Here is a 57,671-nt window from a genome sequence, read left to right as displayed (position 1 = left end):
CTTTTCAATTGCATTAAAAAGAAGAATAAACTTTGCCTCCGAATTATTTTGCAAGCGATTGACATATAAAGTAAACTGACGTTTTTCAGAGCGATTAAGAGACTTAATCAATACAAAAAGAACGTCTTTATTTGAATTTGACATTGTAATTATTTGGTTAATAATCCCTTTGTTTTCAAAGGATTGAACAAATAAAACACCTCTTTAGGCATTGTATTTTATTTTAACATTAAAATTAATAATAAAATACAAATCTACACTTTTGTTACAAGATATTTAAAACACAAGAGGATATGAAAACGGAAAAAATACAGATTTTTGACACAACTTTAAGAGATGGCGAACAAGTACCTGGATGTAAACTAGACAAACAACAGAAACTGACGATCGCGCAAAAACTCGATGAGTTAGGTGTTGATGTAATCGAAGCTGGCTTTCCTATTTCAAGTCCTGGAGATTTTGAAGCCGTACAAGCCATCACAAAAGTAGTAAATAAAGCTACAGTATGCGCCTTGACTCGTGCTAATAAAAAAGATATTGAATGCGCTGCACAAGCGCTTGAATTTGCCAACCAACCAAGAATACATACTGGCATAGGTACATCTGAGTCACATATAAAGTACAAATTCAACACAACTCAAGAGGATATACTAAACCGTGCTGCTGAGGCTGTGGCTTATGCCAAAAAGTATGTAGATGATGTAGAATTCTATGCAGAAGATGCGGGACGAACAGACAATGCTTTCTTAGCGAGAGTCTGCGAAACGGTCATACAAGCAGGAGCTACAGTGATCAACATACCAGATACTACAGGGTATTGTTTACCAAGTGATTATGGTTCTAAAATTCAATACCTAAAACAACATGTAAAAGGAATAGACAACATCGTATTGTCTTGCCATTGCCACAATGATTTAGGCATGGCTACAGCTAATGCGATAAGTGGAGTCGTCCATGGAGCTAGACAAATAGAATGTACCATTAACGGTATTGGAGAGCGAGCAGGAAACACTGCCTTAGAAGAAGTTGTCATGATTTTAAAACAACACCAAGAATTAGGCTTTCACACAGATATCAATACGATCTTATTAAATGAAGTCAGTCAATTGACTTCCAGCACAATGGGTATGTTCGTTCAACCAAATAAAGCTATTGTAGGGGCAAATGCATTTGCTCATAGTTCTGGAATACACCAAGACGGAGTTATAAAACGCAGAGACACTTACGAAATAATAGATCCAAGAGAAGTGGGAATTACAGAATCAGCCATTGTTTTGACGGCAAGAAGTGGACGCGCTGCATTAGCCTACCGCTTTAAAAACATAGGATTTGATGTGACTAAAAATGAACTAGACCTTTTGTATCAATACTTTTTACAAGTAGCTGATGTGAAAAAAGAAGTAAGCGAAAATGACTTACATGCCATTATGCATACATTTTCACAAAACAAAAGAATTAGTCAAACAGTCTAAACAGAAAAAATAATGATTCAACAACCAAAAACACTATTTGATAAAATTTGGGACGCACACATAGTAGAACAAATTGATAACGGTCCACAAATACTATATATCGATAAACACTTAATTCACGAAGTAACTAGTCCACAAGCATTTGATGAACTAAAAAAACGAGAAATACCAATTTACCGATCTGAGCAAACTATTGCGACAGTCGATCACAATGTACCTACATTGAATCAGGATCAACCGATTAAGGATATCTTATCTAGACAACAAGTAGAACAATTAGCTATTAACTGTCAAGAGAACAATATAACCTTATACGGATTAGGTCATAAAAATCAAGGAATTGTGCATATTATCGCTCCTGAATTAGGAATAACCCAACCAGGAATGAGTATTGTCTGTGGGGATAGTCACACCTCTACACATGGTGCATTTGGATCAATTGCATTTGGAATAGGAACAAGTCAAGTTGCTCAAGTTTTCGCTAGTCAATGTATACTAATAAACAAACCAAAGTCAATGCGCATAAATGTACATGGCTCATTAGCACCACATGTACAGCCAAAGGACGTCATTCTATATATCATAGCACAAATAGGGACTGATGCTGGTACAGGCTATTTCTGTGAGTATGCGGGAAATGTATTTGAAGAAATGAGTATGGAAGGTAGAATGACTGTATGTAACATGAGCATCGAAATGGGAGCTCGTGGAGGAATGATAGCACCCGATCAAACAACATTTGCCTACCTAGAAGGAAGGTCATTTGCCCCTAAAGGTATCGCTTGGGAAAAAAGCGTTGCGTACTGGAAAACTTTACCTACTGATGCGGAGGCGCAATTTGACAGAGAGTATCACTTTAAAGCAGAAGACATACAACCGATGATTACCTATGGTACAAATCCAAGTATGGGAATTTCTGTTGAAGCAGTAATTCCGACGAGTAAAAACAATTCGGAGAAAAAAGCTTTAGAATATATGGGGCTTACAGAAGGACAAACAGTAGAAAGTATTCCAATACAACACGTTTTTATAGGTAGTTGTACGAATGCACGCATAGAAGACTTTAGAATTGCAGCCAATTACATAAAAGGGAAAACAAAAGCAAAGGAGATTAACGCACTTATCGTTCCTGGATCCCAGCAAGTCATTCAACAGATAAAAGCAGAAGGTTTGGACCAAATATTTGAGAATGCAGGTTTTGTAATTAGACAACCAGGTTGTTCTGCTTGTCTAGCAATGAACGATGACAAAATACCAGCACAAGAATATTGTGTATCAACTTCAAACCGAAATTTCGAAGGAAGACAAGGTCAAGGAGCACGTACCTTATTAGCTAGCCCATTAACAGCTGCTATAGTAGCGATAGAAGGGAAAATCACTTATGCAAAAATGAGAGAGTATGCAAGCATTAATTAAATTAGAGTCAACAGCTATACCATTAGCTACAGAAAATATAGATACCGATCAAATAATTCCTGCTCGCTTTTTAAAGAGCATCAATAAAGAAGGATTTGGAGAGAATTTATTTAGAGATTGGCGCTATGACGAAACAAACAAACCGAAAAAGAACTTCATTCTAAATGATTCAACATATAAAGGAGAAATTCTAATTGCCGGAAACAACTTTGGTTGTGGTAGTAGTAGAGAACACGCTGCATGGGCATTAACAGATTATGGTTTTAAAGTTGTAGTAAGTAGTTATTTTGCAGATATTTTTAAAGGTAATGCACTCAATAATGGGTTGTTACCAATTACTGTTAGTCCAGAATATCTGCGCTACTTACTCCAAGAAATTGAACAAAATTCAGAGACCACCATCATAGTAGATGTCGCAAACCAAACAATAGAGGTCAATAAGCATGTAGAAAGTTTTGATCTAGACCCCTATAAGAAGATTTGTTTACTCAATGGCTATGATGATATTGACTATTTACTCAGTCAAAAAAGTAAAATAGAGGCTTACGAGCAAACCCACCAAAGAAAAATGTTATGACAAAGAATTATCAAATTGCAGTACTTTCAGGAGATGGAATTGGTCCTGAAGTAATCAACGAAACAATAAAAGTATTAGATGCAGTCGCACAGACTTATGTATTTGAACTACAATATCAACAAGCATTAATTGGAGCAATCGCTATCGACCAAACCAATGAACCATTGCCTCTACAAACTATAGAAGCATGTAAGCAGGCTGATGCAGTCTTATTTGGAGCCATTGGTGATCCAAAGTATGACAATGATCCTAATGCTGCAGTAAGACCTGAACAAGGGCTATTGGCTTTACGCAAAGAACTTGGTCTATTTGCTAACGTTAGACCTGTCAAAGCATATAAAAAGCTATTGGATAAAAGTCCATTGCGAACAGAGATTATTCAACACACTGATTTAATAATATTTCGTGAACTAATTAGTGGGATATATTTTGGAGACAAGAAGATATCCTCAGATGGAAGAGTTGCTACTGACACCTGCACTTATACTCAAGAAGAAATAGAAAACATTGCTCATTTGGCTTTTCAATCAGCCGTAAAAAGGAACAACAAATTAACATTGATTGACAAAGCAAATGTTTTAGAAACTTCAAGATTATGGAGAAGAGTAGTTCAGTCATTAGCAACTCAATACCCAACTGTAGAAGTAGACTATATGTTTGTCGACAATGCAGCTATGCAATTAATCTTAAACCCTAAGCAGTTTGATGTTATTTTGACGGAGAATATGTTTGGTGATATTATTTCAGATGAAGCTAGTGTTATAGGAGGGTCAATTGGACTATTACCTTCCGCTTCAATCGGAGACAAAACTGCATTGTTTGAACCTATTCACGGATCTTATCCACAGGCTAAAAATAAAGGGATAGCCAATCCTATTGCATCAATCTTAAGTGGGGCCATGATGCTTGACCACTTAGGAGAACACGATGCAGCAGATGCAATTAGAGATGCTGTATTACACGCAATCAACCAAGGGATACTTACGCCAGACTTGGCAACTGACACTACTTATACAACCAATGCAGTAGGTGATCATATCGCCAACCACGTTCGCTATCGAACAGGTCACAGATACCAGGATAATATGACTCATAGTAAGTCAACTATCATATAATCATATTTATTGTTGATTATTTTAACCTTCTAGTTTTTTGAGAAAAGCCTATCAGCCACGATAGGCTTTTTCATTTAATCTGGTTAACAACAAACAAAAATAGCTCTAATTAAAGAGCTATTTTCTACCAAAAACTAAAAAATGTAAGATGCTTACAAAATTTATAATCGTCAATATTTTAATTCAATACAACAGTATTTTAGTTTCATTTCGTACATAAATATATAGCAATAACACAAAGAGCATTAGATACAGATCATATATAAACAACAACCAAAAACACAGCCATTGATATATACCCATATACAAATAAGTTCTTTACTAGACGATAAATAAACGGATAAAACTAAGAATAGTAGAAAGTATATGTTACACAAAGTACATACACACTAGTAAGTGTGACATACAAAATATAAATAACCATCAACTATGACATGAGCTCTAAACCGCGAAAGCATGGTCTACTAAAGATAGGCAGGTCTCCTGACTCGTAATATTCTTTATCTTCCTTCCCATCTACTACTAGATTAGACAGTGGATTTGCAATGGATAAAGAACTTGCTATTACTTACAGTTGCGCGACAGTTCGTGATTTTCACACGATTCCCTTTTCATATACAACTAAGTATAACCTCTCTTTGTTGATAATATATTATTCTCTCAACAAGAATAATTCGAGGGCTAAGATAAATAAAGTTTGTGAATATCCCGTCTATTATTTTTATATTATTTAGAAACATTTTACAATACTAAGAGTAGATAAGTAAAACATATGCTCTCAATGCACTAGCTATATTAATTAAAGAGTCTGTGGAACACTTGAAATCTGTTCTTTTCTTTCCTGATAAGCATTAATATCTTTATAGACCTGAAGCACCCGAATTGTCGTATAAGATCTTAATTTCTCTAACATATACTTAGCATGTGGACTATTTATATTATCAACTTTCAATTTTCGTTTAGAGAATGCCTGGGTCCAAGTATAATAATAGGGCTGATTATTATGATAAGCTATAGCACCAATCGAATCAGCGATAAAACCATAGTCATTAACAGCAAAGTGATATTGAGAAGCATCACTAAACAAATCATCTCCAGTATAAGTATAAGAAGCATCAGAGAGGCTTAAATTAAATAAAGTAGGAAAGATATCTTTATGAGAAGATAATCGCTCTACATCAACGTACTTAGGCTTATACTTCTCTGGAATATAAAATAAAATAGGTACACTCCTTTTTAGAAAACCTTCTTCATCTGTATATTCAAAAACTTGACGAATATTATGATCACCTGAAGCAGCAATAATAGTATTCTCACCATAAGGAGATTCTCTGACCATTTTAATCAATTTCGCCAACATAGAAGCACCGTATTGATGAGAATAAAAGTTCGCATAAGCAATTTCTTCATCTACTCTAATTTGTACTTTAAGACTATCAGGCATCATAATTGGATAAGACTCATAACTACTAGGGACCTCAAATGGTGTATGATTACTAATAGTCAGTCCAAAAATAAACTTTGGCTTACCACTATTCTCATTGAGCTTTGTCATGATATAATCCATCAAATACCCATCGTGCACCCCCCAAGCGAACTCTTCAGCATCTGGATAGATATTTAAAAGATGATTTCTTCCTTCAATATAATCAAATCCTTGTTGCTGGAGCATTTTATCAATATTTCTCCATGAAATATTGGCTCCAGTTAAAAAATACGCATCATAACCCTTTTTTTTAAATGGTAAAGTGATAGCAGAACTAAACGGAGTATCAAAATACATAGATTGAGAGATAATAGTTTTAGGCGTACCTACCAAAAAATTTTCTAAAGTTTGAATTGTACCATTAAAAGAAGACAAACTATTCTTAAAGTAATATAGATTAGGTAATTCATCTACTAAATCACCCAATAAGTTTAACTCTTTTGAATTCATGTCAAAATAATGAGTACTCATACTCTCCATTTGCACAAAAATAACATTAGGGGGGTTTTGTTGTAGGTATGTATTAAAACGAGTATTCGAATGGAGAGAGTTATCAAACAACTTGCCTTCCCCTTCTCTATATGCATTACATGCCTGATTCCAATTCTCATAGCCCATAATTTCCAGTTCCCGAGGAATATCAGGAATGATTTGATTATCTCTACGTTCAGAATTAGCAAACTTTAAGCTATATAAAGCATTATAACACAGTGAATTTACAAATTCATTATCCGTTATGTTTGTATGCTCTCTTCGCAATGTAAATGTACCAGTACTCCCGCGCATACCAACAAAGAACAAAGGAAAAAATAAGATTAAGATAAGTACTAAAGTTTTACTTCTTAATTGAATCGGTTTAGTACTTGAATTACTTACTAAATGCGCAGTGTACAATAGACCTGCAATAACTATTAAATACGTTAATACAATTTTCCCAATAGGATAATCCTCCCATACAGAATTAAGTACTGCAACAGTATCGTCATCAAAAACACCAAAGAAAAGTATGTTGATATGTGACTGAAAAAACAAATAAAAGAAATAATCTATTATGATAAAAGACAAAAAAGATATTAGAAGGAGTAACAAATAATATTTGATAAACTTAGCAAAAAAAGAACTAAAACTATCATTAAAGCGCCTTGGGATAAATAAAGCTATCAGACAAAACAATACTACAGGAAGAAAACCATAGCAGATAACAGATATATCAAAACGAGCTCCGACAAGAAAAGACATGAGCACCCCAAATTTATAGGAAAAAAGCTCTTCCATGTTACCATATGTAATAAGAAAGGATACTCTACCTACGAAAAAAACAAGAAGAAAATACAAAAAATACTTACCACTGTTTACTAACAAACGACCAAACAATCTTAAATTCACTAAAAAACAAATAACAATTAAATTAAATACGCAAAGTTAATAATTATACAACAATAAATTAACATTAATTAAAACAAAAAAACACTAAAAGAATAGATCGTTATCAAATAACAAAAAGTAAAATATTTTTAAAAAAGGTTTTGTAAGAGAAAAAAGACTTTATATATTTGCACTCGGTTTTGAAGATACGTATCTATCAAAGCTGAGGAAGAGATAGTAAAATTTAAGATTTAAAGATAAAAGCAATGAGCAAGAGAACGTTTCAACCATCAAATAGAAAAAGAAGAAACAAACATGGTTTCATGGATAGAATGTCTACTCCAAACGGTAGAAAAGTATTAGCTGCTAGAAGAGCTAAAGGAAGACATAAATTGACTGTTTCTTGTGAAACAAGACATAAAAAATAATGTTTTAAGAAAGCATTAATGAAGGTGTTACTATTATTCGTAACGCCTTTTTTTATACTCAGTCTTAACGCACACATACAATTACACAACAACACTAAACTTACTTTATCTTTTTTAATTCAATTATTTTGTTTATTTTTTTAAAGTAATAAAACAACACAGAAAATGCCTAAGGACAACTCAATCAAAACAGTACTTATCATTGGTTCAGGACCAATCATTATTGGACAAGCTTGTGAATTCGATTACTCAGGTTCACAATCTGCTAGATCTTTAAGAGAAGAGGGAATTAATGTAATATTAATTAACTCAAACCCTGCAACAATTATGACTGACCCTTCAATGGCAGATCATATTTACTTAAAGCCACTAACAACTAGATCAATCATCGAGATTCTTGTTGCTCATCCAGAAATTGATGCTGTATTACCAACTATGGGAGGACAGACAGCATTAAATTTATGTCTTGAATGTGACGATAAAGGAATCTGGGCAGACTTTGGTGTACGATTGATTGGAGTTGATATTAACGCGATAAATATTACAGAAGACCGCGAACAATTCAAACAACTTTTAGAAAAAATAGATGTACCTGCAGCACCTGCTAGTACAGCTACATCTTTCCTAGAAGGAAAAGAGATTGCTCAAAAATTTGGATTTCCATTAGTTATTCGTCCTTCTTTTACATTAGGAGGAACAGGAGCCGCTTTCGTTCATAACGAAGAAGATTTTGATGACTTATTAACATATGGTCTAGAAGCTTCACCAATCCACGAAGTTTTAATAGACAAAGCTTTATTAGGATGGAAAGAATACGAATTAGAATTATTACGTGATAAAAATGACAACGTAGTAATTATCTGTACTATCGAAAACATGGATCCTATGGGTATCCACACTGGAGATAGTATCACTGTAGCACCAGCTATGACATTGTCAGATAGAACGTTCCAAAAAATGCGTGACCTATCAATCAAGATGATGCGTAGCATCGGTAATTTTGCTGGAGGATGTAATGTACAATTTGCTGTATCACCAGATGAAAAAGAAGATATCGTTGCTATTGAAATCAATCCTCGTGTATCTCGTTCTTCTGCCTTAGCATCTAAAGCTACAGGTTACCCTATTGCTAAAATTGCTACTAAATTAGCATTAGGATATACACTTGACGAATTACAAAACCAAATTACTAAATCTACTTCAGCTTTATTTGAGCCAACATTAGATTATGTAATTGTAAAAATACCTCGTTGGAACTTCGACAAATTTGAAGGTGCAGACAGAACATTAGGTCTTCAAATGAAATCAGTTGGAGAAGTAATGGGAATCGGACGTTCATTCCAAGAAGCTTTACACAAAGCAACGCAATCATTAGAAATTAAACGAAATGGTTTAGGTGCTGATGGTAAAGGAAACACGAACTATGATAAGATTATTGAGAAACTTACTCACGCTAGTTGGGATAGAGTTTTCGTTATCTATGATGCAATTCAACACGGAATTCCATTAAGCAGAATACATGAAATCACTAAAATAGATATGTGGTTCTTAAAACAATACGAAGAGCTTTATATCTTAGAAAAAGAGATTTCTAAATACACACTCGAAACTTTACCTAAAGATTTATTACTGGAGGCAAAACAAAAAGGATTTGCAGACAGACAAATCGCACATATGCTTAATACTTTAGAGAGTAAAGTACACACACTTAGAGATGAAATGAATATCAATCGTGTATTCAAATTAGTTGATACTTGTGCTGCTGAATTCCCTGCAAAAACACCATACTACTATTCTACTTTTGAGGCAGAAATCGAAAGACCTGATGGTACACGTTATGTTTCAAATGAAAGTATCGTTAGTGACAAGAAGAAAGTAATTGTATTAGGTTCTGGTCCTAACCGTATTGGTCAAGGTATTGAATTTGACTATTCATGTGTTCACGGAGTATTAGCTGCTGAGGAATGTGGGTACGAAACAATTATGATTAACTGTAACCCAGAGACCGTTTCTACTGACTTTGATACAGCTAATAAATTATACTTCGAACCAGTATTCTGGGAGCATATTTACGATATTATTCGACACGAAAAACCTGAAGGCGTTATCGTACAATTAGGAGGACAAACAGCTTTAAAACTAGCTGAAAAATTAGAGAAAAATGGAATTAAAATTCTAGGTACTAGTTTCGACGCATTAGACTTAGCTGAAGACAGAGGTCGTTTCTCGAAACTTCTTGAGGAACTAAATATCCCGTTTCCACAATTTGGAGTTGCTAAAACTGCAGAACAAGCATTACAACTAGCTGAAAAACTAGATTTCCCTCTATTAGTTAGACCTTCTTATGTATTAGGTGGACAAGGAATGAAAATTGTTATCAATAAAAAGGAGTTAGAAGAACACGTAATTGAATTATTAAACTCTATTCCTGGCAACTCATTACTACTTGACCACTATTTAGCTGGAGCTATTGAAGCAGAAGCTGATGCTATTTGTGATGGAGAAAATGTACACATTATTGGTATCATGGAACATATTGAGCCATGTGGAGTACACTCAGGAGATAGCCACGCTATGCTTCCTCCATTTAACTTAGGAGAATATGTCCTTAACCAAATTAAAGATCACACAAGAAAAATTGCTGTAGCTTTAAAAACAGTTGGACTAATCAATATTCAATTTGCAATCAAAGATGATATCGTTTACATCATTGAAGCAAACCCAAGAGCATCAAGAACAGTTCCTTTCATTGCTAAAGCATATGGAGAACCTTATGTAAACTACGCAACGAAAGTAATGTTAGGACATAACAAAGTAACTGACTTTGAGTTTAATCCTCATTTAAAGGGATACGCTATTAAGACTCCTGTATTCTCTTTCAGTAAGTTTAAAAATGTAAATAAAGCATTAGGCCCTGAAATGAAATCAACTGGAGAGAGTATTCTATTTATTGAAAACCTAAGAGATGATCAATTCTATGACATCTATTCTCGTAGAAAAATGTACTTAAGCAAATAAGCTTATACACAATACTTATCAAAAAGGGATATGCTTTTGCATATCCTTTTTTTGCTATAATCCTTAGCAATTCATTATTTTCAATCTCTCCTATTATTGCTTACTTTTGAGCGTCATGAAATAATACCTTTATACTATGTCCCAAGAGATACTGATAGCCCTACTAATTCTATTAATTATCATCTCCTTCTTTATAGGAAAAAGCACAAGTAAACAAAATAATACATCAAGCGAAGAAAATATACGCTTAAACAGTGAGAACAACTATCAAGTCAAAATAATTGAACAACTCAAAGCAGAAAAAAAACAAATTGAAGAACAAGCTGAATTACTTCGATTAGACAATCAAGAACTAATTGCTCGCATTTCAATTAGAGATACAGAATACACCCATCTTAAAGATCGGTTAGAGCAACAGCAAAAGGAAACATTAGCTCTACAAGACAAATTCACTATTGAATTCGAAAACTTAGCGAATAAAATACTCGAAGAAAAAAGTGATAAATTCACTAAGCAAAACAAAGTCAGTTTAGAAACTTTACTTTCTCCTCTAAATGAAAAAATACAACTCTTCGAGCAAAGAGTTGAACAAACACATAAAGAAAGTATAGATTATCACGCCGCATTACGTCAGCAAATCTTTGGTTTACAACAGATGAACCTAAAAATGAGCGAAGAGACCCTTAACCTAACAAAAGCATTAAAAGGAGACAATAAACTTCAAGGAAATTGGGGGGAAATGATACTAGAAAGTGTTTTAGAGAAGTCAGGATTGGAGAAAGGAAGAGAATACCATACACAACAAAACTATACAACTGAACAAGGTAGTAGGCTTCAACCAGATGTGGTTATCAATCTACCAGACAATAGACATATGGTGATCGACTCAAAGGTATCTTTAGTTGCCTATGAACAATATGTAAATGCTGTAGATCCTAATACACAAAAACAGCATTTAAACGATCACCTAATCTCGTTAAACAGACATATCACGAATTTATCAGACAAGAACTATCACGAACTTTACAAAGGCACTAGCCCTGATTTTGTATTGCTTTTTATTCCAATAGAAACAGCTTTCTCAATTGCAATAAATACAGACAATACTTTATATACTAAAGCATTTGAAAAGAATATTGTCATTGTAACCCCTTCAACTTTACTTGCTACCTTACGTACGATTGAATCGATGTGGAGTCAGCGCAAACAACAAGAAAATGCTTATGAGATTGCCAAACAGGCTGGATTATTGTACGATAAGTTTGTTGGCCTTATTAACGACCTTACTCGTATTGGCAAAAAATTAGAAGATACTAAGCAAGAGTACGAAAGTGCTTTTAATAAACTAAGTGAAGGAAAAGGTAATTTACTATCCTCTGTTCAAAAGTTAAAAGATATGGGTGCTAAAGCTAAAAAGAGTCTTGATACTCCTCTATTAGACAAAGCACAAGCTGCTAATGAGTAATAATTACGTATAAGCTTCCTAACTTCTTGTTATAACATACTCAATCAATCAATCAATCAAACAATCTATATTTTTACAAAAATAGAGTCACTAAATAAGTTGGCTCTATTTTTGTAAGGTACATAGCACATACATCAAATAAACTACTTTAGTCATAATATCAAATAAAAAAAGTACTCATTTACCATATTTTATCAGATAATCAAAAAATGCATAAGCATATTTATCCATTATTCAGATAGAATTCTTTTGGTATACATCGTAAAAATGTACTTTTGTATCACATCGAAAAAAGTAACAATTGTAAAATTTAAAAACTTCAATCCATGACATTTAAAGATCTGCACCCAGCCGATATCGCTGAAGCTATTTCTGAGATGAAAAGAAACGAGCGAAACTTAGAATTCTTAAAGCTTTCGCCTGACCTGAAGGTTGAAGTATTTTCTTTTTTAGATATTAATATTCAAGAGGAGATTGTACGTAGTATGACTCAAGAAGATTATGCAGAAGTACTAAATAACCTTGAACCTGATGACCGTACAGAGTTGCTAGAAAACTTCCCAGATGAATTGATTAAATACTCTATCAACTTACTTAACGCAGAAGAAAAACAAATTGCCTTAAAGCTGATTGGATATAACGAAGACAGCATCGCTAGATTAATGACTCCGCTGTATATCCAAACCAAAGCAAATAAAACGGTTAAAGACGTATTTCAACACATTAAAAAATACGGAAAAAAAGCAGAAACGCTTAACTATATTTATGTTGTAGATGACCATAACCGTTTAATCGACGATTTAAAAGTTGGTGAGCTTCTATTAGCTAATGAAGACACTCTTATATCAGAGTTAGTGGATAATAACTTTATTGCTATTACAACAACAACACATACGGAAGAAGCTTTTGATATTTTTGAAAAATATGACCGCTCTGCTTTACCGATTATCACTGAAAAAGGTGTACTTGTTGGAATAGTGACTTTCGATGATATCCTAGATGCTATCAAAGACCGTGATACAGAAGATATTCAAAAATTCGGAGGGATGGAAGAGTTAGATTTATCTTATACACAGACTCCATTATTTGAATTAGTCCGTAAAAGAGCCGGATGGTTGATTATACTATTCTTAGGAGAGATGCTAACTGCTTCTGCTATGGGGCACTTTGAAGATGAAATTGAAAAAGCTGTAGTACTAGCTTTATTCGTTCCATTAATTATTTCTAGTGGTGGTAACTCTGGATCACAAGCCGCTTCACTAATTATCCGTGCTATGGCACTGGGTGAGGTAAAGCTGAATGATTGGTGGTATGTTCTTCGCAAAGAACTAGCTTCTGGAGTTATGCTTGGTGGTATCTTAGGTATTATAGGCTTTATCCGAATATTAATTTGGCAGAAATCCGGAATATATGATTACGGTGAGCATTGGATTGCTGTAGGTTTAAGTGTTTCCGTATCCTTGCTTTTCATTGTGCTTTGGGGAACATTATCAGGATCTCTTATTCCATTTATACTTCGAAAGTTTGGAATGGACCCTGCTACTGCATCAGCACCGTTTGTCGCTACATTAGTTGACGTTTCTGGACTGATTATCTATTTTTCAATAGCAGCCATGTTCCTAACAGGTAAAATACTCTAAAAATTAATTATACATAAAAAGAAATACGCCTTGATGAGTGATCAAGGCGTATTTCTTTTTATCTTATTCTGGCACCTTGCGAAAAGGTCTTAGAACATCCCCAGATTCATTCATTAAATACACCGGAGCCTTAGACTGATAAAACAATTGATTATTCATTGTCTCTTCAAGTACTAATATATTCTTTTCATATTCAACCTTAAAAGGTGTTTCTATATCTTTAGGTTCTTGAATAACTATATGAGAACTTCCACATACAGCCATAAATATTACATAAACTATTGGATCCATAACTAAAGTTTTGATTTACTTAAAGATATAAATTATTCTTCAATAAACTTTACTTTTCTCATATTAGGCAGAAAGGCAGCTATTATTCCAATCAATGGCAAATAAGCACAAACATTATAAATAAACTCTATTGATGTACGATCAGCTAACCATCCTAAAATAGCAGATCCTAATCCCCCCATTCCAAATGCAAATCCAAAAAACAACCCAGATACCATTCCTATCTTTCGTGGTAATAACTCTTGTGCATATACTAAAATCGACGGAAAAGCAGAAGATAAAATTAAACCAATTACAACAATCAAAATACTTATCCATTCTAAAGGAGCATAAGGCAATAATATTGTAAAAGGAGCTACTCCTAACACCGAAAACCAAATTATATACTTACGTCCTACTTTATCTCCAAAAAAACCACCAATTAAAGTTCCTGCGGCTATAGCTACCAAGAAATAAAACAAATAAACTTGGGCTTGTACCTCACTCAAACCAAATCTATCAATCATATAAAACTGAAAATAACTAGAGATGCTTGCTACATAAAAATACTTAGAGAAAATAAGTAATAGCAATAAAACAATCGAAAAATTTACTCTTGCCTTAGATAACTGAGGTACACGAACTACTTTTTTTAACTTATTCGCTTGGTGGGCTAATACTCCTTTATACCACGTACCAATAAAGAGATAAAACAATTGAGCCAATACCCCTATTAACAAAAACCATAACATATATTGTTGTCCATTCGGCAATACAATCCATGCCACAAGCAATGGAGCTAATGCTGTCCCTGTATTTCCTCCAATCTGAAAAATTGATTGCGCAAGACTGCGCTTACCTCCTGAAGCAACATAGGATACACGTGAAGACTCTGGATGAAAGATAGATGACCCAATCCCTATTAATGTAACCGAGAGTAATACAACAAAATAAGATGGTGCAAAACTTAAGGTCACCACCCCCAACATACTACAAATCATACCAAAAATCTGAGAGTATGGCTGAGGATGCTTGTCCGTATAGGTGCCTACTAAAGGCTGCAGCAACGATGAAGATAATTGATAACAAAACGTAATCATCCCTATCTGAGCAAAAGTCAAGTCGTAATTTTCCTTCAACATTGGGTAAGCAGCGGGTACAATAGCTTGTATCAAATCATTACAAAGATGACCAAAACTAATCGCTAACAAAATTGGATAAACAGTCTTTTTAGCTTCTGTTTGTTCATTAATTGTATTAATGATGCTATTTGATGATTGGAACAACTTAGACATAAATACTCATTTTAATTGCTTACTAAGGTAAACTATCCTTCTACAAAGGAACATAATTTTACTATCCAAAATGTTATAATAGATTATTTTATTACATTTACTTTTATCAAACCAAAAATATACCACGTATATGTCTTCTACTCATCATAACCAGTCTGCTTTAAAGGAAAATGAAGGAATAGAACAACCTAAAAGTACAAATGAACTAGCAATAAAAAAACTCCAGGAAAGAAGGAGAAAAAAACTAGACAGTCAAGAGCTAATTAAAAAAATCATTGCACAAGACAAGGTTGCTTTAAGTCAAGCGATTACCCTCGTTGAAAGTTTAAATGTACAGCATCACAAACAAGCTGAAGAAATAATCCAAGGTTGTCTTCCCTATGCTAACAATTCTATTCGAATAGGTATAACTGGCGTACCAGGCGTAGGTAAAAGTACATTCATTGAGTCATTTGGAAAACTACTTACCTCGCTAGGAAAAAAAGTAGCAGTTCTTGCTATAGACCCTAGTAGTAGTGTTACAGGTGGTAGTATACTTGGTGATAAAACAAGAATGGAAGAGCTCGTTAAAGACGAGAATGCCTATATTAGACCTTCTGCTTCAGGTGATAGCTTAGGAGGTGTGGCACGAAAAACTAGAGAGAGTATAATCTTATGCGAAGCATGTGGATTTGATACTATTTTAGTAGAAACTGTCGGTGTAGGACAGAGTGAAACAGCTGTACATAGTATGGTTGACTTCTTTTTACTACTTAATTTAGCAGGTGCAGGTGATGAATTGCAGGGAATTAAGAGAGGTATTATGGAAATGGCTGACGCAGTAGTTATCAATAAAGCTGATGGACAAAATCAAAAAAAGGCCCAGCAAGCTAAGTTAGAGTACAACCGTGCTCTCCATTTATTCCCTAAAAAAACTTCTGATTGGACACCTAAGGTTACTACATGTAGCGCACTACATCATACAGGAATTAAAGAAATCTGGGAGTTAATCATAAACTATATCGCGCTTACCACAGAAAACCAATATTTTTATGCAAGAAGGAAAGAGCAAAATCAATACTGGTTAATGGAAACTATTAACGAAAACATTCTAATGCGATTCTACAATAACCCTACAATAAAACTACTTATAACAACAAATAAAAAAGCAGTGCAAAACAATGAATTATCACCGTTTGCAGCTGCTCAATTAATCTTAAAGACATATTTTAAAGAATGAGGTATTAGTCTTCTAAATCCTCATCTTCTACATATCTCTCCATCTCACGCTCGTAAAACTTTCCTGCTAGCTCTACTAAAACTTCCATCTCAGCTTCTACTTCATTCTCATCTGCTTCCTCAATTGACTCTAAAAACTCAATTTCATCATTGCTTAAATTAATAATAAATCGAGGATACTCTAAGTGAATAATGAAGATATCATCTGGATTATCTGTATTATCTGCTAAAACAAACTTTGGCAATTCCATATAAATAATTGTATTAATTGTTATTAATTAATCTATTTGATAAAATATGAAAGCGAAAATACAACAAAGCTGCTGCCATTGTTAATCCCGCTAATAATCCTATCCATATCCCTGGTGCTCCTACTTCAGTATATAAACTTAAATAAATAGAAACAGGGAATCCTACAATCCAATAGGATACAAAGGTAATAATCATCGGCACATTTACATCTTGTAACCCACGTAATGCACCTAAAGTTACTACTTGTACACAATCAGATATCTGAAAGAATGCACATATCAACAACAGCTGACTTGCTACTTGAATTACCTCATCATTGACCACCTTGTTTACCACGTCCTGACTATCTAAAAATAGCATAGGTATATATCCCTTAAATAAAATAAAAAACAAGGCAAAGCCTATATAAATAATTATAGCCATCAACATAATTGAACGAGCAACAACCTTTAGCTTTATATAATCTTTTAATCCTCTCTGATTTCCAACGCGTATCATTGCCGCTACACTTAATCCACTAGCAAACATAAATGTCATCGATGACATGCTTAAAGCTATTTGATTTGCAGCTTGTGCTACTGTCCCTATCATTCCTGATAACCATACTGCTCCGACAAACAAAGCTACTTCAAAAAAACTCATTAGCCCAGAAGGAATTCCAATCTTCGTTATTTTAGACAACATTTCCTGCTTTACTTCTGAGAAACTAATCCCTACTAAAAAAGGTTTAAACATCTCTTGTTTTCGCAAGGAAAAGTGCATATACACAATCATTACCAAACGCGAAATTAGTGTTCCATATGCTGCTCCCAACATCCCCATCTCTGGAAAAATCCATATGCCATATATTAATAAATAATTCAATAACACATTCGTTACATTCGATATTACTGTCGCATACATTGCGTTTTTTGTCTGTGACTTACCATCGGCAAATTGCTTATAAGCTTGATACATAATCATTGGTATCAATGACAACGCAACAATATCTAAAAACGGTTTTGCTAATACAGTAACCTCTTCTGGTTGCCCCATATGAACAAGTAATGGCTTTGCTAATGAGATTAAAGCAAATAATATTACTCCTAATGTTGTACATAAAAATAACCCATTTACAAAAACCGAACGCCCTACAGGAGTATTATTTTCTGCATCACTATGTGCTACTAATGGAGTCAACGCAGTAGAAAAACCAACACCTAAAGATATCGCTATAAAAACAAAACTATTGGCCAAAGAAGCTGCTGCTAATTCAGTTGCTCCAATTTTACCTACCATTATGTTATCAATCACACCGACAATAGTGTGACCTAACATTGCTAAAATAATTGGATAAGCTAACTTGATATTATACCTAAACTCATTAAAATATATAGACAGATTCATTTCTTAAAAAAATTTCTGCAAATATAATGAGTTGCTTACAAACATGCGCCCTTACAAAAATTATTAGACTATAAAGTTTTCCAAATACTTTTAAAGTTCCCCCTCTCTACTCTTCATTTAAAAGCTGGTCTTTGTATAAAACCAAGTCTTCTTTCAACGTATCAGATAACTCTGGTACCACAATATCAGTATAAGTACTCATCACCTCGTCTAATATACTTGCCAAAATAAAACGACAAACATCTTTATCATCTGCTGGTATTACATACCACGGCGCTTCATCTGTAGATGTTTTTTCTATTGCTATTTGATAGTAACGCTGATATTCCTCCCAAAACTCTCTTTCTTTTACGTCTGCTGGCTCAAACTTCCAATTGTGTTTATCTTTATTCAAACGGCGTAATATTCTACTCTTTTGCTCATCTTTACTCATGTGTAAGAAAAATTTAAACACAATCACTCCATTATTACTAATGTGCTTTTCAAAGTTCTGTATCTCTTCATAACGCTTGTCCCAAAACATTTCATCAATATCAGTAATTACTTCTATTCCTGGAATACGCTCATTTAAAACTATTTCTGGGTGTACTCGAGAAACCAGTACATTTTCATAATGACTGCGATTAAATACTGTATACTTCCCCTTCTCAGGTAAAGTAACAAAATGCCTCCATAAGTAATCATGTCTAAGCTCATAAGAAGTTGGACGCTTAAAACTTTGCACATCAACACCTCTAGCATTAAACGACTTGAATACTTCGCGAATCAAACTATCCTTTCCTGCCGCATCCATTCCTTGTAAGCAAATCAAAACACTATAACGATTATGTGCATACATAATATCTTGTAATTTTCCCAACTTACGACTGACCTCATCTAGCTTTCTCACTGCTTTCTTCGGTTTCATATCAAAATCTGGCTTTGTTGAACATCCTGATAATTCAAAACCTTCTTTCGCTATATACTTCTTTGCAAAACTCATATTTATCCATTTAGACATAAAAAATAACATATTTTAATTAGATTTGAAACATAATCTTTCTAATTATTACCAATGAAGCAATTCACTCTCGAACTACTCTTTCATTTATTTGGTATCAGTGCCGCATCAGGCTTGGTTTACAACGAGGATCAAATTCATGTCATCACTGACGATAGTTCTTACTTCTATCACCATGATTTGACCAATAATCTATTTACAAAAACTCCTTTAACAACCTATGATTATGGCCAAGAACTAATCGCTAAAAGTGAAAAACCAGACTATGAAGCCATCACTTATTCTGATGAGTTCTATTATATTTTTGGTTCTGGTTCTACCGATAAGCGAATTAACTTAGTAGAAGTACATCGGCTAACAAATGAAGTAAGCAACATAAAAGAACTTGATATCCTCTATGAATCAATGAAGAGTTTTGCTAATATTAATAATGATAACTTTAATATTGAAGGTGTCATTTATAATGATGACACTTGGTATTTCTTCAATAGAGGTAATGGTGATCTACACCAAAATGGTATTTTTATCGTAACAGGAGAAAGTATTATTGACAATTTTAAAATCACTTATTTCCCTATTAAACTACCTAAAATCAATAAAGTACAAAGTTCTTTTACGGATGCTGTTAAAGTTGATAACTATATATACTTTCTAGCTGCTGCAGAAGATGAACAATCCAATTATAAAGATGGAGAGATTAAAGGAAGTCTAATCGGACGGATCAATCCCCAAAAAATGAAAGTGGAAAAAACAAAAGTAATTAGTGATACTCATAAATTTGAAGGAATTACGCTATACAAGAACAATGAAAGTGAAATACAGTTTTTACTTTGTGAAGACCCAGATAATCCTATTGGACAAACAGGAATTTATCAGCTAACAATAAAGAAATAAATAGTAAAGGGCAGATGTATTTATCTGCCCTTTACTATTTATCGATAACATTCATTTTATTCTTCTACCTTTTCCTTTACACGTATAAAGCGTCTATTCGTCCATAGTGCTAAGACAAAATAAAACAAGCAAATTCCCCACATTTGGATATAAATGTCTTTTATTTCATATAATGAAGCTCCAAATTGAGACAATGCCAGATACCCTTGTGATCCTAAAGTTGTTGGAATAAACACAGACGCTTTTTGCAACCACAATGGAAATGCTTGCATAGGCCAAGAAGCCCCTGAAAGCAATAATGTCGGTATCGAAAATATTGTCACAACCATTAATGCCTCTTCTCTCTTGCGAAAGAAGTTAATAGCTGTCATTCCTAAAAAAGTAACAGATAATATAAAGGGAGTTAAAAAAACTACAATCTCAAACATATCACCTCGCATCGGAAAGTTGTATGCACGATTAACAACCAAAGTGGCAATAACTAAAAGTAACATTGAAAACACTAAATATGCTAAACTTCTTCCTATTGTTGAAAAGAAGATACCAAAGCGTTTATTAGCATATGCAAAAGTACGTGCAAATAAACCACCTTCCCTTAATGTTCCTCCAATTACTCCCATTGCCGAAATCTGAAGTGTCTGTAGAGCAATCAAAAATACTACGGGCAACAAGAATGTTCCGTATCCCGAATTAATATTATACAAAGGTACGGCCACAGGATTAAAAGGTCGTCTATTCTCAACAGCCTGCTTCATATTAGTACCAGTAGCCATCATCTTATTAACTTCAATCTGTGCATTCATCGTTCCTACTGTTTTCATCACTGCTCCCAATGTTTGCTTATAATACAACATATAAGAAGCATCGGCATAAGCTACTACTTTGGGAGAAATCCCTTTTTGAATGTCTCTTCCAAATCCTTTCGGTATTAAGATAATACCATGTACTTTCTCCTCCCTGTACAATTCTTTCGCCAATTCATAACTTTGTGTTCGATAGTCCACATTTAACTGAGGGGTTCCATCTAACATGCGCCCTACTTGTTGACTCAACTTCGATTGATCTTGATCAACAACTGCTACAGACAAGTTCTCTATTACCTCATGTGAATAAACATAAGAATAAAAGAAAAACACAAATAATACTGAGAATATATATGAGGTTATCACAGCCGTATCAGAAAAGATCAACTTTACTTCCTGTCTTAATCCTTCATAGATCAGTGCTAATCCTTCAATTAATGATTTAAACATTATAACCTCCTTTCTTTAATCTGCGATAATATAAAGGTATTGATAACAATCCTAACAACAGGAAAATTACAAATACCAACATATAAGCTGACTGCATAGCGTTAAATGAGATTCCTCGCACTGCATAATTAATTACAAATCTTAAATAAGAATGGAAAGGAAAAATATAATTTAACCCCTGAACAAAACCACTCATCCCTTCTGGCGGAAATGTATATCCTGCAAAAGAGAAAGCTAGTGCTGTATATCCTCCTCCAATTGTCATCGCTGTACGTAAACTCGTTACTATTGAAGTAATAAAAATGGCAATTGCTTGACAAACCACAATAAAGCTTAAGGTAATCATATTAACCATGAAAAAACTAGCATTAAGTGGTGCCTCTACTTTATAGAAAATAATACTATTCATAAAATACCCTACAATGAAAAACACAATAGTATAAGGTAGTATCTTCCCGAAAACTATGGCAACAATATTGTTATCAGTCTGCTTAAGTAATTCTCTCCCCTTATTGTACTTTAATGTATTCCCTAAAGCGTAAATCGTAACAATCATCACGATTATTTGAAAAGCCATTGGTAAAAAACCTAAATTCAAATAAGCTCCATAATTCAGATAAGGATTAAACAAGGTATGATTTTCATTGCCTATTGCCATTACATTCCCCATTGCTTGCTCAGGCATATTACCGCTTTTCTTTAATACTTCTATTTTCGCTCCTGCGGAAAACGAGCCTGCTACCAATTGAAAATCGCGTTGAATTAATCCTGCAGGCAACAAATATTGACCGTTGTAATAACATGTAATATTAGGTGCTAATCCTTTTTGTGCATGTTTTTGAAAATCACGTGGAATAATTATTAATGCATACGATTTATTTGTTCGTATCGTCTGTTGTCCTTCCCACTCATCAGCCACCTCATAAGCTATCTCCATTGTAGCATTAGCATCGACCATTCTAGCAAACTGACGAGACAAACTTGACTTATCTAAATCCAACAAAGTGATTGGCAGGTTTCTAGCTACGCCTTCTGAAAGCAAATTGGAATACATAAAGAAAAGGAACACAGGTACTCCTAACATCAATAACAATAAACGTATTGACGTGAATATACATATGCACTCTTCTTTAAATATTGATATAAAACCTTTTTTCACCTTGCTCTAATTAATTCAAACTACTCTCTACAACCAAAGCACTCATTCCTGGACGCAATCCTTCTACCTTTTTCACAGGATACGCCTTAATCAAGAAAGTCTTCATATCAAAATCTCCTTTTGCTTTTGTTGCACTCCACGTAGCATAATCTGCCTGCGCAGCAATATACTTCACTTCTAATTCTACTTCTTCACCTCCTAATGCAGGAAACGAAGCTGTGATTTTTGTGCCGATTTTGAAATAAGGCATCAAGTCTTCTTTTATATTGAAATATACCCAAACGTCAGATAAATCTACCAAATTAACCACTGGATAACCCGCATTAACTATCTCCCCTTTATTCGGCATAATTGTAAGTATCTCTCCAGATTGAGGTGCTTTTAATTCTCCTTCTGCTTTTAGTATTTTCACTTCATCAACTACAGCCATCGCTTGATGTACTTTAGCCATTGCAGCTTGCTTATCTTCTACACGTGCACCCTTTTGTGCCATTTTATATTGTGAGTGTGCCGCTTTTTCTACTTCTTGAGCAGCTCTATATTTTGTATAGGCTTCATCTTTCTTCTGAGCAGGCAACACCTTTTCATTGTATAAATTCTCGACTCTCGCATAAGTTGTAGCCGCAAAATCTGCCCCTGCTTTCGCTTGTTGCCACATATTATACGCAGCTTGTATTTCTTCTTCTCTGGCTCCTTTTTTTGCTTTATTATCGATGGCTTGGGCTGCTTGTTGTACAGATTCTGCTTGCGCTAACTTAGCATCTATTTCAGGCGTACTGATTTGCAACAACACTTGACCTTCTTTTACCTTATCTCCTTCTTTTACATAAATCGCATCAATACGTCCCGGAATTTTAGAGGCTACATTTATTTGAGTCGCTTCTACTTGTCCCTGAATATACGACGGTTGTTCACCTGCCATATACCATATTGAAATCATAAATATAAATATGACTACAACTACCCCTATAAGTGCACTAACTGCTTTATTTTTCATCTTTTATCCTAGTATTATTTTGCGTATTTTATAAACTCTTTACTTAATCCCGAATATTCCAATAAGGACGCCACATTTACAGCATAATTATAATATGCCTGTAGCTTCTGTAATTTAATTCCTGACAACTTCATTTCTGCATCTACCACATCAGTCGATGTAGCAAATCCTTCTGTGAAAGCCTTTGAACGTACCCTCAATAATTCTTCGCCTAATTTCACTTGTATTGACAGATTATTGATTTGTTCTTGTTGTTTCTCTATATCTTGATACAGCTTAGTCACTAGCATTTGAATATCGTTTTGAGCCTTTGTTTCAAATAATTCAACACTTTCCTTCGTAGCCTTAGCTGCCTTGATTTCATTTCTATTTCTAAATCCTTCAAATAAAGTATAAGACACTCCTACTCCCACTACCCATACATTGTCGTTGTTATACAACATACCTGCTTTCATCGGATTATTGTGTACTAATATACTTTGACCAAATGCAGCTACCGTTGGATAATATGCCGATTTTTTAGCTTTAACTCCTTGTTCGGCTAATTCCTTTTGTAATACTAACTTTTGCAATAATGGGTAATACCGCAAAGCAGATTCTTTATAGAAACTTAACGCCTCCAAAGCTTCAACGGTAAAAAAATCACTCACTAATTCTTCTGGTACTTCGTCCATTTCTAAGGTATTAGCCAATGCTGTGCGTGCTAACGCAATATCTTTTTGTGCACCATCTAGTTGACGCTTAGCTTCAGATACGGCAACATCAGCGTACAAACGCTCCACAGGTGCAATCATTCCATTCTCCTCTAACTTAGTAGCATCGTGTAAATGATGTTCCATGCCGACTAATACTTCTTTTCTTACCTTAACCGCTTCATCAGCCAACTTTACAGCATAATAGCGTTGAGCTAATTCCGAAATCAATTGATTGTTTTTAGTCTCAAGATCCTTCTCTCCCATCTCCTTCTGCAAACTCTTTGCTTTTACTGCTGCATTTATTTTGCCTCCAGTATACAAAGGCCATGTCACCATAAAACCTCCAACTGCCATATCTCTCTTATTAAAAGAAAAACTCCAATCACCTAGTAATTCAGGATTTGGCAAATGAATAAAATCTCCTATTCCATTGCGCAATCCATTCAAGTCTGCACCTATTGAGCGATCCAAGTACATACCTACTCCAAATGCTTTTACAGTTGGATACCGTAGTCCTTTTGCTGCTTTCCATTCGTATTCATGTATTTCTTCCTGTTTTTCAACCGCCTTTAAAGCACTGTTTTCTTGATGCATAATTTCATATGCCTCCTGAAAACTCATTGTTTGTGCTTGTAGTGCATTTGAAGTAAACATATAAAGAATACCTCCACCTGCCAATGTTAGAATTTTCCCTAAATTCAGTCCTTTCATTACTTGCTATTTGATAGTTAAAATCTCTATATTTTACCGTGATTATTTCATCTTAAATCAAAAACATAGAATTCCGCATAAAATTAAACTATTTTATTCAAAAATAAAGTTATAAATAAGAAAACACTTATTATTCCTTCCTTAAATTTCAGAAAAACAAACCTTACTTATCTCTTACTTTTATAAAGTAGAATAAATTACTTAACGCTCTTACACCCCCTCAAATTACATACCATATTTCATTAAGTAAGTGGGTAAGTACATTCATTGCTTCTCACGTTAGATTCCCCACTTTAAAATCGCTCTTTTTTCTTTCTACAATGAATTCGACATTGAGTATATCACATAAAAAAAGAGATCTATTGATCTCCTTTTTTTTATCTACGATTACTTTTCTATCTCTCTCAGACTCTCCATGCGCTTATTTGCAAGAAAACCTTTAATATCTTCAAAGTGTTCTTTCACTCGTTTATTTCCAAATTCAAAAACCTTCTCTGCTAATCCATCTAAGAAATCACGGTCGTGAGATACTAGAATAACTGTTCCTTCAAACTCGCGTAGTGCTTCCTTGATAATATCTTTCGTCTTCATATCTAAGTGGTTTGTAGGTTCATCGAGAATTAAAACATTATAAGGTTCTAACAACAACTTCACCATAGCTAGTCGAGTCTTCTCCCCTCCTGATAATACTTTTACTTTCTTGTGAATATCATCGCCCGAAAACATAAATGCTCCTAAGATATTTTTGATTTGTGTACGAATATCTCCTTCTGCTATACGATCTACTGTTTCAAAGATTGTTAAATTTTCATCTAATAGAGAGGCCTGGTTTTGTGCAAAATATCCTATCTGAGCATTGTGTCCTATTTCCACATCTCCTTGAAAATCTATCTCTTTCATGATAGCCTTAATCATCGTCGATTTTCCTTCTCCATTCTTTCCTACAAAAGAAACCTTTTGTCCTCTTTCAATAACGACATTCGCATCTTTAAATACTACGTGGTCACCATACGCTTTTGACATATCTTTTACTACAACTGGATATTGTCCAGAGCGAGCTGCTGGTGCAAATTTCAAACGCAACGCTGAGTTGTCAATCTCATCAACTTCTATAAGTTCCAACTTCTCAAGCATTTTCACTCGTGATTGTACCTGTAGTGTTTTTGAGTAGGTTCCTTTAAAACGCTCAATAAACTCCGTCGTTTCAGCAATCATTTTTTGTTGCTCTTCATACGCCTTAAGCTGATGAGCACGTCTATCTTGACGCAATACTAGATAGTCAGAATATTTAGCTTTATAGTCATAGATTTTTCCCATCGTCACTTCTATAGTGCGATTAGTTATATTATCGACAAAAGCACGGTCATGGGAAATTACCATTACTGCTTTCGCTTGATTAATTAAGAAATCTTCTAACCACTCTATACTCTCAATATCCATGTGGTTCGTCGGCTCATCTAACAAGATTAAATCTGGTTTCTGCAAAAGAATTTTAGCTAACTCTATACGCATTCTCCACCCCCCACTGAACTCAGATGTAGGACGATTAAAATCTTCTCTAAGAAAACCTAATCCTTTTAATATTTTTTCTACCTCTGCTTCATAATTTACTTCTTCGATAGAATAGAATTTTTCACTTAATTCAGATACACGTTCGATTAACTTCATATACGCATCACTTTCGTAATCTGTACGGACAGTCAATTCTTCATTAATGTCATCAATTTCCTTCTTCATTTGAAAGATCTGAGCATAAGCTTTAGATGCTTCCTCCATTACTGTACAATTATCTTCTGTCAGTAAGTGCTGTGGCAAATAAGCAATCACTGCATCTTTGGGTGCAGAAATATTACCTGTAGATGGTTTATTTACTCCGGCTACTATTTTTAATAGCGTAGATTTTCCCGCTCCGTTCTTTCCCATAAGAGCGATTTTGTCATTTTCATTAATCGAAAAGTTGACTCCACTAAATAAAGTAGTACCGCCAAACTGAACCGAAATATCATTTACTGTGATCATATAACTGTATGTATCTATGTTTTGAATTAAGTTGCAAATATACTATTTGTTAGAGATCATAAAACATGTTTCTAACAATTATACCAAATGAAATTACTCATAACAAGAGCTTTTCATATCTCCACATTTTAATAGCAAAAAACGAATTCTCCTCTCCATTTTCACCGTATTTACCTTTACCTATTCACCTTGATAATTAGAAATTATCAAATAATTCTTCACTTCCTTTTTAGATAAAAACTTTCAACCAAAATTTTTTCTAGGTGTTTTCACCTATTCCTAATGATAACCTAATAATAGGAAAGTCATAGGGAGGTGATCAGGATATTTATACCTTTAATATCCCGACCATATCCCGACCACCTCCTAATCATATCCCGATCATTCGGAAAAAGAGATGTCCCCAAAAGGCATTCAAAACATTTAACCATTCAATAAAGCTAAGTCCGCCACCATATAAAAACGAACAAGAGCCTTGTGATTTCTCACAAGGCTCTTACATATATCTTAAAAACCTATTCTACTCCTCTTCTGAAATTGTCGTTTTCTTTCCACACATAAATAGGAGGATATAACCGATGACACCACCAAGTCCTGAAGCAATTAAAATACCTAGCTTGGCTTGATCTGGAAAGTCTGGGTGTACATTGATATCAAACGCTAACTCAGTAACAAACAATGACATTGTAAATCCGATAGCGGCTAAAAACCCTAATCCCAATAAATTCAAATACGTCATTCCTTTAGGCATAGGAACTAGTTTTAACTTAATCAATAGTCCTGTTAAACCAGCAACACCTATGACTTTCCCTAATAAAAGTCCGAAAGCTACTCCAAGAGTCACTGCACTCAATCCGCCCTCTCCTAAATGGATTGGAATTGCTGCATTGGCTAAAGCAAATACAGGCATAACAAAGAATGAAACAAAGTTATGCATACTATGTTCTAAGCGTATGGCTGGCGGCAAACTATCCTTAGTTAAGGACTTCATATCCATCACACACTCCATTTGCTCACCCGTAAGATCAGGAATGCTATTATCTGGGTCAATGCTGCGGAAACGCTCGCGAAGTTTACTCATCTTTGCTACAAAATAAGACTCTTGAACACGGGCAGTAGACGGGATAGCAAATGCAGCTAATACAGCAGCAATTGTTGCGTGTACACCAGATAATAAAAAGGCTAACCAAATACCTACAATACCGATAATGGCATAATAAATCATATTTCGGATACCTAATAAATTACTCAAAATAAGTAAACCGAAAAATCCAAGACCAATCCCTAAGTTAACCAAAGATAAGTCACTTGTATAAAAAATAGCAATTACTAAAACAGCACCCAAGTCATCTGCAATAGCTAAAGCTGTCAAAAACACTTTAAGTGAAGTAGGAACGCGATCACCTAGCAAAAATAAAACCCCTAAAGCAAAGGCAATATCGGTAGCCATCGGTATTCCCCAACCATGTGCTGCATCCGTTCCACCATTAAAAATTAAATAAATTGAAGCAGGTACAATCATACCTCCTATAGCTGCAATGATTGGCAACATTGCTTTTTTAGGAGAAGACAATTCACCTGTAGTCAATTCTCTTTTTAATTCTAATCCTACCACAAAGAAAAAGATAGCCATTAAACCATCATTAACCCAATGTTTCAAAGAGTGATTTAAGGTCATATCATTTAACGTAAAACCAATATGGTTATCATCCCAAAAGCCCATATAAGCTTCTGCCCATTGTGAATTAGCCATAAAAATAGCAAAAACAGCAGCGACAAAGAGAACAATACCACCTGAGGTAGATTTACTCATAAATCGATTGACTGGTTTAGTTATCCATTTATCTGCAGGAGATAATTTAATATTGTTTTCCATTGTTTAAAAATTTGTTAGCGAAGATACCTTTTCTATCACTTTCTGACAAATTAACACGTTTATTTTTCCGTTAAATCATAAAAAATATAAAATAAAAAAGTAACTATACCTCCCGATTATTTACTAATCAAATAGTTAAAATACTCCACAAAAAAATCGGTTTTTATGCAATCCACCCTATGATTACTATCGACACCTCCCTACAAAAACACCCTGAATGAGGTAATCCTACATCTGACAGGGTAGGATTAACAAATCAAAGCTAAAAGTGTTTATTTTAACCAATAGAATAAGTATATTTGTGGTTTGAAAGATCAAAAATATGGATACAATCTTAGACTCAAATATACAGCCGAAAGGCAAACCAAAATGGCTACGTGTAAAGCTTCCTACGGGGAAAAAATATACGGAGCTAAGAGGATTAGTAGATAAGTATAAACTACACACAATATGTACTTCTGGTAGTTGTCCAAATATGGGAGAATGCTGGGGAGAGGGAACCGCAACGTTTATGATATTAGGTAATGTCTGTACGCGTTCATGTGGGTTCTGTGGTGTAAAAACGGGACGTCCTGAAACAGTAGATTGGGACGAACCAGAAAAAGTAGCACGATCTATTAAGTTGATGAAAATCAAACACGCCGTAATCACGAGTGTAGATAGAGATGATTTAAAAGACGGAGGATCTATTATTTGGGCGGAGACAGTTGATGCAGTTCGTCGTATCAGTCCAGGGACTACTATGGAAACGCTTATTCCCGATTTTCAAGGAATGGAAAATAACATCGACCGAATTATCGAAGTTGCTCCTGAAATCGTTTCTCACAACATGGAAACAGTACGCCGTCTAACCAGAGAAGTTCGTATTCAAGCTAAATACGATCGCAGTCTAGAAGTATTAAAATACTTAAAAGATCAAGGGATAAACAGAACAAAATCAGGTATCATGTTAGGTTTAGGAGAAACTGAAGAGGAAGTAATCCAAACAATGCATGATTTAAGAGGAGTAAATTTAGATGTACTAACGGTTGGTCAATATTTACAACCAAGTAAAAAACACTTACCTGTAAAAGAATTTATCACACCAGAACAATTCAAAAAATACGAAGAAATAGGGTTAGACTTAGGTTTCAGACACGTAGAGAGCGGTGCATTAGTACGCTCGTCATACAGAGCTCAAAAACACCTTTTATAAAATACACAAGGTCGCGTTTTCCGCGACCTTCTTCTTTTTTCTGCATTTTATGAGTAAAATAAAAATAGCGATTAATGGGTTTGGCCGTATTGGTCGAAACCTTTTTAAACTTCTTTTGGATCACCCAAATATTGAAGTTGTAGCCATTAATGATTTAGCAGATGCTAAAACAATGGCTCACTTATTAAAATACGATAGTATTCATGGTATCTTAAATAAAGAAGTTTCACACGATGAACATCACATCATCGTCGATAAAAAACGAATCCCATTCTTCAGAGAATCTGAAATTAATAACCTAAACTGGGGAACTCTATCAATTGACTATGTCATAGAAGCAACTGGTCGTAGAAAAACATACGAATCACTTGAACTACACCTTACACAAGGTGCTAAACGCGTAATACTATCAGTACCTCCTGAAGATAACAAAATAAAGACTATAGTACTTGGAGTAAATCACGATATACTTACTGGAGAAGAACTCATCGTTTCGAATGCTAGTTGTACGACAAACAATGCAGCTCCAATGGTTAAAGTCATTAAAGAGCTATGTGGTATGGAACAAGCCTATATCACGACAGTACACTCGTATACAACCGATCAAAGCCTACACGATCAACCACACAAAGATTTGAGAAGAGCTAGAGGGGCCGCACAGTCAATTGTTCCGACAACTACTGGTGCAGCAAAGGCACTAACTAAAATCTTTCCAGAATACGAAGGAAAAATTGGTGGTGGTGGGATTCGCGTACCTGTACCCGACGGGTCACTGACTGATATTACGTGCTACGTCAAAAGAGAAGTTAGCATAGAAGAGATCAATCAAGCCTTCAAGACAGCTTCCGAAACATCGCTAAAGGGAATACTTGACTACACAACAGACCCTATTGTATCTGTCGATATTTTAGGCAATACCCATTCATGTCTATTTGATGCTCAATTAACTTCTGTTCTCGATAAAATGGTTAAAGTCGTTGGTTGGTATGACAATGAAATTGGCTATTCCTCACGATTAATAGACCTTATAAGCTATATTGATTCAATTAAAAAGTAAATAAGCAAAAGCCGCTTTTATCTTTGAGAATTAAATTTCAAGGAAGAAAAACGGCTTTTACTTTTATTTTGTACTGACAATTCCATTCCAATAAAGAGCTAGTGCTTCTTGTATAATCTCCTCAACTATTACTACAGCAATATCTTCCTCTAAGGCTACAGGGTAAGATTTCATTCGGGTTCTATTTCCAGTCTCCAAAAGAGGATTAGTTAAGCGATTACCTTCTACCAATAATAAATAAGGATTTTTGCTTTTTTTATCAATAGCCAAAAAACAAAACATCCGATTTCTATACATAAAACAAGGCCCCCCCCATTTGGTTGTCTCCCATACTTGCTTGTCTTGTTTTAAGATTAATTTCCTGAGTGATAATAAACAGCCTCGCAAGGGTTCTTCCTTTTTTAAATAATAATTATCTAATTCACTTATTGTCTTTTCCATCACTAATCAACGGCAATATAAATTTCAACTGTAGAATCAGTTGGATCAATTGCTTTCTCACCGTACACTTCGAAGTCATGTGTAAACGTGCGGGGTAGCTCAGTGTTCCAGATCTCATACCATTTATTAATCACTAAGTCTTTACTAATATCACCTGTCGCAGTGAACTTAACATACTCACAAGCAGGAATAAACTTACCGACCATTCCATCAGGTACTTCATCTAAATTAATCACTTTACAACCTAACAAAGTTGTATAAGGCATGGTATGATCGCCCTCATAGTCCGTGTACATACATAAGACCTCATCACTAACTTTATTAGGGATCTCAGTCACTAAATTATCTTGCATAAAGCGTCGCCATAACTGAGGAATATCACAAGCTGCTTGATTGTTCACATTAGATGTTCGTACAGTTAGACCAATAATATAAAACGAAGGTAGTTTAGTTTTGTTCATAATCTTAATTTATTTGTTCTACACAAAAATAAAGAGTAATTATGTCAACAGTATGTCAGGGGTAAAAAATAAAAGACAAAGTTTTATTGATTACAATCTTCCGTCTGTTGACGACAGATTTCCATATATTGCTGTAAAGTCATATCATGAGGCTCAAAAACATTTGGAGTACAGCTTAAACTTTGTATTCTATCAAGTCGAAAAGCTCTAAATGCAAACCTAAGCTGACAATAAGCAATTAATATCCAATTATTTTGTGTTGTATACAAAGCAAAAGGTTCTATACACCGAATAGTAGAACTATGCTCTAAAGAAAAATAACTAATATTAACCACTCGATAATTAACAATAGCAGATTGCAATTGCATCAATAAAGAACTCGATTCTCCTTGTATAACAGAAGACCTAACCTGTATGCGATTAGCCAATAATTCAATTTTCTCTTTTTGACTATGTTTAAATGTAGCTTTCACTTTTTCTATAGCGCTTGAGTACTGAGCGACTAAAGATAAATCGCTATTCTGAAGAATAAGTTGTTCGACCGTAATTAACGCATTCACTTCTTCTTGAGTAAAAGACACTGGAGGCAAAGTGTAGCCTTCGCTAATTCGATATCCTTTTCCTTCTTCCACGACAATAGGTACACCTGACTGCTCTAGTGTACGAATATCTCTATAAATAGTACGTATGCTCACTCCATGTCGCTCAGATAATGCTGCAGCAGTCACTAATTGTCGAGACTGCAACTGAGTTAATATAGACGATAATCGTACTAATCGTATTTTGGGTTCTGACATGCATTAATTACTTTTGACGATACAAACAAGGTACAAAAAAAAGCCTCTACATATGACTATATGAGAGGCTTCTTTATATTTAAAAAACAATCTACTGATTATTTCTTTTCATTTAATTTCATAGAAAAGTCCATAGAAATAGCTACTTTTTCAATTTGAAGCTTACCTGCCATAGTTTCTAAGATAATTGTAGTTTCTTGGATTTCTCCAATTCTTCCGTGGATACCAGACTTTGTTACTACTCTATCACCTACTTTTAATTCTGCTTCAAAAGCTTTTTCTTGTTTCACCTTTTTCTGTTGAGGTCTAATCATTAAGAAGTAGATAACCGCAAACATTAAGATAATAGGTAAAAAACTTTGTATTCCTTCCATAATTATATTGTTACTGTTTATAAATTATTTTCTAGGAGCTACGTTCGCTTTAATTGTCAATAGCTCATATACATTTTTCGTATTCGTAGTCAACGTAATTGTCTTCTGTTGCTGTCCTTGTGCACTTTGTTGGAAACGCACTTTCAGTTTTGAAGTTTCACCAGGTTTGATTGGTGTCTTTTGATAATCAGGCACTGTACAACCACATGATGCTTCAGCATTAATAATCACAAGATCATCTTCACCTGTATTTGTTAATTCAAACTCTGTAAACACCGCTTCGTTATTCTCTACGTTACCAAAGTCATGTTCTAAGCGATCAAACTTAATTACTGGGTATTTAGTATTTACAATTTGTGACTCAACTTTGTTTGCATTCTCAACATCAATTCTCTTGGTAGCATCTTCTTTGTTTCCACCACAAGAGAAAGCTATAAAAGCTACCGAACAAATCAACAAAAAACGTTTATTCATTTTTCAAATTTTTAATTAAAGTAATCCTTTACCAATTTTGTTTAGTCTACCCTCTTCTGCATACGCTTTAGAGATGTTGTCTAAAACTCCGTTGATAAAAATACTACTTTTTGGCGTAGAATACTCCTTTGCAATCTCTAAATATTCATTAATTGTTACTTTTACAGGAATACTACTAAACTTAAGCATCTCACAGATAGCCATACGCAAGATAATTGTATCAATTTCAGCAATACGATCAGTATCCCAGTTTGGTGTTTTATGTTCAAATTCTTTAAAAAACTCTTGAAAGTTTAAGATTGTCTTTCTATACAAGTTCTTTGCAAAATCAGCATCCTCATCGTCTTTAAACGTTTTTGGCACAAAAACTTGTACATCTCTTTCTTTTAAATTTTTCAGTTGCTTTTGAATTATAGTATTAATTACAGGTAAATCATCTAACCAAGTCAACTTGTAATCTTCAAAGAACGAATAGATTTTTTCGTTTGGAGCAACGATATCAGTAAAGATATCCACAACGAATTGACGATCATCATCAAAGGTTACATTTGATTTCGCCATATAGTGTTGATATACTTCACTCTCTTTAATCTCCTCTAAAAGTAAAGAAATATAGTTATCATAAACTGACCATTGAGTCAATTTCTTTTCTTCTACTTTTGAAGTAATAGATACCGAATTTTCTAATAATAGAAGTACACGGTTCTCAACAAGTCTTTTGTTTGGATTAAGTTCTGCAGATGTAGCTAAATGCTTTTTTTGAGCAAGAGAAATATACTCTTCTTCTTTTTTTCTAATTTCGACTAAGATCGTCATCACTAATAAGTACAAATCTTGTACGTCATTTATACTAGTGTCTAGAAACTTCTCTCCAATTTGAATATTCTCGGAGTTACTTTGTTGCATCATATAAAGAGATTGCATAACCTTTATACGAATGTGTCTTCTGTTTAACATGCTACTTAAGAACTTTTTATAAATTTGATGTTGTTTTTTATATAACTGGGCAAAGGTAATAAATAATACGTCTAATCAAACAATAAAAATCATTTCAATGACAGTTTAACGATTATTTTACTAAATTATTAAACAGATAAAATACGAACTCAATCGGAATAAAGTATCTTTGCTAGCTATTATTTACATACTTACATAATTAAAATGATCTTTAATATATTAGTATGTACATTAAAGATATAGCTTTACAGGTCAAACAAAGTTTAACAAACAGCCCAAGTAAAGCGTATCAACTAACAACAACAAAAAAACTCATGAGCGCACTAAGCCACTTAAACAAATATTTCTATAAATATAAGACACGTTTCACAATAGGTGTTATCATAACGATAATTGCACAAATATTCACGTTATACACCCCTAAACTTGTTGGAGATTCTATCCGTACACTAGAACAATTAAGCACCTTACATAAAGAGACTGTAATATCTTTATTAGGACAAAATATCTTTTGGATTTTAGTTACAACATTGATAGCAGGTTTCTTAACTTTCTTAATGAGGCAAACGCTAATTGTAATGTCTCGTCATATAGAGTTTGACTTAAAAAATGAAGTTTTTAAACACTATGAAATACTAACCCAATCTTTTTACAAGCAAAGCCGTACGGGGGATTTGATGAATCGAATCAGTGAAGATGTAGGGAAAGTTAGACAATATGTAGGTCCTGCTGTGATGTACTCGATTAATACTATTATACGATTTGCAGTCGTACTAACGCAAATGTACCTAATCTCACCTCTACTGACTTTCTACTCACTATTACCATTACCTCTATTAGGATACTTTATATTCAAGTTAAGTAAACAAGTAAATATTCGAAGTTCTGAATTTCAATCAAATTTATCCCAACTTTCATCATTTACACAAGAAATATTTTCTGGTATTCGCGTAATCAAAGCCAATGCAATAGAAAAGGAAAAGCAAGAAGAGTTCAAAACACTTACCCAAGAAAGTAAAGAAAAGAAAATTCGATTAGCACGTATTAGCTCTCTAATAGGTCCTTTAATGATTTTTTTAATTGGGTTAAGTAATTTAGTAGTAATTAGCGTAGGAGCTATCATGTATTTCAAAGGACAAATACCTGATATTGGTATTATAGCGCAATTTATTCTATATATCAACATGCTTACATGGCCAGTAGCATCATTAGGATGGGTTTCTACAATGATACAGGAGGCTGAAGCTTCACAAAAAAGAATTAATGAATTTCTTGATGTCAAACCAGAAATCTACAATACAGTAACAACACACACATCCATCGAAGGAAATATAACCTTCAAAGAAGTAACTTTTACCTACGAAGACACCGGAATCAAGGCATTAAACAATGTTTCTTTCTCAATCAAAAAAGGAGAAACACTTGCTATTCTAGGTAAAACAGGCTCTGGAAAATCAACCATATTAAACTTATTAGCTAGGCTATATGACATCAAAGAAGGTAGTATTCATATAGATAATCAACTAATTAAAATGTGTAATCTCGTTGATCTAAGAAAAGCAATTGCCTTTGTACCACAAGATGCCTTTCTATTTTCTGATACGATAAGTAACAATATACGTTTTGGAAAAGAAGATGCTACACAAGAAGAAATTATTAATGTAGCTAAAAAAGCAGCTGTACATGACAATATCATTACCTTTAACAATGGATATGATACAGTACTAGGAGAAAGAGGTTTAACACTATCGGGGGGGCAAAAACAAAGAGTGTCTATCGCTAGAGCACTGATAAAAGAATCTCCAATCCTTATATTAGATGATTCACTTTCAGCAGTTGATACAGAAACTGAAGAGACTATACTCAAAAACTTAGAAAAACACAGCAAGGATATAACCACAATTATTGTCACACACCGTATTTCTTCAGCGAAAAATGCTGATAAGATAATCGTATTAGATAATGGGACTGTTATAGAAAATGGAACACATGATGAGTTGATCGCTAAAGAAGGCTATTACAATGAGTTATATCTAAAACAACTGTCCGAAAAAGAATTAGCATAAAAAGTTGGTTAATTAAGTTTTTTTTTAGAATTTTGGATACATATATGAACAAATCGATTAATTGATAAGAAGGAATTATGAGAGATAACGAAATGTTAGAAAAAGAGGAGATTTTCTCAAAAGTATTAAGAGCAGGTAGACGAACTTATTTCTTTGATGTAAGAGCAACAAAAGCTGATGACTACTACATCACTATTACAGAAAGCAAGAAGTTCACAGAAGATGATGGGTCATTCCACTTTAAGAAACATAAAATCTACTTATATAAAGAAGATTTTGGAGCCTTTAGAGAGATTTTAGATGAGATGACTGACTATGTTATCGATAAAAAAGGAGAAGAAGTTATTTCTGAAAGACATCAAAAAGATTTCAAAAAAGAATATCAAAAAGAGGAAGTGAATTCATTCACAGATGTAAGTTTTGATGATATTTAATAAATATTAAAAACTAAAAAAGGTCTAATTCGAAAGAGTCAGACCTTTTTTATACCTTTGTATTATCATTTTTTGGCAATGATGTCTGCCACGAACCGCACTTCTCATGCTGATGACGTCTACTCTATATCAAATATTAATTTTATTTAATTGGACATGACGCACACTAATTTAAAGGCATTACACAATTTCTATTCAAACAAAAAGCAACTATTTATCTACCTCCTAAAATGGACTCTCCTAAGTCTAATTATGGGAGCATTAATAGGCGCTGCTTCTGCATTATTTCTTTATTTATTACACTTTGTCACGGACTATCGTACAAATCACATTCATATAATCTACCTTCTTCCTCTTGCAGGACTCTTAAGTGGCCTGATATATCATTACTATGGAGGAAAAGCTAACTTAGGCAACAACTTATTGATTGATGAGTATCACGAACCTAAAAAAGTAATGCCATTAAAGATGGCTCCTTTTGTACTTTTCGGAACACTTTTAACTCATCTATTTGGAGGATCAGCAGGTCGTGAAGGCACAGCTATACAAATGGGAGGAGCAATAGCCGATCAATTTTCAAGATTCGTAAACTTACTATCAACAGACAGAAAGACTATTATACTTATGGGAGTTAGTGGTGGTTTTGCCTCTGTATTTGGTACACCTCTAGCAGGAACCCTATTTGCCTTAGAACTTATGCTCGTAGGCAGCGTATTATACCAATCTATATTTCCTACATTAATGACTGCTTTGGTAGCTCACTATGTCTGTATTTTGTTAGGAACCACACACACAACATATATACAAGATAGTATAGCTATATTTGATCTAATCACTATAATAAAAGTAATAACCGCCGGAATAATGTTTGGTTTAGCAGCAATTCTATTTATAAAAGCAACTGACATTTGGGCTAGTTTCTTAAAAAAAAGCATCACTTACCCTCCACTCCGTTTATTTATTGGAGGGATTGTATTCTTATTCGGAATTTTCTTGATAGGAGATTACAAATATCTTGGTCTAGGAGTTCCTGTCATAGAAGATGCTTTTATCAATCATCAAGAAAGTACCGTTTTCATATTAAAAATAGTTTTTACTGCGATTACCTTAGGAGCTGGGTTTAAAGGAGGAGAAGTAACACCTTTATTTTTTATAGGAGCAACACTAGGAAGCTTTTTAGCAGTATATCTGAACGTACCTGTTGACTTTTTAGCGGCAGTAGGTTTTGTAGCTGTTTTTGCAGGCGCGACTAAAACTCCTTGGGCTTGTACCTTAATGGCAATCGAACTTTTTGGCAGTGAAAATGGTGTCTATTTTGCTATAGCTTGTACCATCGCATTTCTAATCTCTGGTAAACACACAATTTACAAATCACAAAAGTTTACTTAAAAGCCCTAAAATCATCAATAGTGTTCAAACTTAATCTTCACAAATATCATATTTACAAACAATTACTAATTAAATGCTAAATAATTATCAATATGGTAGTTTTCAGTGTTTATACTGTCAAAATAATAATTACAAAAACTCGGTAAATTCAAAATCTTTGCTACCTTTGCCACGATTTACACGTAAATATTGGGTTGTTTTTATCCTATAAAAATACCCAATATTAATATGTAAGTTATAACTAAACAACCGTAAATAACATTTACAAACTAAACAACAATAAGATTGCATTAAATTCTATTTTATGTTTCACAAAAAATTCCTTAACAGATTTACTTTTGGACAATTAACCATTGCAGTAGTAGTAGCTTATTTAGCATACTCCATCTTTTCACTAGTTATGAATCCTAGTTCAGTAGTAGCTATTGTAAATATTGTCATTTCTGGATTCTTAATGACTCTTACAGTAATCGATTTGAATCAAACTAAACACACGATTCGTAAGAACTATCCTATTTTTGCGCGTTTCAGATATATGTTCGAATCCATTCGTCCTGAAATGAGACAGTACTTTTGGGAAGGAGAATTAGATGGTAAACCATTTAATAGACGTGAACGTTCAATTGTATACCAAAGAGCTAAGAATGAAAAGCAAACTGTTTCGTTTGGTATGCAAGATGACCCTAATAGAATTGGTTACGAGTGGGCTTCTCACTCAGTATATCCTAAACACGTAAACGACACAAACTTTAGAGTTAATATCGGTAGTGATCTTTGTACACAACCATACAGTGCTAGTATCTATAATATCAGTGCTATGAGTTATGGTGCGCTTAGTAAAAGAGCAATTACAGCACTTAATGAAGGAGCTAAAATAGGTAACTTCGCACACAATACAGGTGAAGGTGGTATCAGTCAATACCACAGATCAGGTGGGGACTTAATCTGGCAAATTGGTACAGGGTACTTTGGTTGTCGTAATGAAAAAGGATTTTTTGATGACAATCTATTCGAAGAGCGAGCAAACTATCCTGAAGTAAAAATGATTGAAATCAAGCTGTCTCAAGGAGCTAAACCTGGACATGGTGGTCTATTACCTGCTGAGAAAAACACAGAAGAAATTGCTAAAATCAGAAGCATTGTACCCCATACAACAGTTCACTCTCCTTCTGGACACACAGCTTTCTCTACTCCAACAGAATTAATCCATTTCATCGAAAAATTAAGAAAACTATCGAATGGAAAACCTGTAGGTTTCAAAATTTGTATTGGTAGAAAAGATGAATTTACAGCAATCATCAAAGCAATGGTTGAGACAGGTATCTATCCTGACTTTATTACTGTTGATGGTGCAGAAGGTGGTACTGGAGCAGCTCCATTAGAGTTTATTGATTATATGGGTATGGCATTAAACGATGCATTAGTATTCGCAAATAAAACATTAATAGAAAACGGATTAAGAGATAATATAAAATTATTAGCTTCTGGACGTATAATTTCAGCATTCGACATAGCTAAAGCTATGGCTTTAGGAGCAGATGCATGTTATAGTGCTCGTGGTATGATGTTCGCTTTAGGTTGTATTCAAGCATTACAATGTGATAGTGGTCACTGTCCAGTTGGTATTGCAACGCAAGATGAGCAATTATACTCTGCTTTAAACGTAACAGATAAGAGAAAACGTGTAGCTAACTTCCACGCAAACACAATGAAAGCTCTTGGAGAGTTCATCAGTGCTTGTGGATATGAAAAACCAGTAGAAATAGACCCTAAAACATTCCACAAAAGAGTAGATCACGGAGTAAACAAAAGTTTCCAAGAGATGTACTTTGGAGAATTAGACACAAGAAAGAAAGCTTAATCCAAAGCTAACTAATCAATACCAAAAAAGACCACATTAGTGTGGTCTTTTTTTATACTTTAGAAAAACTAAACTAGTAACAATACAACCGATGAAAATAAAACTTAAACATTGGATTACTTTAATTATTCTCTCTCTTATTTGGGGATCTTCTTTTATTCTTATCAAACGTGGTCTAGAGTATTTTACCCCAATTCAGGTGGGAGCTTTAAGAATTACTTTCGCTGGTTTATTCTTACTTCCTATATCAATAAAGCATATTAAACTAATGCCCAGGAAAAACTTCACATGGCTTGTAATGACAGCTGTTGTTGGTAGCTTCATTCCTATGTTCTTATTTCCAATAGCAGAGGTACACTTACACAGTTCGATAGCAGGAATACACAATGCGTTAATGTCTATATTTGTTATCATTCTAGGGGCATTGTTCTTCAAATACAAAACACATTTAGGAGAAATTACTGGTGTAGCATTTTCCTTTATTGGCGTGGTAATGCTTTTACAAGGCCCAGGTTCATCAACTGCAATTGCTAATGAATGGTTTTATCATTTATTACTTATCATAGCAGCGCTCATGTATGCATATAGTGGGGTATTAACTCAAAAATACATGGGTAGTATTCCTCCTTTAGTATGGACAGCCTTTATAGAATTTATCTTATTAGTTCCTGCTTTAATAGTACTGATCAGTACAGGATTCTTTCAAACAATATTTGAACACCCAGAAGCCTTAAAAGGTCTCGGCTTTGTTTTCTTATTAGCCTTATTTGGTAGTGCATTAGCAAATATATATTACTATAAACTCATAGCAGAAACTAATGCGAGTTTTGCTTCTTCTGTTTCCCTATTAATGCCTTTAATTGCTTTTGGTTGGGGCTTATTAGACGGAGAGCAATTGGGTTGGATACAAATTTGTGGTGGTTTACTAATTGTCGCTGGTTTATACTTTGGTAGAAAAGAAATAACGATAAAAAGAAAGGTGTTGAGATAATCAACACCTTTCTTTTACTTATCGAATGGCAATCTATCCAAATCAACGTTACCTCCTGACAGTATTATTCCTACTTTCTTCCCTTCAAATAAAGGTCGTTCCTTGATTAACACCGCTAAGGCCACCGCACTACTTGGTTCTACAATGATTTTCATACGCTCCCATATCACACGCATAGCAGAAATAATCTCATTCTCTCGTACACGTACAATACCTTTCACCCCCTCTTTAATTATTGGAAAATTAACATCACCTAAATTAGTACGCAAACCATCCGCAATTGTATTTGTACTCTCATTAAAAGTGATTTCTCCGGATATTAGAGATTGATATGCATCATCTGCTTCTAATGGCTCTCCCGCATAAACTTCAATCCCTTCCTTCCCAAATACCTGAGCAGCAAGAATAGTTCCTGCCAACAAACCTCCACCACCAACAGGTACTATAATAACATCTAAATCAGGATGTACCGCTAACAACTCCTTAGCAGAAGTCGATTGACCAATAATCACATCACGATTATTAGATGGGTGAATAAATGTAGCTCCTGTCTCCTCCATCCATTGACCACAAACACGCTCTCTAGAATCCATTGTTGGGGCACACTCAATAACTTCTCCACGATTAATTAATACAGCGTTTTTCTTCACATAAGGAGCATCATGTGGCATAACGATATAACATTTGACACCCAATTTCTGAGCCGCTAATGCTAAAGCATGCGCAAAATTGCCTGAAGAATGCGTAATTACTCCCTTAGCTCTTTGAGTTTCTGACAGCTGCAATATTGCATTTGTTGCACCTCTCATTTTAAAAGAACCTGACTTCTGAAAATTTTCACACTTAAAATAAAGATCATTGCACAAAAAATTCTCTATATGCTTAGACTCCATAATCAAAGTATGTTCTATATAATCACTTATACGAGCACTACACGCTTCTATTTCTTGCCTTTTATCCATAATTACTATAAAACTAAAAAACTCTCAATCATATGATTGAGAGTTTTTTAGTTTATTGATTTTGAACTATTTTACGTCCATTAACTCTACGTCAAATACTAATGTAGCATGTGGTGGAATAACTCCTCCTGCACCATTTTCTCCATATCCTAAATAAGAAGGAATAACAAATCTGGCTTTGTCTCCAACTTGTAACAACGCAATACCTTCGTCCCATCCTTCAATTACATATCCCTGTCCTAATGGGAATTCAATTGGCTTTTTGCGCTTATATGAATTATCAAATTCTTTACCATCTGCCAATGCCCCTTTGTAGTGTACAGAAACTGTTCTTCCTTTCTCTGCTTTTTTACCAGTTCCCTTAACAATCATCTGGTAACGCAATCCACTCGCTGTTTTTTCAAATCCTTCAGCAATTGCATCTACTGCAGCATCTGCTTTTGCTTTTGCCTCTACTAACCTTCTCTCTCTAGCTCCTTCAAAAACTCTAAAAGCTTCTACTGCATTCCATTTCTCTGCAGCCTCTCCTACTCTTACAATTTCTATAGAATCTATCGAATCTCCTTGAGCAATTGCATCTACCACATCTTGACCACTTACCACATGTCCAAATACGGTATGTTTTCCGTCTAACCATGGTGTAGCTACGTGTGTGATGAAGAACTGAGATCCATTTGTACCTGGCCCTGCATTAGCCATTGATAAAACTCCTGGCTTATCGTGCTTTAGTGAAGGATGAAATTCATCATCAAACTTGTATCCTGGTCCACCAGACCCCGTTCCTTGAGGACACCCTCCTTGAATCATAAAATCAGGAATTACACGGTGAAATTTCAACCCATCATAGTATGGATTTCCTTGAGTCTTTGCTGTATTTTCTAATTTACCCTCTGCTAATGCAACAAAGTTACCTACAGTTCCTGGTGTTAAATCATCTGTTAATTTTACAAGGATTTCTCCTTTTGATGTATTAAATCTTGCGTAAATACCGTTTTCCATTCTTGTCGTTTTATTTTATTTAATGATTGCCTCAATGGCAAAATTATAACTATTTATTCTTTTTTGTCTTTAGAAATATGATAAAAGATAAAGACGCTAACAGCATTCCTCCTACACAAACTCCTATCCATCCAAAATATTTCCACAAAGATAGCCCAAAAGCCGAGCCAAAAGCCGTTCCTAAGAAACTAAATGACATATAGACAGTATTTAGCCGATTCCTCGCTTCAGGTAATAAGGAATATATTCGTGTCTGATTTGATACGTGGATTGTCTGTAATCCAAGGTCTATCAAGATAATCCCTATAATTATTCCCACCACAGAGGCACTTGACAAGGCAAATACTACAAAACTACAAAATGTCAGTACTATGCCATAAAGTATCAGACGACTTGCCCCTCCTGCTCCACCGATCTTACCCACTAATGGTGCTGCAAATGCACCACAGGCTCCTATCAATCCAAATGAACCAATTAGTGCTGTATCATAGCCAAAAGGCTCGTTGTGCAATAACAATACCATCGTAGTCCAAAAAACACCAAACTGCGCAAATGCTAAACTAGTTATTATTGTTGCCTCTCTTAAAATTGGTTGTTCTCGTACTAACACAAAAAGCGATTGATACAAACTCTTTACTGTTCCTTTAAATGTAGGCCTATTAAGTGGAAGCAGCAACTGAATCAATAAAACTAACAACAAACTTATCCCTGATGCAATCCAAAACATGCCTCGCCAACCAATCCATTCACCAACAAAACCACTCAACGTGCGTGAAAACAAGATACCGATCAATAAACCACTTACCACGGTACCGATTACTTTTCCTCTTTGTTTATCCGAAGATAAACTAGCCGCCATAGGTAATACTAATTGTGGTACAATAGAAGTTGCTCCCAATACAAAACTTACAACTTGTAACCATACAAATTCTGTAATTACAGCCATCAACCCTAGTGCTACTGTTGCTAGAATTGCTGTAAATGTTATTTGACGCTTGCGCTCTAACTTATCTCCTAAAGGAATCATCAAAAACATACCTATTGCATATCCTGCCTGGGTTAAATAAGTTAAGGTTCCAGCTTTTTCTTCAGAGACATGAAAGTCTTCTGCAATCAACGGTATTAACGGCTGACAATAATACAAATTAGCTACTATTAACCCTGTAATAGTAGCCATAAAAAACACATTCCCTTTTGATAGACTCATAGCCACAAAAATAAGACATCTCTAATAAAACGAACCATAACTCTCCCGCAATACGCTACGTGAATAAATAATTTTAACACCGTTTTCTATAAAGATATCACATTATAATGTTGTTTAATACAGCGATTAAAACAGTTCATTAATTATCTTTGTTTGAAATTAAATACGTGAAAAACTTCCTGTTTTTATTAGTAGCCATTATTTTAGAAGTAATTGCTACCTCAACACTAAAAAAGAGTGAAAATTTCACCAAGATTATCCCTACACTAATTACACTTGTTGGATATGCTGGTGCATTCTATTTTTTAAGTTTAACCCTACGTACTATACCCATCGGTATTGCCTATGCTCTGTGGTCAGGTATTGGTATTGTACTCGTTACAATAGCTGCCTACTTCATTTACAAACAAAAATTAGACTTACCAGCTATAGTAGGAATAGCATTTATAATCATAGGTGTCATTATCATTCAAGTATTTTCAAAAAGTAACGCACACTAATCCTGTTTTGTTTACTAACAAATAGCATTGTACATTTGCACAAATTTATCATAGAATCATGCGTATAGATATTATCACAGTATTACCCGAATTAATCGAAAGCCCATTTCAAGCTTCTATTCTTAAACGCGCAATCGCAAAGGGGTTAGTCGAAGTTCATTTTCACAACCTACGTGACTACAGTACTAATAAGCACAAAAACGTAGATGACTATCAATTTGGCGGTGGTGCTGGTATGGTGATGAGTATAGAACCCATTGATAAATGCATCTCTGCACTAAAGGCGGAGAGGGACTATGATGAAGTTATATATATGACACCTGATGGAGAAACTCTAAACCAGCAAATGGCAAACGGTATGTCTATGCTGAAAAACATCATCATTTTATGCGGACACTACAAAGGAGTAGACCAACGTGTACGCGATCACTTCATTACGAAAGAAATTTCTATTGGCGATTATGTCTTATCAGGAGGAGAATTGGGAGCTGCCATTTTATGTGATGCTATTATTCGCTTAATACCTGGAGTATTAAGTAACGAAACTTCAGCATTAACAGATAGTTTCCAAGACAACCTGCTAGCACCACCAATTTACACAAGACCAGCAGAATACAAAGGATGGAAAGTGCCTGATGTACTTCTTAGTGGTAATTTTGCAGTGATAGACAAATGGAGAGAAGATATGGCCTACGAACATACCAAAAACAGAAGACCAGACTTATTAGAAAAAAAAGACTAATATAAAAAAGGACTATCCACTGTGGATAGTCCTTTTTTAGTATTACAATTACTCTATTTAAAATATGCCTGATTTTTTAAAACGCTCCGTTTTCTAAAACAAACTCAAACTTCTCGTCACTATTCGCCTTTGTATAGACAATTTCATTTTCGATCAACTCTTTTAAACTACTTGCCACCACATTTCGCTGCCATGATTCATTTTGAAGTTCTATAATTTGTCCATAGACACCTGATTCACTTGGATCCGTATCATATAGCAAATAGTCGCCATTTCTGCCTTCGGCGATAGGTATCCAGTGTTTGTTTACATAGCCACGACATTTTAATTTTTTGTCAAACTCAGCTATTAGTTCTTCTTCAACTTCTTCGTCTTCGTCAATCACCCCATTAACTTCTTCCCATTCCTCAACTATTTTTTCAAACGGAAGCAAATCGTATATCCAACCATTCACATTAAAACCAAAAACTGATGTAACAGCATTCCAATATACATCTCCACCTTTGTAAAAGTTAATCAACTCAGCAGGCAAAGTCAACTCTTCAGAAGAACTTAGCACAGCATTAAGCTCTTCTTGAGTAATTCCTGGCTTTAAATTGTAATACTTGTTTTGCTTATCTACAAATTCAAGAATATTCCCTTTCCAATTAGTCCATATATCTTCAAGATAAGCGAATTGAGGATCAACAGCTAAAGTATCTATCGATTCCTCCTCACTATATGCTCGTATCGTTAAAGATTCCAATTTTCCATCTCTCATACCGTACCAAACACAGACATCACAAAAAGCAAAAGCTCCATAAGGATCCTCTGGCCAAAGTTTAACACGATCCTCTTTATTGATTTCATAATAAGTCATTGGGTCATAATCGTCACTTATTGTAATCGTTCCACTAAAGACTGATCGAGGAGCATTCCTATGTTCTGCTTTAACAAAAGGAACTTCTATACCATCAACTTTTCCCTTTTCCTTAGCAAAAGCCCTCAATCCTACTTCATGCCATATATATATTGTATTTGCTTTTGAAGATACAATTTCTGGTTGTCCAATTTCACTGATTAAGGATTCAATAGGAATAGGAAAATCATAATACGTATCATTAATCAAAAAGCCCACATAACGAAAATTCAAATTTACCATCGTAGTTTTTTTTCGAAAGTAGTAATTTTGTTTCTATTCAAGAAAATTATTTTTTAAAACATAAATACTGTCAATACCTCCATTTTATCAACTTTTTGATTAAAACATTCTTGGCAAACTAAAAACAAATCAGTAAACACTTTAATATAAAGTAAAACTTCACTTTTTTACAGTTTTATTTGTATAGAACTCCTTCATCATAGACTACAGATTTGTGTTTTTTACTGCTCTCAAAATGAACCGTAAAAAAACAAAAAAGTTAGTTCGAAAACGACAAAACTAACAACTAAACCAGTAAATTCAAGGCTTTACGTTTTTTTCTCAAGTATTGTTCGGAGTATTTTCGGAAGAAGTGCCGGAAACAGGCAGATTTGCCAAAGAAGACTCGCAGAAGTATCGGTAAAAGCCTTATAAACACTAACCTAACCACTGTTTTTAGCAGTCCTTTGAACGAAATAGATAAGACATGATGAGAAAATAAAACACTTTAAAGAATTGTGTTTTTTACAGCAAAAAGAAGTATATTTATTTACTTTGAATATTGATAAGTATCAAACACTCAGCACTTATGAAGTAAATACCTTGGTACAAATATACAAATCTACCACCAGTTTAATTCATTATTTTTCACCATTTATCAGATAATTTTGCTAAAATATTCATTCAAAAATCAAATCAATCTACAACTATTCTCTTCCTCAATATTCATAAAAAACGCTTCAAAAGTTTCATTATCCCTTCTGAGTAGGGAGGGTACTTCAACGGCGATTCAAACCAAAAAGACTTAGATAAAACACTCTTAAAATGAGAGAACGTTTCAAAACCAGATTTCCCATGATAACTTCCCATACCACTTGCTCCCACTCCCCCAAAAGGTAATGAGTGTTCGGTCAAATGCATCAGACTATCATTCACAGCACCTCCTCCAAAGGACACTTCCTTAAGAATACGATTTGTTTTTTGTTTATCCTTTCCATAGACATAACAGGCTAATGGTTTAGAGTGCAGCTTAACATGATAAATAGCCTCTTCTAATTGATCAAAAGAGAGAATTGGTAATATAGGACCGAAAATTTCCTCTTGCATTATTTCATCGTCCCAATTAACCTCATCTAATAACGTAGGACTTATAAAACGCTGATCTCTATCTACTTTACCTCCATAGCACACTTTTGGTGAACCTAGGAACTTAGCTAATCGATCAAAGTGATTCATATTAATAATCTTCAGGTAATGATCGACCTGCTCACTCGACGACTTTGGGTATTTATCCATTTCAAATTTTAACTGAGTGACCAAAGCTTCTTTTATTGAAGATTCAACGAGTACGTAATCAGGCGCAACACAGGTTTGTCCTGCATTTAACAGTTTTGCCCACACCAATCGTTTAGCTGTCAATACAATATCACAATCTTTTAATACAAATGTTGGGCTTTTGCCTCCAAGCTCTAACGTAACAGGTGTCAAGTTTTTTGCAGCAGCAGCATAGACTATCTTGCCTACTGCAGTACTACCTGTAAAGAAGATCTTATCAAATGGTAACGCTAACAAATCTGTCGTCTCATCTATACCTCCTTCCACAACATAAATCAATTCCTTCGGGAAATGACTATTGATTAAATCTGCCAAAACAGCAGAAGTTTGTTTCGGTAACTCACTAGGCTTGACAATTGCTGTATTTCCAGCTGCAATAGCAGCTATAGCTGGAACCAAAGATAATTGATAAGGATAATTCCACGCACCTATAACTAGAGTGACTCCTAAAGGCTCTGGAATAATATACCCCCGTGAGGGAAAATTCACTAAACTAGTTGATACTTTTTTGGGTTTACTCAACTGCTTGATATACTTAATAAAATAGTCAATTTCCTTATAAATAATAGACAATTCTGTAATATACGTTTCAATAGAGGACTTGCCAAAATCTTCGTGAATAGCTTTCATCAAAGCCAATTCATTGGTCTGTATGACTTCTTTTAATTTCTTAAGGTGCGCAATGCGAAAAGAAATACTCTTGGTCTCATTGCTATTAAACAAAAATTTTTGCACCGAAAACACCTCTTTAATACCTATCATAGCTCATTTCAAAAATTATACTAACTCAATCCAATTTATAAAGAGCTCAAGTTAAGTATTTATCCTTTTCCATTCACGAAAATATTCTTGTTCTTACCTATATTAATGACAGGTCTTCACTCAATCAACACAAAAAATAACTAAAAACATTACCAAACCTTAAAAAACATAAATAGCATCTAATCTGATTTTTTTTTACTTTTGACCCTGAAGTTATCCATATAGTCATTTCAATTAATGATAGTTGATTATTCTGGAAGTTCACTATTACTAAACAATATATCATATACAAATAACGGGGCAGCTGAAAAACGAAAAGAGTAGGCAAAAAGTAAAAAACACTTATAAAATGGCAGAATTAAAACCAGTACAATCAAAAACAACAATGATCTTAATTAGCATCTTCTTAGGAGGGTTAGGCATTGACCGATACTTAATGGGATATTCAAACTGGTGGTTAAAATTAATCACTTTTGGAGGATGTGGTATTTGGACGTTAATTGATTTAATCAGAATTATCACTGGTAGTATGACAATGGCTGACGGAAGAGAATTGAGTTAATTCCAAAACAGAAAATTTTCAACAAAACATGAAAAGTATCAATGAAAAATACTGCTCCGAATGCGGAGCAGTAATTAATGCGAAAGCAGAAATATGCCCTCGATGTGGGGTTAGACAACCTGGTGTTTTTAACCAACAAGCAAATGAAGACAAAAATAGATGGCTTACTGCTGTATTACTTTGTTGGTTTTTAGGTTTCTTAGGTGTACATCGATTCTACACAGGAAATACAGCAATTGGTATCGTACAACTGCTTACTTTGGGAGGTTGTGGGATTTGGGTTATCGTAGACCTTATCTTATTGGTTTCAGGAAACTATAAAGATGGAGAAGGAAATATTATTAAAAATGGTTAAGACCTTAATTAACTATACTAAGCATAACTTTATTATTGCATTAATTGGATTTTATTTTATTTTCTCCGTAATAGTAAGAGCTATGACAGGTATCAATATTTGTATGCCTTGCCTGTGGAAGACACTCTTTCGTGTAGAGTGTCCAGGTTGTGGTCTAACCACCGCCTTTGAACACCTGATACAACTCGAACTTCACAAAGCCATTTCTAGCAATTGGTTAATTTTGATTATTGTACCTTTTGGTTTACTCTATATAATTAAAGACTTTATCGCTTTCAAAAAGAAAAACAAGGCACTTAACTAAAGCTCTATCCTTTTCCTACAGTAATCAACTATTCTTCTATGTAATTGATGAAATATAAAAAGAGTAAACAGTAATGAATCAATCAATTGTAAAAAATTAAAAACGGTTATATTTCAAAATATTTTTATATATTTGCGCACGATTTAGACCAACCTCTGGCGAGATCCGTGTATGTTGCTCTGAAAATAACAATTTCACATTTTTCACAATGGCAGATTTAATGAAATTCGTTCAAGACGAATTAATCACAAAAAAAGATTTTCCACAATTCAACGCTGGAGACACAATTACAGTTTACTACGAAATTAAAGAGGGAGAGAAAAAAAGAACTCAGTTCTTCAAAGGAGTAGTTATTCAAAGAAGAGGACATGGTGCTACTGAGACTTTTACAATCCGTAAAATGTCAGGTAACGTAGGAGTTGAGCGTATCTTCCCTATCAACATGCCATCTTTAGAGAAAATCGAAGTTAATCAAAGAGGTAAAGTACGTAGAGCACGTATCTTCTACTTTAGAGAACTTACTGGTAAAAAAGCAAAAATCAAAGAAAGAAGAAGATAATCAACTTTCTGAGAGTTATAAAAAAAGAGATTGTTTATATAAACAATCTCTTTTTTTTTTTTGAAGCTATCCTAAAAAAGCAAAAGACCTGTGTATCTCATAGCTTGGACTGGTTATATTTTCAAAATCTGGATTATCTCTATTTACTAGCTACCTAATAATTTTGTTACTATATAGAAAACACATATCAAGATGCATATACACTTCATCATACACGAACACTTTGAAGGTCCTGGAGCTTACCTTACATGGGCTCGTTTAAACAATCACAAGATAACTATGACCAAACTGTATGAGGGAGAAACCCTTCCTACAGCCATAGATTCAATTGACTTACTAATTGTTTTGGGAGGTCCTCAGCATCCGAGAACAACAACAATAGACTGTCCTTACTTTGATGCACAGGCCGAAACTCAACTTATCCGCCAATGTGTCGATCAGGGAAAAGCTGTAATAGGGGTATGTCTAGGAGCTCAACTAATAGGGGAAGCATTAGGACAGCAGTTCAGTCATAGTCCTGAAAAAGAAATTGGTGTGTGGCCAATTACCTTAAGCCCTTATGGAAAAGAAAACAACAAGTTTAAACATTTCAAAGATAAATTAGCTGTAGGCCACTGGCACAATGATATGCCAGGAATAACTACTGATGCTAAGATAATTGCTCATAGCGAAGGCTGTCCACGTCAAATCGTAGAGTACACTAATCTAGTTTATGGATTTCAATGTCATATGGAATTTACTCCTGAACTAATCGAACTATTAATCACTAATGACAGAGACAATATAGTGAAAAATAGAGACAAACGCTTCATACAATCTCCTGAACAACTAAGAGTTCAAAACTACACACAGATGAATGAAGCTCTTTATACCTTTCTAGATCAGTTGGCTATAGACTATCTTCACAGCTTAAACCTAAAGTAATTAAGAAAATACTATAAAAAAGAAACGCTACTAATTACAGTAGCGCTTCTTAAATTAATTATAGTTTTCTGCGGTTGTCATACGAACGGGTATCAATCAATTTATTATAAGGATCAATACCAACTTCTGTTGGCTTTTCATCAACAATGATTGTAAACTCATTATTAACCTTATCAACTTTTACCTTTTGTAAATACAGTACTTTCTCTTCACCTGTCTTCTCTTTTTTATCTAAGATACTCTGTGTCGAAGAAAATATTCCTATTTCAATATAATCAGCCAATGGCAATGACTGTATTTCTTCTTCTTGTTTTTCTTTCTTAAATGTGATTGTTTTACCATCTCCATCATCAAATAACTTTTCACCTTTCTCTCCGGAACGATATTTACTTACTATAGCTTTGATTTTCACTTCATATTTACCTCCTTCAAGCTCCTTAACCTCAACATTGTCGATGTAATTATCATACAACGTAATTGTCTCAAACATATCTTTCACTAAATACTTAAGCGAATCTGGAGTAGCTACGTAAATATCATCTACTAACTCTTTTGCTACCGTATAAGGTGCATCTTGAAACCCTACTTTTTCAATATAACGTTTCAACACATTGTTTAAATGCTCTTCCCCTAAAAAGTCACTCATTGCATAAAATACTAAAGCTCCCTTATTGTAGTGAATATACTGTTGATTCTCATTATACATCAATGGCAACTCTTTATTGCTTTCCGACCTTCTACCTCCTAAATATCGATCCAAGGCATCTTTTAAGAATTTACGCATTTGTCCTTTGCCATAACGGTGCTCTAACACTTTCAAAGAGCTATACTCAGACAAACTCTCAGACATCATCGTCGCTCCTTTAACATTAGCACCAATTACTTGGTGTGCCCACCACTGATGAGCTACCTCATGAGAAGTAACAGAAAATGGATAGTCTACTGCATTATCATTTGAATCATCTACTTTAGCAATAAAACCAATGGTCTCAGAAAAAGGTATCGTATTCGCAAAGGATTGAGCGAAAGATCCAAGTGTCAAAGGAAACTCAATAATACGCACTTGTTTATGCTGATATGGGCTAAAGTTTTCAGAATAATATGCTAATGATTGTTTTACTCCATTGATCATTCTATCAATATTATAATCGTGATCTTTATTGTAGTAAATTTCAATATTTACATCATTCCACTTATCTCTTTTTACTTCATACCTAGCTGAATTATAAGCAAAGAAACTCAACATCTTCTGATCCATTTTATAGTGAAAATAGTTTCTTCCACCTTCAGTCCATTGCTTCTCTAAATACCCTGGTGCTATAGCAATCTGGTCACCTGCTGTACTAACAGTAGTCTCAAAAGTAATCCAGTCTGCATCACTCGCTATATAAGTATTCTGTAAGGCCTCTTGATCTGTCTGCTCTGCCATACGCTCTCGCTCTGGAAGGTCATACTTCTTGCGAACCTCATTATCAGACAATTCTTGACCTCTCTGATATCCTATGTGTGGAAATAGTCCATTGTTAATAAATGTTCCATTCTCTAATATCGGAGAATTAGCATGTAATAATGTATTCGGCTTATTTTTAACAACAAAGCTAAATTGAATAGAATCATTCGGTTGTAATCTCTTCTTCAACTTATAGAACTGGTAACCACTAATACTATCATTCGCTATTAGTTCTCCTCCTTCAATACTTATCTCATTCAAATATTCTGATCGATAATTAACCAACAACGTATCGATTACTTGAGTTGATTTATTCTTAAGAATATAAGCACCACTCGCTTTAAAATCTCTCGTATCTGGATAAATATCCATATCTACCTTTGTATCAACAATTCTAGGTTGTACGAGTTTTTCATATTTCTTATACTTCTTCTCAATATCAACAGTTAACAACTCTTCATCCTTTGATGATCTATAGTCGTTCAAAACTGTGCTATCATAATACAAATACCCTCCCATTGCTATAAAAGACATTCCAAATACAGCCATTGGAATAATCACTGACGAAGTAGCTCGCTCTTTAGCTACACTCCAACGCTCTTTGAAACTACTAAATACCCCTCGTCTCCAAAATAATAATGTCAAACAACTTAAGAAAGCAACAAATAACATCCAATAGATTGCGTAAATAATGAATTTAGATGTTCCTGATCCAAAACCGTCTAAGTCGGAATAAGTAGGAGTTGGGAGTTCATTAAAATAAAACATCAATTGCTCAATCCCAATCTTATCAATTAACGGCCAAACAATACTTATCGCTAATAAAGCAAAGAATCCAAATACATAATTCTTAAAAACATTCTGTATAGCTATACTCATCAATGCCCATATAATAAAGCCTATCCAGGTAAACCCTACTAAGCTCTTTAAATAAAGACCTATTTCAAAATTGTAATACCCATGATAAATCTGAATACCAAATCCCGCTACTACTATAACCAACAATAACGTTAATTGCATCAAGATTAACGCAAAGAATTTTGACAAAAAGAATACCCAGTTTGGTGTAGCTGTTGCATCTACAATTAAGTCCATTCGGGATAACGAACCACGCTGAATTAATAATCCTGCGCCTAAAAATGTATTGATAATTATAAAGAACTGAAATGTACTTCCTGGCACTAAAAGTATTTGTCTAGTTAATGGTAGTGTCTCTGTTCCATACATCTTCATGGCAAATGAAGACACCAATATCATAAACAACAATCCTATACTAGCTAAAATCAAGAAGATATTATTCTTCACTAAATATTTATAATCTACTTTCGTAAAAGCAAATACATTATTCCAATATTGTCCAGTCGTAAAGCTATAGTTTACTTTCGGCAAGTCAATAGGTATAATTCCGCCAAAGTTATTTTTAGTCAGGCGCTCTCCTTTAACCTTTTTCTTTAAACTAAAAGTAAAACCAGTCTGTGAAAACTGAAAAACACTTCCTGAAAACAATAAGAAAACAACGCTTATAGCCAACCATACAAGACGATTATAAACAAACCATTTCTCCAAAGGAAGGTCACTAAAATTGATATCGTAAATTGTCCAATACTGTGTATAATATCTTAATGCTTGCTGAGCCGACGGATCTAATATAGACGCAATTACTCTATGCTCTTCCTCACCTGCCAAAGAATTTATAAATCCTTTAAAAATCATCATCGCCAATATGAAAACAAAACCTATATAGATGTTACGCGAAAGTGTCACTAAAACAAACACTATAGCTCCCATTAGTAACATATTCGGAATAATAATATAAAGATATACCTGTAAGTAGTTCCATAAAGTATTCGGCCCAACCAACGTAGAGTTGGCCATTGGAGAAAGAGTAGCTAGATAAGCACCTACTCCCATCATTACAGAAATAATTAAAGTAACAGTAAATGCGCTTAGAAACTTACCTGCTAAGTAATCAAACTTCGAAAAAGAATACGAATACAAAATATGGTGTACATTATATTTATAGTCCCGATATATTGCTGTTCCTATTATAGAAGGAAACAAGAAATACAATAAAGAATTAAATGATTCTATCAGTGAGTTCAACATCAAAGGAGAGTTCATCTTCAACAATGACGATGTAGTAGCTGTTCCTTGATCAAACACACCAATAGATGCTGCCATACCAAAGAATGCCATCGCAAAAAAGAGTACTACATATACGTAGAATACCCAACCTTTGAACCAACGTTTAAGCTCAAATGAAAATATAGTTCCAAACATCGTTTAATCGTTTTTAAGTGCAACAAAATATACATCCTCTAAATTTGGCTCTACCTGCACAAAGCCTGCTGTATCCAATGAATCCTGCGAATAAACTCTTATGTTAATTCTATTTTCTTGATTGTATTTACTAGACAATATACTTAACTCTTTATTATACTCTATTGCCTCTTCTCTACTAACTTCTTTATTCCAAATCAGACCTTTCAATTCTTCCTCTGCTCGTTTCGGTGTACTACGAGCTAATAACTTTCCTCCGTTTAGAATAGCCATTTCATGACATAACTCATTGACATCATCAACAATATGTGTCGAAAAGATTACTGTATGGTTTGTTCCGATTTCTCTTAATACATTTAAAAAGCGGTGTCTTTCTGCAGGATCTAATCCCGCTGTTGGTTCATCAACAATAATTAGTTTAGGATTGTTTAACAACAACTGTGCGATACCAAAACGCTGTTTCATACCCCCTGAATACCCACTTACACTCTTGCTTCTTACTGCATACAAATTTGTTACATCAAGTACTCGCTTGACAATTTCTTTGCGTTCTGAATTTTTAGCTATACCCTTTAAACGAGCAAAATAATCTAATAAGTCTAAGGCAGACATATTAGGATATACACCAAAGTCCTGTGGAAGATAACCTAATACTTTACGAAAGTCATTCTGTTGTTCTAAAACATTGACATCTCCGAAGTAAATACTACCACTATCTGGCTTTTGCAGAGTCGCTATTGTACGCATTAAAGATGATTTACCTGCTCCATTAGGACCTAAAAGTCCAAACATTCCAACACCTATTTCTAAGTCTAAGCTATCTAATGCTTTAACGCCGTTTTTATAAGTTTTACTTAAGTCTTTAATCACTAATTTCATAATAATTTTTTTTGATACATCTTATTAGTATAGTTTCTTAAAGAAATGTTACAGTATTTTAAAAAAAGAAAACAACTTTTATATTTACCACTTCGTCATATAGCGTACTTTAAGTCCAATAGATGCATTGCTATATTTTATTTTCTTACCTAAAGACTCTACTAACGTACTCAATTGTAAAGGGGTATTTTCATTACCTGTATAATCAAGTAATAAGGCATCTGAAGACTCGATCTTACTCGCTTGATTATTCAATCCTATATCTGCATATAGACCCACGTAAATATGTTGTTTAAAAGCAATTTGCTTTTTCATACCAACCTCAATTAACCAAGACAACCTATTTCCGATTGATACTTCTCTGTTTTCAGTCAATGCTCCAAAACTTCCTAACCCCATAAAGCCAGGAGAGGTCAATGCCACATCATAATCCTTTAACGTTAATGAAGTATTTACATCTTGCCACTCCATTTTTGCCTGACTTTGAATAGCAAAAGCATATACAAACCCCGTGCGTATTGACACATCTACCTTTCCCTCTATCACATACTGAACAGTCAGAGGGACCCCTATAGTAGTAACATCCCAAGACTCTTGATATAATCCTGACGTATATTTAAAAGTTCTTGTTTCTTCTGCTTGAATATCTCTTGATTGGCTAATATCTGAAGCTTGAATGCCTACTTTTCCTTTACTTAACATCAGCCCTGTTCCTATTGAAAAGTTGCGTTTCTTGTAGTAATCATATAAAACATCTAACTTGTATTCTGCTCCTATTTTTCTATCAAAGTTTTTAGGGATACTACCATATAGTATAGTTCCTCCGACACCCAATCCAACTGATAACTCATGTTTCTCTATTACTTTCTTTTCCTGAGCTTTCAGCTGATGGTTAAAAAATAAGGCTAAACCCAAGTAGCATAATAGTTTAAATCCTGTAACGTTCTTATTGCTATTTAATTCCATATCTATTATAGTTTTTTGTCTTCCTTAAAAGTAAATAAAAAGACTGATTTACAACAACATAACAAAATATTTTTAAAATACTTAGAAACTGTTTAAAGCTTTATCATTACTAAGATTAGACAATCAATCAGAAAAAAGACTTCCGATCATTTAAACTAAACAGTCTTTTTTAGATCGTAATTCTTTACATTTGAAGATAAAGAGACTAAAAAAAGAATTATAAGACCTTAGATTCAACAAATAAATGCAACAGCATTTAAA

The 57,671-nt window shown here is 34.2% G+C and carries 51 protein-coding genes and 2 riboswitches (1 of these 53 running past the window's edge); of the genes, 24 read left to right on the top strand and 27 right to left on the bottom strand.

Features of this window, described 5'->3' with window-relative positions; all coding sequences use genetic code 11:
* A protein-coding gene (locus GJV77_RS07760) for a hypothetical protein (protein ID WP_155035807.1) crosses the window boundary here: on the bottom strand, positions 1–144 show its 5' end (the start). The gene continues 1,356 nt to the left of window position 1, outside the view; only the first 144 of its 1,500 coding nucleotides appear in the window; it begins with the start codon at positions 142–144; the stop codon falls past the left edge of the window.
* Positions 145–293: 149 nt separating this feature from the next.
* Between GJV77_RS07760 and GJV77_RS07755 the strand changes: the two genes are divergently transcribed.
* Genes GJV77_RS07755 through leuB form a run of 4 tightly spaced genes read left to right on the top strand, consistent with a single transcriptional unit; the run spans position 294 to position 4,580 of the window.
* Positions 294–1,472, top strand: a complete 1,179-nt coding sequence (locus GJV77_RS07755) for a 2-isopropylmalate synthase (RefSeq protein WP_155035806.1) — start codon at positions 294–296, stop codon at positions 1,470–1,472.
* Between the two features lie 12 nt (positions 1,473–1,484).
* Complete coding sequence (gene leuC, locus GJV77_RS07750; protein WP_155035805.1) at positions 1,485–2,888, top strand: 3-isopropylmalate dehydratase large subunit; 1,404 nt, start codon at positions 1,485–1,487, stop codon at positions 2,886–2,888.
* On the top strand, positions 2,872–3,465 hold the full coding sequence (leuD, locus tag GJV77_RS07745; RefSeq protein ID WP_155035804.1) for a 3-isopropylmalate dehydratase small subunit: 594 nt from the start codon (positions 2,872–2,874) through the stop codon (positions 3,463–3,465). Before leuC ends, leuD begins: the two co-directional genes overlap by 17 nt.
* The gene (leuB, locus tag GJV77_RS07740) at positions 3,462–4,580 is read left to right on the top strand and encodes a 3-isopropylmalate dehydrogenase (protein ID WP_155035803.1); all 1,119 of its coding nucleotides are present in this window, start codon (positions 3,462–3,464) and stop codon (positions 4,578–4,580) included. Before leuD ends, leuB begins: the two co-directional genes overlap by 4 nt.
* A gap of 456 nt (positions 4,581–5,036) precedes the next feature.
* A riboswitch (cobalamin riboswitch) is annotated at positions 5,037–5,231 on the bottom strand.
* Positions 5,232–5,379: 148 nt separating this feature from the next.
* Here the strand turns inward: leuB and GJV77_RS07735 are convergent.
* Positions 5,380–7,305: an LTA synthase family protein gene (locus GJV77_RS07735; RefSeq protein ID WP_240142835.1), complete on the bottom strand. Its 1,926-nt coding sequence runs from the start codon at positions 7,303–7,305 to the stop codon at positions 5,380–5,382.
* 392 nt (positions 7,306–7,697) lie between these two features.
* Between GJV77_RS07735 and rpmH the strand changes: the two genes are divergently transcribed.
* The 4 genes from rpmH to mgtE all read left to right on the top strand — a co-directional run bounded on the left by rpmH (position 7,698) and on the right by mgtE (position 13,982).
* Positions 7,698–7,859 carry a 50S ribosomal protein L34 gene (gene rpmH / locus GJV77_RS07730; RefSeq protein WP_006256972.1) on the top strand — a complete coding sequence of 54 codons (162 nt, stop codon included), beginning with the start codon at positions 7,698–7,700 and terminating at the stop codon, positions 7,857–7,859.
* 165 nt (positions 7,860–8,024) lie between these two features.
* Positions 8,025–10,877 (top strand): carbamoyl-phosphate synthase large subunit, encoded by a 2,853-nt coding sequence (gene carB, locus GJV77_RS07725; RefSeq protein ID WP_155035802.1) that lies wholly within the window; start codon positions 8,025–8,027, stop codon positions 10,875–10,877.
* Positions 10,878–11,013: 136 nt separating this feature from the next.
* Positions 11,014–12,342 carry a DNA recombination protein RmuC gene (locus tag GJV77_RS07720; RefSeq protein WP_155035801.1) on the top strand — a complete coding sequence of 443 codons (1,329 nt, stop codon included), beginning with the start codon at positions 11,014–11,016 and terminating at the stop codon, positions 12,340–12,342.
* Between the two features lie 326 nt (positions 12,343–12,668).
* Positions 12,669–13,982 carry a magnesium transporter gene (gene mgtE, locus GJV77_RS07715; protein ID WP_155035800.1) on the top strand — a complete coding sequence of 438 codons (1,314 nt, stop codon included), beginning with the start codon at positions 12,669–12,671 and terminating at the stop codon, positions 13,980–13,982.
* Between the two features lie 63 nt (positions 13,983–14,045).
* Here the strand turns inward: mgtE and GJV77_RS07710 are convergent, their stop codons facing one another.
* Both GJV77_RS07710 and GJV77_RS07705 read right to left on the bottom strand, forming a co-directional pair.
* The gene (locus GJV77_RS07710; RefSeq protein ID WP_155035799.1) at positions 14,046–14,273 is read right to left on the bottom strand and encodes a hypothetical protein; all 228 of its coding nucleotides are present in this window, start codon (positions 14,271–14,273) and stop codon (positions 14,046–14,048) included.
* Positions 14,274–14,305: 32 nt separating this feature from the next.
* Positions 14,306–15,547: an MFS transporter gene (locus GJV77_RS07705; protein WP_155035798.1), complete on the bottom strand. Its 1,242-nt coding sequence runs from the start codon at positions 15,545–15,547 to the stop codon at positions 14,306–14,308.
* Positions 15,548–15,677: 130 nt separating this feature from the next.
* On the opposite strand from GJV77_RS07705, the gene meaB reads away from it, so the two are divergent.
* Positions 15,678–16,766 (top strand): methylmalonyl Co-A mutase-associated GTPase MeaB, encoded by a 1,089-nt coding sequence (gene meaB / locus GJV77_RS07700; RefSeq protein WP_155035797.1) that lies wholly within the window; start codon positions 15,678–15,680, stop codon positions 16,764–16,766.
* Between the two features lie 4 nt (positions 16,767–16,770).
* On the opposite strand, the gene GJV77_RS07695 is transcribed toward meaB, so the two are convergent.
* From GJV77_RS07695 to GJV77_RS07685, 3 genes are all read right to left on the bottom strand, one after another.
* Positions 16,771–17,016 (bottom strand): hypothetical protein, encoded by a 246-nt coding sequence (locus tag GJV77_RS07695; protein WP_155035796.1) that lies wholly within the window; start codon positions 17,014–17,016, stop codon positions 16,771–16,773.
* 13 nt (positions 17,017–17,029) lie between these two features.
* Positions 17,030–18,403, bottom strand: a complete 1,374-nt coding sequence (locus GJV77_RS07690; RefSeq protein ID WP_155035795.1) for an MATE family efflux transporter — start codon at positions 18,401–18,403, stop codon at positions 17,030–17,032.
* A 106-nt stretch (positions 18,404–18,509) separates the two neighbouring features.
* Entirely contained in the window at positions 18,510–19,385 is an 876-nt protein-coding gene (locus GJV77_RS07685; protein WP_155035828.1) for a PPK2 family polyphosphate kinase, read from the bottom strand.
* 72 nt (positions 19,386–19,457) lie between these two features.
* Between GJV77_RS07685 and GJV77_RS07680 the strand changes: the two genes are divergently transcribed.
* Positions 19,458–20,297, top strand: a complete 840-nt coding sequence (locus tag GJV77_RS07680; protein WP_155035794.1) for a DUF6929 family protein — start codon at positions 19,458–19,460, stop codon at positions 20,295–20,297.
* 56 nt (positions 20,298–20,353) lie between these two features.
* Here GJV77_RS07680 and GJV77_RS07675 read toward each other — a convergent pair whose 3' ends face one another.
* From GJV77_RS07675 to nhaA, 6 genes are all read right to left on the bottom strand, one after another.
* Positions 20,354–21,550, bottom strand: a complete 1,197-nt coding sequence (locus GJV77_RS07675; RefSeq protein ID WP_155035793.1) for an ABC transporter permease — start codon at positions 21,548–21,550, stop codon at positions 20,354–20,356.
* Positions 21,543–22,634 carry an ABC transporter permease gene (locus tag GJV77_RS07670; protein ID WP_155035792.1) on the bottom strand — a complete coding sequence of 364 codons (1,092 nt, stop codon included), beginning with the start codon at positions 22,632–22,634 and terminating at the stop codon, positions 21,543–21,545. Before GJV77_RS07670 ends, GJV77_RS07675 begins: the two co-directional genes overlap by 8 nt.
* Positions 22,635–22,719: 85 nt before the next feature.
* Positions 22,720–23,706, bottom strand: a complete 987-nt coding sequence (locus GJV77_RS07665) for an HlyD family secretion protein (RefSeq protein ID WP_155035791.1) — start codon at positions 23,704–23,706, stop codon at positions 22,720–22,722.
* A gap of 14 nt (positions 23,707–23,720) precedes the next feature.
* On the bottom strand, positions 23,721–25,112 hold the full coding sequence (locus tag GJV77_RS07660; protein WP_155035790.1) for a TolC family protein: 1,392 nt from the start codon (positions 25,110–25,112) through the stop codon (positions 23,721–23,723).
* A 387-nt stretch (positions 25,113–25,499) separates the two neighbouring features.
* Positions 25,500–27,131: an ABC-F family ATP-binding cassette domain-containing protein gene (locus GJV77_RS07655; RefSeq protein ID WP_155035789.1), complete on the bottom strand. Its 1,632-nt coding sequence runs from the start codon at positions 27,129–27,131 to the stop codon at positions 25,500–25,502.
* 520 nt (positions 27,132–27,651) lie between these two features.
* Complete coding sequence (gene nhaA / locus GJV77_RS07650; RefSeq protein WP_155035788.1) at positions 27,652–29,007, bottom strand: Na+/H+ antiporter NhaA; 1,356 nt, start codon at positions 29,005–29,007, stop codon at positions 27,652–27,654.
* Positions 29,008–29,329: 322 nt separating this feature from the next.
* On the opposite strand from nhaA, the gene lipA reads away from it, so the two are divergent.
* Together lipA and gap are read left to right on the top strand one after the other, a co-directional pair.
* On the top strand, positions 29,330–30,202 hold the full coding sequence (gene lipA / locus GJV77_RS07645) for a lipoyl synthase (RefSeq protein ID WP_155035787.1): 873 nt from the start codon (positions 29,330–29,332) through the stop codon (positions 30,200–30,202).
* 49 nt (positions 30,203–30,251) lie between these two features.
* Positions 30,252–31,259 carry a type I glyceraldehyde-3-phosphate dehydrogenase gene (gene gap, locus GJV77_RS07640; protein WP_155035786.1) on the top strand — a complete coding sequence of 336 codons (1,008 nt, stop codon included), beginning with the start codon at positions 30,252–30,254 and terminating at the stop codon, positions 31,257–31,259.
* Between the two features lie 63 nt (positions 31,260–31,322).
* Here gap and GJV77_RS07635 read toward each other — a convergent pair whose 3' ends face one another.
* The 6 genes from GJV77_RS07635 to nusB all read right to left on the bottom strand — a co-directional run bounded on the left by GJV77_RS07635 (position 31,323) and on the right by nusB (position 34,763).
* Entirely contained in the window at positions 31,323–31,700 is a 378-nt protein-coding gene (locus GJV77_RS07635) for a DUF1801 domain-containing protein (protein WP_155035785.1), read from the bottom strand.
* A gap of 2 nt (positions 31,701–31,702) precedes the next feature.
* Positions 31,703–32,161, bottom strand: a complete 459-nt coding sequence (locus GJV77_RS07630; RefSeq protein ID WP_155035784.1) for a GyrI-like domain-containing protein — start codon at positions 32,159–32,161, stop codon at positions 31,703–31,705.
* Positions 32,162–32,244: 83 nt separating this feature from the next.
* Entirely contained in the window at positions 32,245–32,958 is a 714-nt protein-coding gene (locus tag GJV77_RS07625) for a helix-turn-helix transcriptional regulator (protein ID WP_155035783.1), read from the bottom strand.
* Between the two features lie 98 nt (positions 32,959–33,056).
* Positions 33,057–33,332: a preprotein translocase subunit YajC gene (gene yajC / locus GJV77_RS07620; protein WP_155035782.1), complete on the bottom strand. Its 276-nt coding sequence runs from the start codon at positions 33,330–33,332 to the stop codon at positions 33,057–33,059.
* Between the two features lie 24 nt (positions 33,333–33,356).
* A complete protein-coding gene (locus tag GJV77_RS07615) occupies positions 33,357–33,806 on the bottom strand; it encodes a DUF1573 domain-containing protein (RefSeq protein ID WP_155035781.1) in 450 nt (149 codons plus the stop codon).
* Between the two features lie 15 nt (positions 33,807–33,821).
* Positions 33,822–34,763: a transcription antitermination factor NusB gene (nusB, locus tag GJV77_RS07610; RefSeq protein ID WP_155035780.1), complete on the bottom strand. Its 942-nt coding sequence runs from the start codon at positions 34,761–34,763 to the stop codon at positions 33,822–33,824.
* Between the two features lie 314 nt (positions 34,764–35,077).
* Between nusB and GJV77_RS07605 the strand changes: the two genes are divergently transcribed.
* The 5 genes from GJV77_RS07605 to GJV77_RS07585 all read left to right on the top strand — a co-directional run bounded on the left by GJV77_RS07605 (position 35,078) and on the right by GJV77_RS07585 (position 41,504).
* Positions 35,078–36,829, top strand: a complete 1,752-nt coding sequence (locus tag GJV77_RS07605; RefSeq protein WP_155035779.1) for an ABC transporter ATP-binding protein — start codon at positions 35,078–35,080, stop codon at positions 36,827–36,829.
* A gap of 77 nt (positions 36,830–36,906) precedes the next feature.
* Positions 36,907–37,263: a PUR family DNA/RNA-binding protein gene (locus GJV77_RS07600; protein WP_155035778.1), complete on the top strand. Its 357-nt coding sequence runs from the start codon at positions 36,907–36,909 to the stop codon at positions 37,261–37,263.
* A gap of 65 nt (positions 37,264–37,328) precedes the next feature.
* Positions 37,329–37,392: riboswitch (Fluoride riboswitch) on the top strand.
* 123 nt (positions 37,393–37,515) lie between these two features.
* The gene (locus GJV77_RS07595) at positions 37,516–38,652 is read left to right on the top strand and encodes a chloride channel protein (RefSeq protein ID WP_240142834.1); all 1,137 of its coding nucleotides are present in this window, start codon (positions 37,516–37,518) and stop codon (positions 38,650–38,652) included.
* 304 nt (positions 38,653–38,956) lie between these two features.
* The gene (locus GJV77_RS07590; RefSeq protein WP_155035776.1) at positions 38,957–40,513 is read left to right on the top strand and encodes an FMN-binding glutamate synthase family protein; all 1,557 of its coding nucleotides are present in this window, start codon (positions 38,957–38,959) and stop codon (positions 40,511–40,513) included.
* 91 nt (positions 40,514–40,604) lie between these two features.
* Complete coding sequence (locus tag GJV77_RS07585) at positions 40,605–41,504, top strand: DMT family transporter (RefSeq protein WP_155035775.1); 900 nt, start codon at positions 40,605–40,607, stop codon at positions 41,502–41,504.
* A gap of 14 nt (positions 41,505–41,518) precedes the next feature.
* Here the strand turns inward: GJV77_RS07585 and GJV77_RS07580 are convergent, their stop codons facing one another.
* The 3 genes from GJV77_RS07580 to GJV77_RS07570 form a co-directional block, all read right to left on the bottom strand.
* A complete protein-coding gene (locus tag GJV77_RS07580; RefSeq protein ID WP_155035774.1) occupies positions 41,519–42,466 on the bottom strand; it encodes a pyridoxal-phosphate dependent enzyme in 948 nt (315 codons plus the stop codon).
* A gap of 66 nt (positions 42,467–42,532) precedes the next feature.
* Positions 42,533–43,465 (bottom strand): peptidylprolyl isomerase, encoded by a 933-nt coding sequence (locus GJV77_RS07575; protein WP_155035773.1) that lies wholly within the window; start codon positions 43,463–43,465, stop codon positions 42,533–42,535.
* A gap of 49 nt (positions 43,466–43,514) precedes the next feature.
* Positions 43,515–44,672 (bottom strand): MFS transporter, encoded by a 1,158-nt coding sequence (locus GJV77_RS07570; protein WP_155035772.1) that lies wholly within the window; start codon positions 44,670–44,672, stop codon positions 43,515–43,517.
* A gap of 167 nt (positions 44,673–44,839) precedes the next feature.
* Here GJV77_RS07570 and GJV77_RS07565 point away from each other — a divergent pair, with 167 nt between their 5' ends.
* Both GJV77_RS07565 and trmD read left to right on the top strand, forming a co-directional pair.
* On the top strand, positions 44,840–45,172 hold the full coding sequence (locus tag GJV77_RS07565) for a DMT family transporter (protein ID WP_162521586.1): 333 nt from the start codon (positions 44,840–44,842) through the stop codon (positions 45,170–45,172).
* 58 nt (positions 45,173–45,230) lie between these two features.
* Positions 45,231–45,914, top strand: a complete 684-nt coding sequence (gene trmD / locus GJV77_RS07560) for a tRNA (guanosine(37)-N1)-methyltransferase TrmD (protein ID WP_155035770.1) — start codon at positions 45,231–45,233, stop codon at positions 45,912–45,914.
* Between the two features lie 76 nt (positions 45,915–45,990).
* Here trmD and GJV77_RS07555 read toward each other — a convergent pair whose 3' ends face one another.
* Both GJV77_RS07555 and GJV77_RS07550 read right to left on the bottom strand, forming a co-directional pair.
* On the bottom strand, positions 45,991–47,055 hold the full coding sequence (locus tag GJV77_RS07555) for an SMI1/KNR4 family protein (protein ID WP_155035769.1): 1,065 nt from the start codon (positions 47,053–47,055) through the stop codon (positions 45,991–45,993).
* 705 nt (positions 47,056–47,760) lie between these two features.
* A complete protein-coding gene (locus tag GJV77_RS07550) occupies positions 47,761–49,131 on the bottom strand; it encodes an aldehyde dehydrogenase (protein WP_155035768.1) in 1,371 nt (456 codons plus the stop codon).
* A gap of 349 nt (positions 49,132–49,480) precedes the next feature.
* Here GJV77_RS07550 and GJV77_RS07545 point away from each other — a divergent pair, with 349 nt between their 5' ends.
* The 5 genes from GJV77_RS07545 to GJV77_RS07525 all read left to right on the top strand — a co-directional run bounded on the left by GJV77_RS07545 (position 49,481) and on the right by GJV77_RS07525 (position 51,835).
* Positions 49,481–49,693 carry a TM2 domain-containing protein gene (locus tag GJV77_RS07545; protein WP_155035767.1) on the top strand — a complete coding sequence of 71 codons (213 nt, stop codon included), beginning with the start codon at positions 49,481–49,483 and terminating at the stop codon, positions 49,691–49,693.
* 28 nt (positions 49,694–49,721) lie between these two features.
* Positions 49,722–50,048: a TM2 domain-containing protein gene (locus GJV77_RS07540; RefSeq protein ID WP_155035766.1), complete on the top strand. Its 327-nt coding sequence runs from the start codon at positions 49,722–49,724 to the stop codon at positions 50,046–50,048.
* Positions 50,017–50,352, top strand: a complete 336-nt coding sequence (locus GJV77_RS07535; protein ID WP_155035765.1) for a DUF2752 domain-containing protein — start codon at positions 50,017–50,019, stop codon at positions 50,350–50,352. Before GJV77_RS07540 ends, GJV77_RS07535 begins: the two co-directional genes overlap by 32 nt.
* Before the next feature lie 208 nt (positions 50,353–50,560).
* Entirely contained in the window at positions 50,561–50,911 is a 351-nt protein-coding gene (rplS, locus tag GJV77_RS07530) for a 50S ribosomal protein L19 (RefSeq protein ID WP_155035764.1), read from the top strand.
* Between the two features lie 192 nt (positions 50,912–51,103).
* The gene (locus GJV77_RS07525; protein ID WP_155035763.1) at positions 51,104–51,835 is read left to right on the top strand and encodes a glutamine amidotransferase-related protein; all 732 of its coding nucleotides are present in this window, start codon (positions 51,104–51,106) and stop codon (positions 51,833–51,835) included.
* Positions 51,836–51,893: 58 nt separating this feature from the next.
* Here GJV77_RS07525 and GJV77_RS07520 read toward each other — a convergent pair whose 3' ends face one another.
* From GJV77_RS07520 to GJV77_RS07510, 3 genes are all read right to left on the bottom strand, one after another.
* Complete coding sequence (locus tag GJV77_RS07520) at positions 51,894–55,565, bottom strand: M1 family aminopeptidase (RefSeq protein ID WP_155035762.1); 3,672 nt, start codon at positions 55,563–55,565, stop codon at positions 51,894–51,896.
* Positions 55,566–55,568: 3 nt separating this feature from the next.
* The gene (locus GJV77_RS07515) at positions 55,569–56,444 is read right to left on the bottom strand and encodes an ABC transporter ATP-binding protein (protein ID WP_155035761.1); all 876 of its coding nucleotides are present in this window, start codon (positions 56,442–56,444) and stop codon (positions 55,569–55,571) included.
* A gap of 84 nt (positions 56,445–56,528) precedes the next feature.
* A complete protein-coding gene (locus GJV77_RS07510; protein WP_155035760.1) occupies positions 56,529–57,410 on the bottom strand; it encodes an outer membrane beta-barrel protein in 882 nt (293 codons plus the stop codon).
* Positions 57,411–57,671 lie beyond the last annotated feature (261 nt).

It is taken from the genome of Myroides pelagicus, assembly GCF_009711055.1.
GTDB lineage: Bacteria > Bacteroidota > Bacteroidia > Flavobacteriales > Flavobacteriaceae > Flavobacterium > Flavobacterium pelagicum.
Note: the sequence above shows the minus strand (reverse complement) of the source record. Positions and strands in the feature narration are given on the sequence as shown.

What these genes read in the sequence shown, in the direction of transcription:
- GJV77_RS07755 (WP_155035806.1), top strand. Translation starts at nt 294, where the DNA reads ATGAAAACGGAAAAAATACAGATTTTTGACACAACTTTAAGAGATGGC.
- leuC (WP_155035805.1), top strand. Translation starts at nt 1,485, where the DNA reads ATGATTCAACAACCAAAAACACTATTTGATAAAATTTGGGACGCACAC.
- leuD (WP_155035804.1), top strand. Translation starts at nt 2,872, where the DNA reads ATGCAAGCATTAATTAAATTAGAGTCAACAGCTATACCATTAGCTACA.
- leuB (WP_155035803.1), top strand. Translation starts at nt 3,462, where the DNA reads ATGACAAAGAATTATCAAATTGCAGTACTTTCAGGAGATGGAATTGGT.
- GJV77_RS07735 (WP_240142835.1), bottom strand. Translation starts at nt 7,305, where the DNA reads ATGTCTTTTCTTGTCGGAGCTCGTTTTGATATATCTGTTATCTGCTAT.
- rpmH (WP_006256972.1), top strand. Translation starts at nt 7,698, where the DNA reads ATGAGCAAGAGAACGTTTCAACCATCAAATAGAAAAAGAAGAAACAAA.
- carB (WP_155035802.1), top strand. Translation starts at nt 8,025, where the DNA reads ATGCCTAAGGACAACTCAATCAAAACAGTACTTATCATTGGTTCAGGA.
- GJV77_RS07720 (WP_155035801.1), top strand. Translation starts at nt 11,014, where the DNA reads ATGTCCCAAGAGATACTGATAGCCCTACTAATTCTATTAATTATCATC.
- mgtE (WP_155035800.1), top strand. Translation starts at nt 12,669, where the DNA reads ATGACATTTAAAGATCTGCACCCAGCCGATATCGCTGAAGCTATTTCT.
- GJV77_RS07710 (WP_155035799.1), bottom strand. Translation starts at nt 14,273, where the DNA reads ATGGATCCAATAGTTTATGTAATATTTATGGCTGTATGTGGAAGTTCT.
- GJV77_RS07705 (WP_155035798.1), bottom strand. Translation starts at nt 15,547, where the DNA reads ATGTCTAAGTTGTTCCAATCATCAAATAGCATCATTAATACAATTAAT.
- meaB (WP_155035797.1), top strand. Translation starts at nt 15,678, where the DNA reads ATGTCTTCTACTCATCATAACCAGTCTGCTTTAAAGGAAAATGAAGGA.
- GJV77_RS07695 (WP_155035796.1), bottom strand. Translation starts at nt 17,016, where the DNA reads ATGGAATTGCCAAAGTTTGTTTTAGCAGATAATACAGATAATCCAGAT.
- GJV77_RS07690 (WP_155035795.1), bottom strand. Translation starts at nt 18,403, where the DNA reads ATGAATCTGTCTATATATTTTAATGAGTTTAGGTATAATATCAAGTTA.
- GJV77_RS07685 (WP_155035828.1), bottom strand. Translation starts at nt 19,385, where the DNA reads ATGAGTTTTGCAAAGAAGTATATAGCGAAAGAAGGTTTTGAATTATCA.
- GJV77_RS07680 (WP_155035794.1), top strand. Translation starts at nt 19,458, where the DNA reads ATGAAGCAATTCACTCTCGAACTACTCTTTCATTTATTTGGTATCAGT.
- GJV77_RS07675 (WP_155035793.1), bottom strand. Translation starts at nt 21,550, where the DNA reads ATGTTTAAATCATTAATTGAAGGATTAGCACTGATCTATGAAGGATTA.
- GJV77_RS07670 (WP_155035792.1), bottom strand. Translation starts at nt 22,634, where the DNA reads ATGTTAGGAGTACCTGTGTTCCTTTTCTTTATGTATTCCAATTTGCTT.
- GJV77_RS07665 (WP_155035791.1), bottom strand. Translation starts at nt 23,706, where the DNA reads ATGAAAAATAAAGCAGTTAGTGCACTTATAGGGGTAGTTGTAGTCATA.
- GJV77_RS07660 (WP_155035790.1), bottom strand. Translation starts at nt 25,112, where the DNA reads ATGAAAGGACTGAATTTAGGGAAAATTCTAACATTGGCAGGTGGAGGT.
- GJV77_RS07655 (WP_155035789.1), bottom strand. Translation starts at nt 27,131, where the DNA reads ATGATCACAGTAAATGATATTTCGGTTCAGTTTGGCGGTACTACTTTA.
- nhaA (WP_155035788.1), bottom strand. Translation starts at nt 29,007, where the DNA reads ATGGAAAACAATATTAAATTATCTCCTGCAGATAAATGGATAACTAAA.
- lipA (WP_155035787.1), top strand. Translation starts at nt 29,330, where the DNA reads ATGGATACAATCTTAGACTCAAATATACAGCCGAAAGGCAAACCAAAA.
- gap (WP_155035786.1), top strand. Translation starts at nt 30,252, where the DNA reads ATGAGTAAAATAAAAATAGCGATTAATGGGTTTGGCCGTATTGGTCGA.
- GJV77_RS07635 (WP_155035785.1), bottom strand. Translation starts at nt 31,700, where the DNA reads ATGGAAAAGACAATAAGTGAATTAGATAATTATTATTTAAAAAAGGAA.
- GJV77_RS07630 (WP_155035784.1), bottom strand. Translation starts at nt 32,161, where the DNA reads ATGAACAAAACTAAACTACCTTCGTTTTATATTATTGGTCTAACTGTA.
- GJV77_RS07625 (WP_155035783.1), bottom strand. Translation starts at nt 32,958, where the DNA reads ATGTCAGAACCCAAAATACGATTAGTACGATTATCGTCTATATTAACT.
- yajC (WP_155035782.1), bottom strand. Translation starts at nt 33,332, where the DNA reads ATGGAAGGAATACAAAGTTTTTTACCTATTATCTTAATGTTTGCGGTT.
- GJV77_RS07615 (WP_155035781.1), bottom strand. Translation starts at nt 33,806, where the DNA reads ATGAATAAACGTTTTTTGTTGATTTGTTCGGTAGCTTTTATAGCTTTC.
- nusB (WP_155035780.1), bottom strand. Translation starts at nt 34,763, where the DNA reads ATGTTAAACAGAAGACACATTCGTATAAAGGTTATGCAATCTCTTTAT.
- GJV77_RS07605 (WP_155035779.1), top strand. Translation starts at nt 35,078, where the DNA reads ATGAGCGCACTAAGCCACTTAAACAAATATTTCTATAAATATAAGACA.
- GJV77_RS07600 (WP_155035778.1), top strand. Translation starts at nt 36,907, where the DNA reads ATGAGAGATAACGAAATGTTAGAAAAAGAGGAGATTTTCTCAAAAGTA.
- GJV77_RS07595 (WP_240142834.1), top strand. Translation starts at nt 37,516, where the DNA reads ATGGGAGCATTAATAGGCGCTGCTTCTGCATTATTTCTTTATTTATTA.
- GJV77_RS07590 (WP_155035776.1), top strand. Translation starts at nt 38,957, where the DNA reads ATGTTTCACAAAAAATTCCTTAACAGATTTACTTTTGGACAATTAACC.
- GJV77_RS07585 (WP_155035775.1), top strand. Translation starts at nt 40,605, where the DNA reads ATGAAAATAAAACTTAAACATTGGATTACTTTAATTATTCTCTCTCTT.
- GJV77_RS07580 (WP_155035774.1), bottom strand. Translation starts at nt 42,466, where the DNA reads ATGGATAAAAGGCAAGAAATAGAAGCGTGTAGTGCTCGTATAAGTGAT.
- GJV77_RS07575 (WP_155035773.1), bottom strand. Translation starts at nt 43,465, where the DNA reads ATGGAAAACGGTATTTACGCAAGATTTAATACATCAAAAGGAGAAATC.
- GJV77_RS07570 (WP_155035772.1), bottom strand. Translation starts at nt 44,672, where the DNA reads ATGAGTCTATCAAAAGGGAATGTGTTTTTTATGGCTACTATTACAGGG.
- trmD (WP_155035770.1), top strand. Translation starts at nt 45,231, where the DNA reads ATGCGTATAGATATTATCACAGTATTACCCGAATTAATCGAAAGCCCA.
- GJV77_RS07555 (WP_155035769.1), bottom strand. Translation starts at nt 47,055, where the DNA reads ATGGTAAATTTGAATTTTCGTTATGTGGGCTTTTTGATTAATGATACG.
- GJV77_RS07550 (WP_155035768.1), bottom strand. Translation starts at nt 49,131, where the DNA reads ATGATAGGTATTAAAGAGGTGTTTTCGGTGCAAAAATTTTTGTTTAAT.
- GJV77_RS07545 (WP_155035767.1), top strand. Translation starts at nt 49,481, where the DNA reads ATGGCAGAATTAAAACCAGTACAATCAAAAACAACAATGATCTTAATT.
- GJV77_RS07540 (WP_155035766.1), top strand. Translation starts at nt 49,722, where the DNA reads ATGAAAAGTATCAATGAAAAATACTGCTCCGAATGCGGAGCAGTAATT.
- GJV77_RS07535 (WP_155035765.1), top strand. Translation starts at nt 50,017, where the DNA reads ATGGAGAAGGAAATATTATTAAAAATGGTTAAGACCTTAATTAACTAT.
- rplS (WP_155035764.1), top strand. Translation starts at nt 50,561, where the DNA reads ATGGCAGATTTAATGAAATTCGTTCAAGACGAATTAATCACAAAAAAA.
- GJV77_RS07525 (WP_155035763.1), top strand. Translation starts at nt 51,104, where the DNA reads ATGCATATACACTTCATCATACACGAACACTTTGAAGGTCCTGGAGCT.
- GJV77_RS07520 (WP_155035762.1), bottom strand. Translation starts at nt 55,565, where the DNA reads ATGTTTGGAACTATATTTTCATTTGAGCTTAAACGTTGGTTCAAAGGT.
- GJV77_RS07515 (WP_155035761.1), bottom strand. Translation starts at nt 56,444, where the DNA reads ATGAAATTAGTGATTAAAGACTTAAGTAAAACTTATAAAAACGGCGTT.
- GJV77_RS07510 (WP_155035760.1), bottom strand. Translation starts at nt 57,410, where the DNA reads ATGGAATTAAATAGCAATAAGAACGTTACAGGATTTAAACTATTATGC.